The 56,071-nt window shown below is 66.7% G+C and carries 56 protein-coding genes and 1 tRNA gene (1 of these 57 cut by a window edge); 31 read left to right on the forward strand and 26 right to left on the reverse strand.

The genetic code is table 11. The features are described 5' to 3' along the window. Positions 1-86: 86 nt before the first annotated feature. Both WKF39_RS13425 and WKF39_RS13430 read left to right on the forward strand, forming a co-directional pair. Positions 87-1,076 carry a glycoside hydrolase family 16 protein gene (locus WKF39_RS13425; RefSeq protein ID WP_340389234.1) on the forward strand — a complete coding sequence of 330 codons (990 nt, stop codon included), beginning with the start codon at positions 87-89 and terminating at the stop codon, positions 1,074-1,076. 174 nt (positions 1,077-1,250) lie between these two features. Continuing rightward, positions 1,251-2,849, forward strand: a complete 1,599-nt coding sequence (locus WKF39_RS13430) for an ABC-F family ATP-binding cassette domain-containing protein (RefSeq protein ID WP_340389236.1) — start codon at positions 1,251-1,253, stop codon at positions 2,847-2,849. Here WKF39_RS13430 and WKF39_RS13435 read toward each other — a convergent pair. Beyond that, positions 2,846-3,625: an SURF1 family protein gene (locus WKF39_RS13435; protein ID WP_340389238.1), complete on the reverse strand. Its 780-nt coding sequence runs from the start codon at positions 3,623-3,625 to the stop codon at positions 2,846-2,848. The two genes, WKF39_RS13430 and WKF39_RS13435, sit on opposite strands and share 4 nt — an antisense overlap. Positions 3,626-3,695: 70 nt before the next feature. Here WKF39_RS13435 and moaA point away from each other — a divergent pair, with 70 nt between their 5' ends. Continuing rightward, positions 3,696-4,682: a GTP 3',8-cyclase MoaA gene (gene moaA / locus WKF39_RS13440; protein WP_340389240.1), complete on the forward strand. Its 987-nt coding sequence runs from the start codon at positions 3,696-3,698 to the stop codon at positions 4,680-4,682. Between the two features lie 6 nt (positions 4,683-4,688). On the opposite strand, the gene WKF39_RS13445 is transcribed toward moaA, so the two are convergent. Both WKF39_RS13445 and WKF39_RS13450 read right to left on the reverse strand, forming a co-directional pair. Next, the gene (locus tag WKF39_RS13445; protein ID WP_340389242.1) at positions 4,689-4,880 is read right to left on the reverse strand and encodes an acetone carboxylase; all 192 of its coding nucleotides are present in this window, start codon (positions 4,878-4,880) and stop codon (positions 4,689-4,691) included. Further along, complete coding sequence (locus WKF39_RS13450; RefSeq protein ID WP_340389244.1) at positions 4,873-5,208, reverse strand: DUF3099 domain-containing protein; 336 nt, start codon at positions 5,206-5,208, stop codon at positions 4,873-4,875. Before WKF39_RS13450 ends, WKF39_RS13445 begins: the two co-directional genes overlap by 8 nt. A 43-nt stretch (positions 5,209-5,251) precedes the next feature. On the opposite strand from WKF39_RS13450, the gene WKF39_RS13455 reads away from it, so the two are divergent. Further along, positions 5,252-5,467 carry a dodecin gene (locus WKF39_RS13455; protein WP_340389246.1) on the forward strand — a complete coding sequence of 72 codons (216 nt, stop codon included), beginning with the start codon at positions 5,252-5,254 and terminating at the stop codon, positions 5,465-5,467. On the opposite strand, the gene WKF39_RS13460 is transcribed toward WKF39_RS13455, so the two are convergent. After that, positions 5,468-6,673, reverse strand: a complete 1,206-nt coding sequence (locus tag WKF39_RS13460) for an MFS transporter (RefSeq protein WP_340389247.1) — start codon at positions 6,671-6,673, stop codon at positions 5,468-5,470. An 83-nt stretch (positions 6,674-6,756) separates the two neighbouring features. On the opposite strand from WKF39_RS13460, the gene WKF39_RS13465 reads away from it, so the two are divergent. Together WKF39_RS13465 and WKF39_RS13470 are read left to right on the forward strand one after the other, a co-directional pair. Continuing rightward, positions 6,757-7,062 (forward strand): transcriptional regulator, encoded by a 306-nt coding sequence (locus tag WKF39_RS13465; RefSeq protein WP_340389249.1) that lies wholly within the window; start codon positions 6,757-6,759, stop codon positions 7,060-7,062. Positions 7,063-7,228: 166 nt separating this feature from the next. After that, the gene (locus tag WKF39_RS13470; protein WP_340389251.1) at positions 7,229-8,548 is read left to right on the forward strand and encodes a DUF222 domain-containing protein; all 1,320 of its coding nucleotides are present in this window, start codon (positions 7,229-7,231) and stop codon (positions 8,546-8,548) included. Between the two features lie 70 nt (positions 8,549-8,618). Here WKF39_RS13470 and serB read toward each other — a convergent pair whose 3' ends face one another. After that, entirely contained in the window at positions 8,619-9,824 is a 1,206-nt protein-coding gene (gene serB / locus WKF39_RS13475) for a phosphoserine phosphatase SerB (RefSeq protein ID WP_340389253.1), read from the reverse strand. A gap of 80 nt (positions 9,825-9,904) precedes the next feature. On the opposite strand from serB, the gene WKF39_RS13480 reads away from it, so the two are divergent. From WKF39_RS13480 to WKF39_RS13490, 3 genes are read left to right on the forward strand one after another with little or no spacing between them, the layout of a single operon-like run. Continuing rightward, positions 9,905-10,726, forward strand: coding sequence for an ABC transporter ATP-binding protein (locus WKF39_RS13480; RefSeq protein WP_340389255.1), 822 nt, complete (start codon positions 9,905-9,907; stop codon positions 10,724-10,726). Further along, positions 10,723-11,175: an NfeD family protein gene (locus WKF39_RS13485; protein ID WP_340389257.1), complete on the forward strand. Its 453-nt coding sequence runs from the start codon at positions 10,723-10,725 to the stop codon at positions 11,173-11,175. Before WKF39_RS13480 ends, WKF39_RS13485 begins: the two co-directional genes overlap by 4 nt. Further along, positions 11,175-12,299: an SPFH domain-containing protein gene (locus WKF39_RS13490; RefSeq protein WP_340389259.1), complete on the forward strand. Its 1,125-nt coding sequence runs from the start codon at positions 11,175-11,177 to the stop codon at positions 12,297-12,299. The genes WKF39_RS13485 and WKF39_RS13490 overlap by 1 nt, the downstream gene beginning before the upstream one ends. A 30-nt stretch (positions 12,300-12,329) precedes the next feature. Here the strand turns inward: WKF39_RS13490 and WKF39_RS13495 are convergent, their stop codons facing one another. Then, on the reverse strand, positions 12,330-12,665 hold the full coding sequence (locus WKF39_RS13495; protein ID WP_340389261.1) for a hypothetical protein: 336 nt from the start codon (positions 12,663-12,665) through the stop codon (positions 12,330-12,332). Between the two features lie 42 nt (positions 12,666-12,707). After that, positions 12,708-13,235: a YbhB/YbcL family Raf kinase inhibitor-like protein gene (locus tag WKF39_RS13500; RefSeq protein WP_340389263.1), complete on the reverse strand. Its 528-nt coding sequence runs from the start codon at positions 13,233-13,235 to the stop codon at positions 12,708-12,710. A gap of 18 nt (positions 13,236-13,253) precedes the next feature. Between WKF39_RS13500 and WKF39_RS13505 the strand changes: the two genes are divergently transcribed. After that, on the forward strand, positions 13,254-14,057 hold the full coding sequence (locus tag WKF39_RS13505; RefSeq protein WP_340389265.1) for an RNA methyltransferase: 804 nt from the start codon (positions 13,254-13,256) through the stop codon (positions 14,055-14,057). 32 nt (positions 14,058-14,089) lie between these two features. Here WKF39_RS13505 and def read toward each other — a convergent pair whose 3' ends face one another. After that, positions 14,090-14,653 (reverse strand): peptide deformylase, encoded by a 564-nt coding sequence (def, locus tag WKF39_RS13510; protein ID WP_340389267.1) that lies wholly within the window; start codon positions 14,651-14,653, stop codon positions 14,090-14,092. 215 nt (positions 14,654-14,868) lie between these two features. On the opposite strand from def, the gene WKF39_RS13515 reads away from it, so the two are divergent. Genes WKF39_RS13515 through WKF39_RS13530 form a run of 4 tightly spaced genes read left to right on the forward strand, consistent with a single transcriptional unit; the run spans position 14,869 to position 18,235 of the window. Next, positions 14,869-16,185 carry an acyl-CoA dehydrogenase family protein gene (locus tag WKF39_RS13515; protein ID WP_340389269.1) on the forward strand — a complete coding sequence of 439 codons (1,317 nt, stop codon included), beginning with the start codon at positions 14,869-14,871 and terminating at the stop codon, positions 16,183-16,185. A gap of 14 nt (positions 16,186-16,199) precedes the next feature. Continuing rightward, positions 16,200-17,420 carry an acyl-CoA dehydrogenase family protein gene (locus WKF39_RS13520; protein ID WP_340389271.1) on the forward strand — a complete coding sequence of 407 codons (1,221 nt, stop codon included), beginning with the start codon at positions 16,200-16,202 and terminating at the stop codon, positions 17,418-17,420. 36 nt (positions 17,421-17,456) lie between these two features. Next, on the forward strand, positions 17,457-17,906 hold the full coding sequence (locus WKF39_RS13525; protein WP_340389273.1) for a MarR family transcriptional regulator: 450 nt from the start codon (positions 17,457-17,459) through the stop codon (positions 17,904-17,906). Next, positions 17,903-18,235: a DUF952 domain-containing protein gene (locus tag WKF39_RS13530; protein WP_340389275.1), complete on the forward strand. Its 333-nt coding sequence runs from the start codon at positions 17,903-17,905 to the stop codon at positions 18,233-18,235. Before WKF39_RS13525 ends, WKF39_RS13530 begins: the two co-directional genes overlap by 4 nt. On the opposite strand, the gene WKF39_RS13535 is transcribed toward WKF39_RS13530, so the two are convergent. Continuing rightward, a complete protein-coding gene (locus tag WKF39_RS13535; RefSeq protein WP_340389277.1) occupies positions 18,213-19,259 on the reverse strand; it encodes a zinc-binding dehydrogenase in 1,047 nt (348 codons plus the stop codon). The genes WKF39_RS13530 and WKF39_RS13535 overlap by 23 nt on opposite strands. 42 nt (positions 19,260-19,301) lie before the next feature. On the opposite strand from WKF39_RS13535, the gene WKF39_RS13540 reads away from it, so the two are divergent. Continuing rightward, a complete protein-coding gene (locus WKF39_RS13540; protein WP_340389279.1) occupies positions 19,302-19,661 on the forward strand; it encodes an FKBP-type peptidyl-prolyl cis-trans isomerase in 360 nt (119 codons plus the stop codon). Positions 19,662-19,794: 133 nt separating this feature from the next. Here the strand turns inward: WKF39_RS13540 and hrpA are convergent, their stop codons facing one another. The 3 genes from hrpA to WKF39_RS13555 are packed head-to-tail and all read right to left on the reverse strand — an operon-like array spanning position 19,795 to position 25,040. Next, the gene (gene hrpA / locus WKF39_RS13545; RefSeq protein WP_340389281.1) at positions 19,795-23,394 is read right to left on the reverse strand and encodes an ATP-dependent RNA helicase HrpA; all 3,600 of its coding nucleotides are present in this window, start codon (positions 23,392-23,394) and stop codon (positions 19,795-19,797) included. Then, positions 23,391-24,140: a CPBP family intramembrane glutamic endopeptidase gene (locus WKF39_RS13550; RefSeq protein ID WP_340389283.1), complete on the reverse strand. Its 750-nt coding sequence runs from the start codon at positions 24,138-24,140 to the stop codon at positions 23,391-23,393. The genes hrpA and WKF39_RS13550 overlap by 4 nt, the downstream gene beginning before the upstream one ends. Positions 24,141-24,143: 3 nt before the next feature. Then, positions 24,144-25,040: a neutral zinc metallopeptidase gene (locus tag WKF39_RS13555; protein WP_340389285.1), complete on the reverse strand. Its 897-nt coding sequence runs from the start codon at positions 25,038-25,040 to the stop codon at positions 24,144-24,146. Positions 25,041-25,091: 51 nt separating this feature from the next. Between WKF39_RS13555 and WKF39_RS13560 the strand changes: the two genes are divergently transcribed. The 4 genes from WKF39_RS13560 (at position 25,092) to WKF39_RS13575 (ending at position 28,499) form a co-directional block, all read left to right on the forward strand. After that, positions 25,092-26,369, forward strand: a complete 1,278-nt coding sequence (locus WKF39_RS13560) for a DUF445 domain-containing protein (RefSeq protein ID WP_340389287.1) — start codon at positions 25,092-25,094, stop codon at positions 26,367-26,369. Positions 26,370-26,853: 484 nt separating this feature from the next. Continuing rightward, positions 26,854-26,938 (forward strand) — tRNA-Leu (locus tag WKF39_RS13565). 202 nt (positions 26,939-27,140) lie between these two features. Beyond that, the gene (locus WKF39_RS13570; RefSeq protein ID WP_340389289.1) at positions 27,141-28,019 is read left to right on the forward strand and encodes an alpha/beta fold hydrolase; all 879 of its coding nucleotides are present in this window, start codon (positions 27,141-27,143) and stop codon (positions 28,017-28,019) included. Between the two features lie 138 nt (positions 28,020-28,157). After that, the gene (locus WKF39_RS13575) at positions 28,158-28,499 is read left to right on the forward strand and encodes a hypothetical protein (RefSeq protein WP_340389291.1); all 342 of its coding nucleotides are present in this window, start codon (positions 28,158-28,160) and stop codon (positions 28,497-28,499) included. 43 nt (positions 28,500-28,542) lie between these two features. Here the strand turns inward: WKF39_RS13575 and WKF39_RS13580 are convergent, their stop codons facing one another. Next, on the reverse strand, positions 28,543-29,625 hold the full coding sequence (locus tag WKF39_RS13580) for an alkene reductase (protein WP_340389293.1): 1,083 nt from the start codon (positions 29,623-29,625) through the stop codon (positions 28,543-28,545). A 135-nt stretch (positions 29,626-29,760) separates the two neighbouring features. Beyond that, positions 29,761-31,194 (reverse strand): serine/threonine-protein kinase, encoded by a 1,434-nt coding sequence (locus WKF39_RS13585; protein ID WP_340389295.1) that lies wholly within the window; start codon positions 31,192-31,194, stop codon positions 29,761-29,763. A 322-nt stretch (positions 31,195-31,516) separates the two neighbouring features. Between WKF39_RS13585 and WKF39_RS13590 the strand changes: the two genes are divergently transcribed. Both WKF39_RS13590 and WKF39_RS13595 read left to right on the forward strand, forming a co-directional pair. After that, a complete protein-coding gene (locus tag WKF39_RS13590) occupies positions 31,517-33,664 on the forward strand; it encodes a DEAD/DEAH box helicase (RefSeq protein ID WP_340389297.1) in 2,148 nt (715 codons plus the stop codon). A 97-nt stretch (positions 33,665-33,761) separates the two neighbouring features. Beyond that, positions 33,762-33,938: a zf-HC2 domain-containing protein gene (locus WKF39_RS13595; protein WP_340389299.1), complete on the forward strand. Its 177-nt coding sequence runs from the start codon at positions 33,762-33,764 to the stop codon at positions 33,936-33,938. 15 nt (positions 33,939-33,953) lie between these two features. On the opposite strand, the gene WKF39_RS13600 is transcribed toward WKF39_RS13595, so the two are convergent. Next, on the reverse strand, positions 33,954-34,409 hold the full coding sequence (locus tag WKF39_RS13600) for a hypothetical protein (protein WP_340389301.1): 456 nt from the start codon (positions 34,407-34,409) through the stop codon (positions 33,954-33,956). Positions 34,410-34,572: 163 nt separating this feature from the next. Between WKF39_RS13600 and WKF39_RS13605 the strand changes: the two genes are divergently transcribed. Then, on the forward strand, positions 34,573-34,806 hold the full coding sequence (locus tag WKF39_RS13605; protein ID WP_340389303.1) for a hypothetical protein: 234 nt from the start codon (positions 34,573-34,575) through the stop codon (positions 34,804-34,806). A gap of 4 nt (positions 34,807-34,810) precedes the next feature. Here the strand turns inward: WKF39_RS13605 and WKF39_RS13610 are convergent, their stop codons facing one another. Continuing rightward, on the reverse strand, positions 34,811-35,626 hold the full coding sequence (locus tag WKF39_RS13610) for a phosphatase PAP2 family protein (protein WP_340389305.1): 816 nt from the start codon (positions 35,624-35,626) through the stop codon (positions 34,811-34,813). A gap of 157 nt (positions 35,627-35,783) precedes the next feature. Here WKF39_RS13610 and WKF39_RS13615 point away from each other — a divergent pair, with 157 nt between their 5' ends. The 3 genes from WKF39_RS13615 to WKF39_RS13625 are packed head-to-tail and all read left to right on the forward strand — an operon-like array spanning position 35,784 to position 38,103. Further along, positions 35,784-36,545: a 3-hydroxyacyl-CoA dehydrogenase gene (locus WKF39_RS13615; protein WP_340389307.1), complete on the forward strand. Its 762-nt coding sequence runs from the start codon at positions 35,784-35,786 to the stop codon at positions 36,543-36,545. Next, positions 36,542-37,525 carry a nitronate monooxygenase gene (locus tag WKF39_RS13620; RefSeq protein WP_340389309.1) on the forward strand — a complete coding sequence of 328 codons (984 nt, stop codon included), beginning with the start codon at positions 36,542-36,544 and terminating at the stop codon, positions 37,523-37,525. Before WKF39_RS13615 ends, WKF39_RS13620 begins: the two co-directional genes overlap by 4 nt. Before the next feature lie 29 nt (positions 37,526-37,554). After that, on the forward strand, positions 37,555-38,103 hold the full coding sequence (locus WKF39_RS13625) for a hypothetical protein (protein WP_340389311.1): 549 nt from the start codon (positions 37,555-37,557) through the stop codon (positions 38,101-38,103). On the opposite strand, the gene WKF39_RS13630 is transcribed toward WKF39_RS13625, so the two are convergent. The 3 genes from WKF39_RS13630 to WKF39_RS13640 form a co-directional block, all read right to left on the reverse strand. Next, the gene (locus WKF39_RS13630; RefSeq protein WP_340389313.1) at positions 38,085-39,539 is read right to left on the reverse strand and encodes a glycoside hydrolase family 16 protein; all 1,455 of its coding nucleotides are present in this window, start codon (positions 39,537-39,539) and stop codon (positions 38,085-38,087) included. The genes WKF39_RS13625 and WKF39_RS13630 overlap by 19 nt on opposite strands. 79 nt (positions 39,540-39,618) lie before the next feature. After that, positions 39,619-41,034 carry a VWA domain-containing protein gene (locus WKF39_RS13635; RefSeq protein WP_340389315.1) on the reverse strand — a complete coding sequence of 472 codons (1,416 nt, stop codon included), beginning with the start codon at positions 41,032-41,034 and terminating at the stop codon, positions 39,619-39,621. Continuing rightward, positions 41,031-41,912: a MoxR family ATPase gene (locus WKF39_RS13640; RefSeq protein WP_340389317.1), complete on the reverse strand. Its 882-nt coding sequence runs from the start codon at positions 41,910-41,912 to the stop codon at positions 41,031-41,033. The genes WKF39_RS13635 and WKF39_RS13640 overlap by 4 nt, the downstream gene beginning before the upstream one ends. Before the next feature lie 15 nt (positions 41,913-41,927). Between WKF39_RS13640 and WKF39_RS13645 the strand changes: the two genes are divergently transcribed. Both WKF39_RS13645 and WKF39_RS13650 read left to right on the forward strand, forming a co-directional pair. After that, on the forward strand, positions 41,928-42,323 hold the full coding sequence (locus WKF39_RS13645) for an SRPBCC family protein (protein ID WP_340389319.1): 396 nt from the start codon (positions 41,928-41,930) through the stop codon (positions 42,321-42,323). A 203-nt stretch (positions 42,324-42,526) separates the two neighbouring features. Then, entirely contained in the window at positions 42,527-43,819 is a 1,293-nt protein-coding gene (locus WKF39_RS13650) for a M20/M25/M40 family metallo-hydrolase (RefSeq protein ID WP_340389321.1), read from the forward strand. On the opposite strand, the gene WKF39_RS13655 is transcribed toward WKF39_RS13650, so the two are convergent. Together WKF39_RS13655 and WKF39_RS13660 are read right to left on the reverse strand one after the other, a co-directional pair. After that, on the reverse strand, positions 43,816-44,016 hold the full coding sequence (locus WKF39_RS13655; RefSeq protein ID WP_340389324.1) for a DUF5703 family protein: 201 nt from the start codon (positions 44,014-44,016) through the stop codon (positions 43,816-43,818). The genes WKF39_RS13650 and WKF39_RS13655 overlap by 4 nt on opposite strands. Before the next feature lie 27 nt (positions 44,017-44,043). Further along, complete coding sequence (locus WKF39_RS13660; protein WP_340389325.1) at positions 44,044-44,997, reverse strand: aldo/keto reductase; 954 nt, start codon at positions 44,995-44,997, stop codon at positions 44,044-44,046. A 48-nt stretch (positions 44,998-45,045) separates the two neighbouring features. Here WKF39_RS13660 and WKF39_RS13665 point away from each other — a divergent pair, with 48 nt between their 5' ends. Continuing rightward, positions 45,046-45,879, forward strand: a complete 834-nt coding sequence (locus WKF39_RS13665; protein ID WP_340389327.1) for an undecaprenyl-diphosphate phosphatase — start codon at positions 45,046-45,048, stop codon at positions 45,877-45,879. Positions 45,880-45,887: 8 nt separating this feature from the next. Here the strand turns inward: WKF39_RS13665 and corA are convergent, their stop codons facing one another. Beyond that, positions 45,888-46,847 carry a magnesium/cobalt transporter CorA gene (gene corA, locus WKF39_RS13670; protein WP_340389329.1) on the reverse strand — a complete coding sequence of 320 codons (960 nt, stop codon included), beginning with the start codon at positions 46,845-46,847 and terminating at the stop codon, positions 45,888-45,890. 74 nt (positions 46,848-46,921) lie between these two features. Between corA and mshC the strand changes: the two genes are divergently transcribed. Then, positions 46,922-48,148 (forward strand): cysteine--1-D-myo-inosityl 2-amino-2-deoxy-alpha-D-glucopyranoside ligase, encoded by a 1,227-nt coding sequence (gene mshC / locus WKF39_RS13675; protein WP_340389331.1) that lies wholly within the window; start codon positions 46,922-46,924, stop codon positions 48,146-48,148. Between the two features lie 17 nt (positions 48,149-48,165). On the opposite strand, the gene WKF39_RS13680 is transcribed toward mshC, so the two are convergent. After that, positions 48,166-48,546, reverse strand: a complete 381-nt coding sequence (locus tag WKF39_RS13680; protein WP_340389333.1) for a VOC family protein — start codon at positions 48,544-48,546, stop codon at positions 48,166-48,168. A gap of 39 nt (positions 48,547-48,585) precedes the next feature. Beyond that, complete coding sequence (locus WKF39_RS13685; RefSeq protein ID WP_340389335.1) at positions 48,586-48,843, reverse strand: hypothetical protein; 258 nt, start codon at positions 48,841-48,843, stop codon at positions 48,586-48,588. Positions 48,844-48,928: 85 nt separating this feature from the next. Here WKF39_RS13685 and WKF39_RS13690 point away from each other — a divergent pair, with 85 nt between their 5' ends. Continuing rightward, positions 48,929-49,903, forward strand: coding sequence for a hypothetical protein (locus WKF39_RS13690; RefSeq protein WP_340389337.1), 975 nt, complete (start codon positions 48,929-48,931; stop codon positions 49,901-49,903). A 49-nt stretch (positions 49,904-49,952) separates the two neighbouring features. On the opposite strand, the gene WKF39_RS13695 is transcribed toward WKF39_RS13690, so the two are convergent. Next, a complete protein-coding gene (locus WKF39_RS13695; RefSeq protein WP_340389339.1) occupies positions 49,953-50,765 on the reverse strand; it encodes a PAC2 family protein in 813 nt (270 codons plus the stop codon). Positions 50,766-50,919: 154 nt separating this feature from the next. Then, positions 50,920-54,714 carry a methionine synthase gene (gene metH / locus WKF39_RS13700; RefSeq protein ID WP_340389341.1) on the reverse strand — a complete coding sequence of 1,265 codons (3,795 nt, stop codon included), beginning with the start codon at positions 54,712-54,714 and terminating at the stop codon, positions 50,920-50,922. A 216-nt stretch (positions 54,715-54,930) separates the two neighbouring features. Between metH and WKF39_RS13705 the strand changes: the two genes are divergently transcribed. Further along, positions 54,931-56,071: the beginning of a hypothetical protein gene (locus tag WKF39_RS13705; protein WP_340389343.1), read on the forward strand. The gene runs 1,463 nt beyond the window's last position; the window shows 1,141 of its 2,604 coding nt (coding positions 1-1,141); its start codon is at positions 54,931-54,933; the stop codon falls past the right edge of the window.

Genomic DNA, 56,071 nt, shown 5'->3' on the forward strand with positions numbered 1-56,071 from the left:
GGGACGCCTCGCCGGGAACTGAATGGCCCTGCCTCTGCGCACACTCACGCAGGAAAATGGGGCGGGTGCCGAGAACTGTTCCCGCCGTGACCAACCCCATTACCCTGCGCCGGGCCGAGCGCGCCGACGCCGAGGCGCTGCTGCGCCTCATCACGGCCCTGGCCGATTTCGAGAAACTGCCGCCGCCCGACGCCGAAGCGCGGGCGCTGGCCATGAAAGGTGCCGTGGCCGAGGCACAGGCGCTCGCCGACGAGGCCGCCAACCCATCCAACCCGGAGGATCCCCCACCAACATCCGCCTGCGGCCAGCAGAGGCTCAAGGCCGACGGGACGCCGTGGTCGTGCACCTTCGCCGAGGACTTCCGAGGGACGGAGCTGGACACGCAATCGTGGTCGGCGGTCAAGACATCGACGTCGAGATATTCCTACGGCGACTGCTTCCTCGGACAGGGCAGCAACCTTCGGGTGCTGGACGGAACATTGCGCCTGACGACCAAGAAGGAGGCCGCACCGTTCGCCTGCGACCACCCCGCCGGCCCATTCGAGACCGAGTACACGTCGGCCTCGGTCACCAGCCTCGGCAAGTTCTCGCAGACATACGGCCGGGTTGAGATCCGCGCGGCGATGCCGCAGACCCAGGGCCCGGGCCTGCAGTCTGCGCTGTGGTTGGTGCCGGACGAGCCCTGGTTCTACGGGGCCTGGCCGCACTCCGGCGAGATCGACATTGCGGAGTTCTTCTCACTGCACTCGGATCGGCTCATTCCGACCCTGCACTACGACTCATTGACGCCATTTCCCGAGCGCACCAACAACGAATGCCTGGTCTATCAGCCGACCAGCTTCCACACCTACACCTTGGAGTGGAGCGTGCAGAGGATCAAGATCTCGATCGACGGCACCACGTGCCTCGATCACCAGATCGCACCGGCCGCCCCGCTGCTCGGCAGCGCGCCGTTCAACCGCCCGTTCAACATCAACCTCACGCAGCTGCTTGGCTCGGGCACCAACAAGATGCCGGTTGGGGTGGATTTCGACGAGGCGACGCTCCAGGTGGACTACGTCCGCGTGTGGTCCTGAGCTGTTGTGAAGACGTCGCCTCCGTCAGCGTTGTCGTGTCGAGGCACACATCGCCCGTGGTCGGCGAACCACCGACGCAGCCCGTAGACTCGTGGGGTGAGTTTCTACCAGCGGGAGTGACGTCGAGCCTCGCTCCGTCGACCCCGCAACTCACCTGAACCCGAAAGTCACCCCATGCTCACCGTCTCCAATGTGGAGCTGCGCTTCGGCGCGCGCGTCCTGATGTCCGATGTCTCCTTCCGGATCGACAAGGGCGACAAGATCGGCCTGGTCGGCCGCAACGGCGCAGGCAAGACGACCCTCACCCGCATGCTGTCTGGCGACGGTGTCCCCGCGGACGGCTCGATCACGTGCACAGGCAAGGTCGGCTACCTGCCACAGGATCCCAAGTCGGGCGACCTCGCGACCACAGCCCGGGACCGTATCCTCGGGGCGCGCGGGCTCGACGAGGCGCTGACAGCGATGCGCAAGGCCGAGATCGACATGGGTTCACCTGATCCAGACATCGCCGAGAAGGCCATGAAGGCCTACACGCGCGCCGATGCAACATTCGGCGCCGGCGGTGGCTATGCCGCGGAGTCGGAGGCCGCGACGATCGCGAAGGCCCTCGGTCTGCCCGATCGAGTCCTCGAGCAGCCGCTGTCGACGCTCTCGGGTGGCCAGCGCCGTCGCATCGAGCTCGCACGCATCCTGTTCTCCGACGCCGACACGCTGCTGCTCGATGAGCCGACCAACCACCTCGATGCCGATTCGGTGGTGTGGCTGCGCGGATTCCTCAAGAGCTTCAGCGGCGGGCTCGTGATCATCAGTCACGACGTCGAGCTGATCGAGGAGACCGTCAACAAGGTCCTCTACCTCGATGCCAACCGCGCGACGATCGACATCTACAACATGGGCTGGAGGCAGTACGTCAAGCAGCGCGAGGCCGACGAGCACCGTCGCAAGCGCGAGCGGGCCATCGCGGTCAAGAAGGCCGACCAGCTGACGACGCAGGCCAATAAGTTCCGGGCCAAGGCCTCCAAGGCTGCCACCGCTCAGCAGATGCTGCGACGCGCGGAGCAGCTCGTGGCTGGTCTGGATGGCGAACGCGTCCAGGACAAGGTCGCGAACATCAAGTTCCCCAAGCCCGCCCCGTGCGGCAAGACCCCGCTGATGGCCGAGGGTCTCTCCAAGTCATACGGATCGCTCGAGATCTTCACCGACGTCGACCTGGCGATCGACAAGGGCAGCCGAGTCGTGGTGCTGGGGCTGAACGGTGCCGGCAAGACGACCCTGCTGCGCATCCTCGCGGGAACCCTGACTGCCGACACCGGCGAGATCATGCCGGGACATGGGCTCAAGATCGGCTACTTCGCGCAGGAGCACGAGACGCTCGACACTTCCCGAACGGTCCTGGAGAACATGCAGGCCACCGCGCCGCAGCTCACCGACACCGAGGCCCGCAGCGTGCTGGGATCGTTCCTTTTCAGCGGCGATGACACCTCCAAGCCGGCCGGAGTGCTCTCCGGTGGCGAGAAGACCCGACTGGCCCTCGCGAGCCTGATCGTGTCGAGCGCCAACGTGCTGATCCTCGACGAACCAACCAACAACCTGGACCCGGCCTCCCGCGCGGAGGTCCTGCGCGCCATCCGTACGTACGAGGGCGCGATCGTGCTGGTCTCGCACGACGAGGGTGCCGTGATGGCCCTGGAGCCCGACCGTGTGCTCCTGCTGCCGGACGGCGATGAAGACCTCTGGTCCGACGACTATGCCGATCTCGTCAGCCTGGCCTAGGTCGACTGAGCTGGCCCGGTTGCCGTCGCGAAGCCGTCGATCCGGGTGGGATTGCGGCGCTCCCTGGCCTCGGATCGGGCGAACCAGAAGTAGCCGACCACCGCCAGCAGCGCGAAGAACCACCACTGGAGCGCGTAGAAGAAGTGCGGGCCCTGGCCACGCTCCGGCGTGGGCTCCAGGGCGAGTCCCTTCGCCTCGGCCGGCTCCTCAGACCGCAGGTTGAGGTAGCCGTCAAGCAGTGGGGTCGGCACGGACGTGGCCATGCCGATACTGGAGATCGCCCGGATCTGCCCATCGGCCGGGCGTATGGCTTCACCCCCGGCGCCATTGTTCTTGCGCAGCCAGCCGACGACCGTGACCTCGCCGGCCGGGGGCTGGGGCACGTCGGGGCGTGCCATCGTGTTGCTGGTCTCCTGCCAGCCCCGGTTGACCAGGATTGCCTTGCCGGAGGTCAGCACGAACGGGGTGACGACGTCCACGCCGGGCGCGCCGTCGCGGGTCGTGAACTTCACCGTGACCTGGTGCTCCACGTCGTAGGTTCCGGTGGCTCGCACCCGGGTGAACTCGCTGTCGTCGTCGACCGTGCCACCGGGCCCGTGCGCGGCGGCCACGTCGACGGGATCGGCCTTGAGATGCGCCGTGATGATCTTGTTCTGGTCGAGACGGTGCTCGAGCCGGTCGAACTGCCACAGCCCGAGGCGGGTGCAGACGGCGGCGAGCAGGACGACGAAGATCGCAAATCCGATCCAGCGTCCGCTCAGCAAGAAGCGATACACAGGTAGACGGTAGTTGTGCGGGCCAACTGCCGCTCGACCGGGTTGTTTGCCCACACATAGGATGGACCTCATGCAGCTGATCGATCTTCACGGGCGGGTCGCCACAGACCTGCGCGTCTCGCTGACCGATCGCTGCAATCTCCGCTGTCAGTACTGCATGCCGGCCGAGGGCCTGGACTGGATGCCCACCGATGACACCCTCACCGACGACGAGCTCGTGCGCCTGATCGGGATCGGGGTGGAGCTTCTCGGCATCCGAGATGTGAGATTCACCGGGGGAGAGCCCTTGCTTCGCCGCAGCCTGCCCGAGCTCGTGGCGGCCACCAAGGCGCTGCCGTCCAACCCGCGCACGGCAATGACGTCCAACGGTCTGGGCCTCAAGCACACCGCCGGGGCCTTGGCCGCAGCCGGTCTCGACCGGGTCAACATCAGCCTCGACACGACGAACCCGGCGACCTTCGAGCAGATCACCCGCCGCAACCGGCTCCACGACGTGATCGACGGCCTGGCCGCGGCACGTGAAGCCGGCCTGGCGCCGGTCAAGGTCAACGCGGTTCTGCTGCGGGGGATCAATGATGCCGAGGCGCCCGATCTGCTGCGTTGGTGCATGACCAACGACTATGAGCTGCGCTTCATCGAGCAGATGCCGCTCGACGCCCAGCACGGGTGGAGCCGCGAGGCCATGGTCACTGCCGAGGAGACTCTGGCCCTGCTGGGTGAGCATTTCGAGCTCACCGGTCTGGACGGCCGCGGCTCGGCGCCGGCGGAGAAGTTCCTCGTCGACAACGGTCCGCACACCGTGGGCATCATCGGTTCGGTGACCCGCCCGTTCTGCGGCGACTGCAACCGCGTACGCCTGACGGCCGACGGCCAGATCCTCAACTGCCTGTTCGCCCGCGAGGAGTCCGACCTGCGAGCCGCGCTCCGCTCCGGAGCCTCCGATGACGACATCGCTCGCCGTTGGGTCGCGGCCATGACGACCAAGCTGCCCGGTCACGGCATCGACGACCCCAGCTTCCTGCAGTCCTCGCGACCGATGTCCTCGATCGGCGGCTGACTGAGCTCACTCGGCCGGGACGGTCTCTTTCCAGAAGTCACGCGCCGAGAGGAATGCCCGCAGCGACTCCTCGTGATCATCGCAGGCGAGCCAGATCTTGCGCCGCTCAGACGTATGGATCTTGGGGTTGTTCCAGAGCAGCTGGTGCTGGGCCTGCGCCGTGCAGCCCTTGGCCGAGCAGGTCAGGATGTCACTCACGGTCGAGGGGCGCCGACGTCGGCGCTTCGATCTGTCCGGCGGCCTCGGGACCGAACGGCGATGGTCCGACGCTCTTCTTGCGCACACCTGCGTTGGCGAGGATGACAGACGTGTAGGGCAGGAAGACCGCACCGACGAACAGCACCCAGCCGAAGTTGGACCACGGGTCGGGGACGGCAGTCAGCAAGATGACGCCGCCGACGAAGCACAGTGTGCGGATGCCCATCGAGATTGCATAGCGTCTTTCGCGGCGGCCGCGGTCCTCGCTCTGGGACTCCGCGGCAGACGTGATCGAGAAGACCTGCTGCTTTCGGGGTTCGTTGGGCACCCTTCCACTCTACGTCGCGGGTCGTTGCCTGCATGATGGACTCATGACCGATCGCACATATCGCATCACCGAGATCGTCGGCACGTCTCCGGACGGCGTCAGCGAGGCCATCGACAACGGCATCAAGCGCGCAGGCAAGACTTTGCGCCACCTGGACTGGTTCGAGGTCGAGGGCATCCGCGGGCAGATCACTGACACCAAGGTCTCGCACTATCAGGTGACGATGAAGCTGGGCTTCCGCCTCGAGGACGATGAATAGCTAGTCCGTCGACCTGAAACGGCGCAGCAGCGCGGCCGCGGCCGAGAGCACGATCACCAGACCGCCATAGACGTATGTCGTGGTGGCCAGGCCGATGTGGGGCGCAGCGATGCCGGCTGCGACCGCCGGGACGCCGAACGCCAGGTAGCTGACGACGAACACCGAGGCGAACAGCTCGGCGCGCTCGTGTGGCCCGACGACCGGGGTGATGGACCGCATGATGCCCAGGAACGAGGTGCCGAACCCCGCACCGCTCACCACGGCGGCCGCGATGAACGCCCACAGCGATCCGACGGCGAGTGCCGCGAGGGTCAGCAGCGTGCCGATCGCCAGCGCCGTCGTCCCGGCGATCGTGACGCGTCGCGCCGACTCGTGCCGCGCGAGGTAGCAGGCGAGCGCCCCGACCCCGGTCAGCGTCGTGACGACGAGTCCCTGCTCGACGTGGCGCGAGCCACCGAGCTCCTGCGCCACGATCGGCGCGCCCAGCGAGAGGTAGAGGCCTCCAGTGGCCCAGCCGGCGAAGAGAGCCGGTGCGCTGCGTAGGAACGGCCCGCGAGCCGCCTCAGGTACGCCCACACGTGGCGTCAACGACCGCAGCAATCCTTCGTGCCGCGGCGAGGTCTCCGGGAGCATCCACAGGGCCACCGCGACGATCAGGTAGGCCCCGGTCAGAGTGCCGAACACCGCCGGACGGGGCGCAGATGCGTGATCGAGCGCAATGCCGCCCGCCAATGCTCCCAGGGCGAGCCCAGCCAGCGGGGTGACGCTGTTGAACGTTGCCGCGGCTCCAGGTCTCCGCGGCGGCTCGAGGTCGACCACGGCAGCAGACAAGGACGACATCAGGAGCCCGGTCGCGAAGCCTTGCACGACCCGAGCCGCAACGAGCAGCGTGACGGAGTCTGCGTGCCAGAACACCAGCATGCTCGCCGCCAGCAGGGCGAAGCCGGTCGACATCACCGGGCGGCGACCTGCGTGGTCGGACAGCGAACCGGTGACCAGGAGGGTCAGGAGGAGCGCACCGGCATACACCGCGAAGATGCCGGTCAGGGTCGCCGACGAGAACCCGAGCTCCTGCTGGAGGACCGGATAGAACGGCGATGGAGCGCTCGCACCCGTCATCATGACGACAACTGCGCCCAGCGCGAGCACGAAGCCGCCGGTGGGGCCGCGGCGAGTGGTCTGCGGGGCATCCTGGGTGGCGGTCATGGTTCCTCGACGCGAATCGGTTCGAAAAGATTGGAACCTCAACGGTACGCGCGTCGCGACCTTGGTTCAAGTATTATCGAACCATGGCGACGTATGACCTGGAGCACCCCCAGATCGAGGACGTGGCGCTGACCGACGTCCTGTTCGCGCTGAGCGATCCGGCGCGGCTGGAGATCGTGCGCGAGGTTGCTGGCGGGCCGCTCGAGATGGCGGCCTGCGGGGCGACCAACCCGGGTCTGCCCAAGTCGACCAAGTCGCATCTGATGAAGGTGCTCCGCGAGGCCGGGATCGTCCGCAATGTGCCAAATGGCCGTGGACGGCTCGTGAGCTTGCGCAAGGACGACCTCGATGCGCGATTCCCAGGACTGCTCGACTCGGTGCTGCGTTAGCCCATCCGGGACACCCGCGAGGCCTGTCCGAGGCGCGGTCTAGGTTGGAGACGACAGGTGCGACTGCCGGTTCATACTGTTATTGCAGTCCGTTTATCGCCCGTGGGCCTTGACCATGTCGGGCTCTCGGCATAGACTCGAACATACGTTCGAGGGGGAATTTCACATGACTGCACCCGCAGGTGTCATCGACATCGTGCACGGCTGCGCCACCGCTTTCCCTGAGCTGGTCGAGGCGCCGTTGTGGGCGCTGACCGACGATCAGGTCGCGACGCTCATGGGCCAGGTCCAGGTCGCTCGGTCCGGCCTCGAGGAACTGGAGTCGCGGCTGATCCGGCTTGCCGAGGAGCGCGAGATCCCACGGGCCGCGGGTGCTGCGTCCACGACCGCATGGGTCAGTCAGGTGTCAGGTCTGTCCAAGCCGGCCGCCGCCCGGATCGTCTCGACTGCACGGATGATCGATGAGTCGTGCGATCCGACCCGCCGTGCGTGGGCCTCGGGCGAGCTGACCAGCGAGCACGTGCGGGTCATCTGCGCCGCACTGGACAAGCTGCCCGACTGGTTCGGCCTGGAGGAGCGGATGGCGGCCCAGATACAGCTGATCGGCCTTGCCGGCGGCCTCGACCTCGACGGGCTGAGGAAGGCCGCCCATCATGCGGTCGAGGTGATTGATCCTGACGGCGCCGATGAGTTGCTCGGCGAGCAGTTGTTACGGGAGGAGGCGCGGGCGTGGGACGCGACTCGCCTGGAGATGCGTCGTCGAGGTGACGGCACGACTCGAGGGACCTTCGTGATGCCCGACGCGGACGTCGACATCCTGCGTGCCGCGGTCGAAGGTCTGGCTGCACCCCGCCGCAAGCGGTTCACCGCCCAGCGCCACGGCCTGTCGGTCGACGATGTGATGTCACTCCCGCATGTCCAGCGCCTTGGACTGGCGCTCGTCGAGCTGGTCAACCACCTGCCGGCCGACTCGTTGCCACAGCACGGGGGACTGGCGGCCACGGTCGCTGTCACAGTCCCGATCGATGTCATGCGCTCGGGGTTTGGCACGGGTCGGACCACTGGCGGCACCGAGATATCGGGCCGCCGGGCCCAACGCCTGGCATGCAACGCCACACTCGTCGCGCTCTACCTCGACAGCGAGTCCAAGGCCCTGGATCTGGGCACCAGCAAACGCCTCTACGACCGCCACCAGCGGCTCGTCCTCGCGATCCGCGATCAGGGCTGCTGCTGGGCAGGCTGTGACCGGCCGCCGTCCTTCTGCGAAGCCCATCACCTCAACTTCTGGTCCGAGGACGGACCCACCGATCTGGACAACGCTGCGTTGTTCTGCTTCTTTCATCACCACCTGCTCCACGAGGGTGATTGGCAGGCACGCATGGCCGGCGACGGTGTCGTCGAGGTCATCCCGCCTGCCCGGGTCGACCCCGAACGCATCCCACGACGCCACGCCAGATTCACGCAGCTCAGCCCCAGAGCAGCCTGAGATCGCCGGGAGGAAGAATGCCTGGCTTCACCGATCCGTGTCGCCCCCACGTCGGGCAGCGGAAAGTTGTCTAGTCCGCAGCGTCGGCGGCTTCGACCTCTTCGCGGGTGATCCCGAGCAGGTAGATGATCGCGTCGAGATAGGGAACGTTGACCGACGTCCTCGCCTGGTCGCGGACCAGCGGCTTGGCGTTGAACGCGATGCCCAGGCCCGCCGCGGCCAGCATGTCCAGGTCATTGGCGCCGTCACCGATCGCGACGGTGTTCTTGATCGGTATGCGGGCCTGCTCGGCGAAGTGGCGCAGCGCCTCGGCCTTGCCCGCCCGGTCGACGATGTCTCCGAGAATGCGCCCCGTGAGCCGGCCGTCCACGACCTCCAGCTCGTTGGCCGCGAAGTAGTCGATGTCGAGCTCCTCGGCGATTCTCTCGATGATGCGGGTGAATCCGCCGCTGACCAACGCGAATCGGTAGCCGAGTCGTTTGAGCGTACGGATCATGGTCCGCGCACCCGGCGCGTAGGCCAACGAGTCGTAGACATCGTCGAGGACAGACTCCTCGAGGCCGGCCAACAGTGCGACGCGGGAGATCAGCGACTCGGAGAAATCAACCTCCCCTCGCATCGCCGACTCGGTGACCGCCGCGACCTCGCCCTCACAACCCGCGTGGGCGGCGATCATCTCGATCACCTCACCCTGGATCAGGGTGGAGTCGACGTCCATCACGACGAGGCGCTGAGCGTGACGCAGGATGCCGTTCTCCTGCACGGCGACGTCGACCCCCTGCTCGTACGCCACCGCGGCCAGGTCGGACTGCAGCTGGTCGGGATCGGCGCCGGAGACCTCCATCCGGATCGCGGTGACCGGATAGCGGGCCATCCGCACGATGCGGTCGATGTTGCCGCCGTCATCCTTGATCTGCTGCGCCAAAGCTGCCATCGCACCCGGCCGCAGGGGAGCCCCGAGGACGACGACCTGTGCGCGGCCCACCCGGCGGGGCCGGTTGTCGCCCGTGCCGTGCTCGACCGAGACCTCGAGGCCGAACGTCGCGCCGACCGCGTGCACGGTGTGCTCGAGTCCCGAAGGATCGGCCGGGACGGTCAGCAGGGCGCTGAGCATCAGCCGCCCTCGCACGACGAGCTGCTCGACGTCGATCACCTCGACGCCGAACTGCGCGATGTCGGCGAACAGGCGCGTCGTCACGCCGCTCTGGTCGGGGCCGGTCAGGGTCACCAGCACGGTCGGATCGGTGAAGTGCAGGGTTGGCACGGGATCAGTCATCGCACCCGAGGCTATCGCTGACGCGCTTCGTCTTCGCGATAGGTTGACACCACGGCCACCGACGACCACTTGGAGTATGCATGACTGCGGCTTTCGAGCTCTCGAAAGTGAGTGTCGTACGCCCCGGCAAGATCCTGCTGGAAAACATCAGCTGGACCGTCGAGGAGGGGGAGCGATGGGTCGTCCTCGGCCCCAACGGCGCCGGCAAGACGACGCTGATGCAGATCATCAGCGCGACCCTGCACCCGTCCAAGGGCAAGGTCCGGCTCCTCGGCAGCAAGCTCGGCAGGGTCGACATGTTCGAGCTGCGCACCCGCATCGGCCACACGAGCACCACTGTCGCCGATCGGATCCCGGCGTCCGAGTCGGTGAGCAACACCATCGTGTCGGCTGCGCACGCCGTACTGGGCCGCTGGCAGGAGCAGTACGACGACGAGGACCACGTCCGAGCGAATCAGATGATGGGCGAGATGGGCATCGCCGCGCTGGCCGACCGTACGTTCGGGACGCTCTCCGAGGGTGAGCGCAAGCGCGTGCTGATCGCGCGAGCCCTGATGCCCGATCCCGAGCTCCTGCTGCTCGACGAGCCCGCTGCGGGGCTGGATCTTGGCGCCCGCGAGGACCTGATGGGCAGCCTCGAAGTGCTCTCCAGCGCCCCCGGCGCGCCGGTCCTGGTCATGGTGTCGCACCACGTCGAGGAGATCCCGGTCGGATTCACCCATGTCCTGCTGCTGCGTGGTGGCAAGGTGGTCGCACAGGGCCCACTCGAGTCCACACTGACCAGCGAGACTCTCAGCAAGACGTTCGGTGCGCGCATCCAGCTCCAGCGTGAGGCTGGACGCTACGCCGCTCGCCGGGCAGCATACGGACATCGGGCCGACAACACAGGGGAGAGCGCATGATCGACTGGATCCAAGAGCACGCATGGGCGGCCTGGCTTGGTCTGGCGGTCTTCCTCGCAGTCGTCGAGATGTTCAGCCTCGACCTCGTGCTGTTGATGTTCGCGATCGCCGCAGTTGCCGCCGGCGTGGCCTCCGGCCTGGGCGCGCCGGTGTGGGTATGCATCCCGATCTTCGCCCTGGTGTCCTTGGGCCTGCTTTTCCTCGTCCGACCTCAGCTGGTCGCGAAGCTGCACGCCGGCCCGACACTGACGACGGGCCACGATGCACTCCTTGGCAGGTCAGCCATCGTCGTCGAGCCTGTCGACAAGCGAAACGGCCGGGTTCAGCTCGCCGGTGAGTTGTGGTCCGCCCGCGCCGCCGACGACACCGTCGCGTACGACACAGGAACCGAAGTCCTCGTCACCCGGATCGACGGCGCCACTGCTGTCGTCACCACCAAGGAGTCATGATGTCCGCAGCACTAATCGTCCTCGTTGCGCTCGCGGTCCTCGCGATCGTGGTCGTGTCGATGACGGTCAAGATCGTCCCGCAGGCTCGTGCCGGCATCGTCGAGCGGTTCGGCAAGTATCGCACCACGCTGTCGGCCGGCCTCAACATCGTCATGCCGTTCATCGACAAGGTGCGCTATGTCATCGACCTGCGTGAGCAGGTCGTCTCGTTCCCGCCGCAGCCGGTCATCACCGAGGACAACCTGGTGGTCTCGATCGACACCGTGATCTATTTCCAGGTCACCGACCCGGTCGCTGCGACCTATGAGATCGCCAACTACATCCAGGCCATCGAGCAGCTCACCATGACGACGCTGCGCAACATCACCGGTGGCATGAGCCTCGAGCACGCGCTGACCAGCCGCGACCAGATCAACTCCGGTCTTCGGGGCGAGCTGGACAGCGCGACCGGCAAGTGGGGCATCCGCGTCAACCGCGTCGAGCTCAAGGGCATCGATCCGCCGCCTTCGATCATCGACGCGATGGAGCAGCAGATGCGTGCCGAGCGCAACAAGCGCGCCGCGATCCTCACCGCCGAGGGCGAGCGCCAGTCGGCGATCCTGACCGCGGAAGGGCAGAAGCAGTCCGCGATCCTCACGGCCGAGGGTGAGCGCCAAGCGCAGATCCTGACCGCCCAGGCTGATCGTCAGGCACAGATCCTGCGGGCCCAGGGTGAGGCGCAAGCCATCCAGACCGTCTTCCAGGCGATCCACGACGGCAATCCCGACCAGAAGCTGCTGTCCTACCAGTACCTCCAGATGCTGCCGAAGATCGCCGAGGGCGACAACGCCACGACGTGGATCATCCCGGCCGAGCTCACCAAGGCGCTCGGTACGCTCGGCGGCACGGTCGGCAAGATCCCGGTCGACGGTGGGGGCAGCAAGTCCCGCGTCGACTTCGATGCGCCGATCGAGGATGACGCACCCGACGAGCAGGCCACGGCTGACGCCGTGCAGGAGGCTCTCGACGCGGCGAAGGCGGCTGAGGCTCCTGTCGGTCAGAGCTTGAGCAGCACGTCAGCAGCGCCGCCCGCGGCGCCAGAGACCGGCACGCCCGAGCCCCCGGAGGCCCCGCCTCAGTCCTGACCGGACTGACGGGCTACGTGCGGGGAGTCCCTAGGACTCCTCGGACGCCTCTTCGACAGTCAGCTCGGCGGCCGGATCGGCTTCCAGGCGCTCGTCCGGGATCGGGTCGCCGCTGCGTACCGACTTTCCGTATGTGCCGTCGTCGACCCGCTGGCGTGCCGCTTCGAGAGCTTCGAGGCGGCGCTCGAAGTTGTCGACCAGCGCGTCATCGAGACCCCCGGCGGTCAGTTGCTGCGCGCCGTCGGAGGACTCCGGCTGGTCGTCGCGTGTCTCATCCTGCTGCCCGGCGGAGGTGGCGGAGGTCAGCAGCTCCTGGACCCGCTCGGTCTCGGCCTGCAGCAGCTCGCGTGCTCGTTGGTCGTCCATGATGCGGTCCTCGGTTCTGGGTAGGGTGGGCGCCGTGGTGGCTCAGTGAGCGTACGTGCCGTGCATGATGGCTCGGCCGAGGGTCTTGAAGGCCAGGTTGAAGCCGACCACGGCGGGCGAGGTGGACCCGTCCACTCCGAGCGACTCCTCACCGACCGCATGCACGACGAAGAAGTAGCGGTGGACCTGATCGCCCTCAGGGGGAGCGGCGCCCATGAAACCCGATCCGCCGCCGTCGTTGCGCACGTGGAAGGCATCGCCGGGAAGCGTGTCGTCGGAGGCGCCGGCCCCGGTGGCGAGCTCGGTGACATCAGCCGGGATGTCGACCGCGACCCAGTGCCAGAATCCGGACACGACCGGTGCATCCGGGTCGAAGCACGTCACGACGTACGACTTGGTCCCTTCAGGGGCTCCTGACCACGACAGGTGGGGGGAGGTGTCGCCGAACTCGTTGACCTGGTTGTCGCTGAGCGGCAGCCCGTCGGTCACGTCGGTGCTCGTGACCGAGAACGAAGCAGTCGAGGGGAGCAGTGGATACGGATCGGGTGTCACAGATCGGTCGAGGCTCATGCTCGTTAGGCTAGCCCGGTGGCCGAGATCGTACGACTTGATGACCTCGAGGATCCCCGCCTCCGCGACTACGTCGACCTACGTGATGTGCAGCTGAGGTTGCGGCTCGAGACGGACCGTGGACTGTTCCTCGCCGAAGGCGAGAAGGTCGTACGCCGGGCGATCGAGTCGGGACACCGCGCACGCTCGTTTCTCATGTCGCCGCGCTGGCTCGACCGTCTGGCGGATCTGCTCGAGGGCAGCGATGCGCCCTGCTTCGTGCTCGACGATGCGTCGATCGAACGGCTGACCGGCTTCCACGTGCACCGAGGCGCGTTGGCGGCCGTCGATCGCCCAGAGCTGGCGTCGCCGCGCAGTGTGCTGGCCGGCGCACGTCGCGTCGTCGTGGTCGAGGATCTCGTGGACCACACCAATGTCGGGGCAACATTTCGAGCCGTCGCAGCGCTGGGCTTCGACGCCGTCCTGCTGTCGCCCCGGTGCGCCGATCCGCTCTATCGGCGTGCGATCAAGGTCTCGATGGGGTCGGTTTTCTGGTTGCCCTACGCGAGGGTCGACGACTGGTACTCGGCGCCGGAGCTGCTCCGCGAAGCAGGTTTCACGACATACGCGATGACGCTCTCGGAGGACTCGGTGGCGATCGACTCCGTCCCGCATGACGTCGACCGGCTGGCGTTGGTCGTGGGTTCGGAGGGGCACGGACTGAGCCCGCACTGGGAGAAATCAGCCGACCATCGCGTGACGATCCCGATGTCCGCTGACATCGACTCCCTCAACGTCGCCTCGGCGGTGGCGGTGGCGTGCTGGGAGCTGCGAGCCAGATAGCGCAGTCGTCTCCAGGACGAACAGCGGCGGCCTCAGCGCTCGATGACGGGCTCGTCGATGAGGATCGTGACGGGCCAGTCGTCGGGATAGTCCTCGGCGAGATCCTGGTGCTGCTTGTAGAGCTTCTTGCGCGACCGCTCCGGCACCCGGTCACCGAACACCGTCCCGAACAAGTGGTCGGTCTCATGCTGCAGGCAACGTGAGAGCAGCCCGGAGCCGATGAACTCGACCGGCGCTCCGGTGTGGTCGACACCCGTCACATGGGCCTGGTCGGGGCGGGCACAGCCGGTGAACGCTCCCGGAAGTGACAGGCAACCCTCGTCCTCTTCCTCGAGGTTGCGGGCCTTGCCCTCGGGCAGGTGCAGGACCGGGTTGCACACGACGCCCGTGGTCTGCACGTTGTCGTCGTCGGGGCAGTCGAAGACGAACACCTTGAGATCGATGCCCACCTGGTTTGCTGCCAGGCCGACGCCCTTCGCGGCATACATCGTCGCCACCATGTCCTTGACCAAGGTCTCGAGATCATCGTCGAACACCGTGATGGTCTCGAGCTCACGATGCATGACGGGTGTGCCCCAACGGGTGATGGGTCGCACGGAACCACCACTTGGCAGGGGTCGGGACTGTGAAGCGGGCACGGGCTCTGGGCTCCTTCGCTCAGGACTGGACAAGGTTATCCAGAGACGCGAGACCGCCAGCTACTGGTCCAGCGATGTGAGTTCGGATACCCTGAGTATCTCAAAGTGCAACTCGCAGTTACAGTGAGTCCACGGTTGGCCCTCAGTCCAACCCGAAACGTCTAGGAGTTCTGGTGGCCAGTCGTCGAGATCCCATGGGCATCGGCCTGGCGGTGCTCAATCGCATCGCCAGCTCGCCGACCATCGACAAGCTCAAGCTGCGCAAGACGACCGAGTCGGCGGTCTACCAGGGCGCCAAGAGTGGTTTCCGTGTTGCCGGCGCGACCGGCCGCGTGTTCAAGCGGGTCAAGGGCTCGGGCAAGCCTGCCCGCCTGGCTCGTACGTCCGACAGCGGCGTCTTCGACCTCGACCCGACCGACGACCAGCAGATGATCGTCGGCCTCATCAAGGAATTCGCGACCGAGGTGCTGCGACCCGGCGCCGAGGCGGCAGAGGATGCCAATGACACGCCCAAAGAGGTGCTCGCGCAGACCAGCGAGTTCGGCCTGACGCTCCTCAACATCCCTGAGAGCCTCGGCGGACTGTCCGAGGACCGCTCGGCGGTCACCGGCGTCCTCGTCGCCGAGGCGCTCGCAGAGGGCGACATGGGCCAAGCCGTCGCGTGCCTCGCACCGGCTGCGGTCGCCACGGCGATCTCGTTGTGGGGATCGGACGCCCAGCAGCAGACCTATCTCCCCGCCTTCGCCGGCGACGACATCCCGGCGGCTGCACTGGCCGTCGCCGAGCCGCGGGCGCTGTTCGACCCGTTCGAGCTCAGGACCACCGCTGTGAAGACCGACTCGGGCTATCGCCTCAACGGAGTCAAGTCGGCCGTCGTGCGCGGCAGCGAGGCCGAGCTGTTCGTCGTGGCCGTCGACCTCGAGGGCAGCGGACCGACGCTCGTGGTCCTCGAGTCGAGCGCCGAGGGGGTGGCGATCGAGGCCGACCCCAGCATGGGGTTGCGCGCGGCGGGCCTGAGCCGTCTCGTGCTGACCGACGTCGACGTCCCGGCCGACGCGATCCTCGGCGAGGGCTCGGCCGATGACTACCGCGAGTGCATCCGCCTCTCGCGCCTGGCATGGGCAGGTCTCGCAATCGGCACGGGCAAGGCCGTGCTTGACTACGTCAAGGACTACGTCAAGACCCGCAGCGCCTTCGGCGAGCCGATCGCGCACCGGCAGGCCGTGGCCTTCATGGTGGCCAACATCGCGATCGAGCTCGAGGGCATGCGTCTGGTGACCCTCAAGGCCGCCTCGCGTGCCGAGCAGGGACTCGACTTCTCCCGTGAGGTCGCTCTCGCCCGGCGCCTCACTGCGGAGTACGGCATGAAGATCGGCACCGACGGCGTCCAGCTGCTCGGTGGTCACGGCTTCGTCAAGGAGCACCCGGTCGAACGGTGGTACCGCGACCTGCGGGCCATCGGCCTGATGGAAGGAGCAGTCCTCGTCTGAGGGCGAAACCACTCATGATCAATCTCGAGACCCCCCGCAAGTTCCGCCCGTTCATCAAGCAGGCGCACCAGGTCGCCGACGAGTTCCTGCGCGCCAACTCCCGCAAGTACGACCTCGCCGAGCACGCCTACCCCAAGGAGCTCGACCTCCTGGCCTCCTTGGTCGACGGCATGGGCGACTCCGGTCAAGGACAGGGAGCCGGCGCCGCCGGCGTCCGTCGTGACGAGGACGAGACCACCGACAAGGCTGGCAAGGTCAAGAACGGCACCAACATGTCGTCCGTGCTCTCCATCATCGAGATGTGCTGGGCCGATGTGGGCCTTCTGCTCTCGATGCCCCGCCAGGGCCTCGGCAACTCGGCCATCGCCTCGGTCGCCAGCGAGGAGCAGCTCGAGCGATTCAAGGGCACGTGGGCCTCGATGGCGATCACCGAGCCGAGCTTCGGCTCGGACTCGGCCGCCATCACCACGACCGCGGTCAAGGACGGCGACGCGTACATCCTGAACGGCGAGAAGATCTTCGTCACCGCCGGTGAGCGGTCAGACTCGGTCGTGGTGTGGGCGACGCTGGACAAGAAGCTCGGCCGCGCTGCGATCAAGTCATTCCTCGTCACCAAGGACCTCCCCGGAATCCGGGTCGAGCGGTTGGAGCACAAGCTTGGGATCCGGTCGTCTGACACAGCTGTCATCGTGCTCGACAACTGCCGCGTCCCTGCGGAGAACCTGCTGGGCAATCCCGAGATCGACGCCAAAGAAGGCTTCGCGGGCGCCATGGCGACCTTCGACAACACTCGCCCGCTCGTGGCCGGGATGGCAGTGGGATGTGCCCGCGCCGCGCTCGAGGACACCCGCAGGCTGCTGGAAGAGGCTGGTGTCGTCATCGACTACGACCGACCCGCTCAGGCGCAGTCGTACGCTGCCGCAACCTTCATCGCGATGGAGGCGGACTGGGAGGCAGCACTGCTGTTGACTCTTACGGCCGCGTGGTTGGCGGACAATCGCAAACCCAACTCGATGGAGGCCTCGATGGCCAAGGCCAAGGCAGGTCGCGTCGGCAATGAGATCACGCTGCGCTGCGTCGAGCTCGCCGGCACCCTGGGCTACAGCGAGACCGAGCTGGTCGAGAAGTGGTCGCGGGATTCCAAGATTCTCGACATCTTCGAGGGTACGCAGCAGATCCAGCAGCTCATCGTTGCTCGACGGCTGCTCAACCTGACCTCGTCCGAGCTGCGCTGAGACGAGGTGTGGGTGGGCCGTCGATAGGGTTCACCCATGAGCAGTGACCTCCCGGCGGACCTCGATGTCGACTATGAGCTGACCCGGTTCATCCGTCGGGTGCGGGCCCGCTCGCTGCGGCAGCTGCCAGAGATCCACCCGTCGCTCGACTATGGGATGTTCCTGTTCCTCATCGCGATCTGCGACGCGCCCGAAGGGATCCGCGGATCCGAGCTCGCGGAGGGTCTCGCGGTGCACAAGTCGACGGCGAGCCGGGCGGTCGCTTCGTTGGAGAAGATCGGCCTGGTGTCCCGCATACCCGACCCAGATGATGGGCGAGCGCAGCTGCTGGTCGCCGAGCCCGAGACCCTCGCCAAGGTGCAGGCCTATCGCAAGCGGGCACACGGGAGGGTCTCGGAGATCCTGTCGGACTGGACCGACGACGAGGTCACGACATTCGCCCGCAGCCTGACTCGTCTCAACGACGCCGCCGAACGGCTGCCGTGAAGATATTCCACCTCGCGATCGCCGACACCTGGCACGCGGCCCAGCAGTCCGGTACGTACACCGTCTCGACGCTCGGGCTCGACCTGACCGACGTCGGCTTCATCCACTGCTCGCAGGCCGAGCAGCTCGACGGTGTGCACGAGCGCTTCTATCGCGAGGTGTCCGATCCGGTGCTGCTGCTGCTGACGATCGACACCGATCTGCTGACCTCGCCGTGGCAGCTCGACTCGGTCGTGGGCGAACCGCTCCCGTTCCCGCACATCTATGGGCCGCTGAACGTCGAAGCCGTGGTCACCGCAGAACCGTTCAGACGGTCAACATCGTCTTGATGGCCCTGCGCTCGTCCATCGCCCGGTAGCCCTCGGCGACCTGGTCGAGCGGCAACGAGAGATCGAAGACAGCTCCGGGTTGCGTCGATCCGTCCAGGATCCCGGGGAGCAGCTCCTCGATGTAGGCGCGGACCGGCGCAACACCACCGGCGATGCCGATGTTGCGCCCGAACATCGACGGCAGGTCGACGACGGCATCGTGGGGGATGCCGACATATCCGATCCGGCCGCCGGGTCGTGCGCTGCGCATCGCCTGAGCCATGCTGTCCTTGGTGCCGACGCATTCCAGGACGTGATCGGCTCCGATGCCGTCGAAGATCTCGCGCACCTGCGCGGCGCCCTCCTTGCCCCGCTCCGCCACGATCTCGTTCGCACCGAACTGTCGAGCCAGCTCCTGGCGGTCCGCATGACGGGACATCGCCACGATCGAGGCGGCGCCCAGGCGTTTTGCCGCCAGCACGGCGCTTAGACCCACGGCTCCGTCACCCACGACCACGACATTGCTGCCGGCAGTCACTCCGGCGGCGACCGCGGCGTGGTGGCCGGTCGGGAACACATCGGACAGCGTGAGGAGCTGAGGCACAAGGCTCTCGTCGGGCTGCTCGGGAGTCGCGATCAGGGTGCCGTCGGCCTGTGGCACCCGGACGAGCTCGCCCTGACCACCATCGTTCTCGACGCCATGGCGATCCGGGCGACCCCAGATCCCACCGTTCACACATGAGGTGTGGACGCCGTGCTGGCACAGCAGGCAGGTGTTGTCGGAGTACATGAACGGTGCAATCACGAAATCGCCGGGCCGCACGGCCCGGACGTCGGCGCCGACCTGCTCGACGATGTCCACGAACTCATGTCCGATCCGGACCGCGTCAGCGTTGGGGTGGAGACCCCGGTATGGCCACAGGTCCGACCCACACACGCATGCCGCAACGACACGGACGACTGCGTCGGTGTCGTGCAGGAGCTGGGGGTCGTCGACGTCGTCGAGGCGGATGTCACGGGGGGCATGGAGAACGGTGGCACGCATGGGCTCATTGTGGCAGTGCGGTCATGTGACAGGATCATTCGCATGACTGACAAGCCTGAAATCGACTTCATCGAGGGTCCCGCACCCACCGAGCTCCAGATCACCGACCTGATCGTCGGCGAGGGCGCCGAGGCAGTGCCCGGCGGTCTCGTCGACGTGCACTACGTCGGTGTCGAGTTCGACACCGGTGAGCAGTTCGACGCGTCGTGGGACCGCGGCAAGTCCGCGAAGTTCCCGCTCCCGCAGCTCATCGCCGGCTGGCAGCAGGGCATACCCGGCATGAAGGTCGGTGGCCGTCGCCAGCTCGTGTGCCCGCCGGAGCTCGCCTATGGACCGGCCGGTGGGGGACACCGCCTCTCCGGCAAGACCTTGATCTTCGTGATCGACCTGCTCGGCGTCTAACGCGGTTTACCACGGTCCCTACGCAACTATCGTCCGCCCGCGGGAGATTGTCCTCGGGCGGACGACGCTTGCCGCGGGAAGATGAACGGTTTGCCTAGGGACCGTGGTAAACCGTTCGGTGAATCGCCGGACCTCACAATCCGTCGACGAGGGCCGTGACGCGTTTGACCGAGACCGGAAATGCGGTCCGCAGGTTCTGCGCGAGCAGGCTCAGTCGCAGCTCCTCCAGGGCCCAGCGCACGTGCTGCACATCGGGGGCGAGCCGCGCCCATACCGACAGGCCGGCCGTACGCTCGTGGAATCGTGCCTCGAGCTCCTGGGTCCGCAGCAGATCGTCGCTCAGGGGGGTTGAGAGCCGTCTGCGAGCAGCCTCGAGATAGAGCGGCAGCCTGCGCAGCTGGGTGACCCCGGCCTCGCGGATGAAGCCGGGATAGACGAGCCACGACAGCTGCACACGGACATCCTCGCCGGCCTCGGTCGGCGGGGTCGGCGTGACCTCACCCAGAGCCCGGAGCACGTCGATCACGGCGTGCACGGCCTGCTCGGTCTCCTCGTATACCTCCGCGCGCACGAGCTCCCGTAGTGCGTCGAATGACTCCTCGTCCCAGACCGGACCGCCGTGGCGGTTGATCATCGGCTCGAGGGCCGCCAGCCAGCACTCCTCGATGACTGCGGCCGCGTCGGCATGCGGTCCCGTCGACAGCAACAGCTTGGCCCGCAGGTCCAGGGCGCGGCCGAGCTGCGGGACCGGGGTCGCGAGAACGAATGACAGCAGTCGCGCCTGACCCTTGACCATCGCGACCGCTTGCTCGGTGGCGCTGTCGAGCACACGCAGCGCGACCGAGGTGCCTTCGTCCACGAGAACTGGATAGCCCGTGACCTGACCTGCGGTGATGGTGCGATCGATCTCGCCGACGGTCCACCCCAGCAACCCGGACCGCTCCTCCTCGCGGGCCACCTTGGTCAGATCAGCTCGCACGTGGCTCGACAGCTCGGCACGGAGAGCCTTGAGGTCCTTGCCGCGGGCCAGCTCGACGCGGTCCTCGACGACCCGGAACGTCACTCGCAGATGGCCCGGGAGCGCAGCGAAGTTGAAGTCCTCGGGGCGTACGACCGTGCCGTTCAACAGCCGCATCTGTCGGGCCAGCTCCCCGCTCAGGTCGTTGGCGCCGGCATCCATGGCGTCGATGAGGCGAGGGGCGAACTGGCCTGCTGGGACGAACTCCCGCCGCAACCGCTTGGGCAGCGAGCGGATCAGCTCGGTCACGAGCTCGAGCCGGTGCCCCGGCACATGCCAGTCGAAGGCCCGGTCATCCACCGTGAGCAGCCTGTCGACCGGCAGATCGATCGTCACGCCGTCATCGTCCATCCCGGGCTCAAAGGCATACGTCAGCGGATATGCGTCGCCGTCGGAGTGCCATTCACGGGGGAACTCCTCGTCGGCATCCTGCGCGCCGTGGCTCAACATTGCCGGGTCGAACGTCAAGAGATCCGGCTCGGCGACACGAGTCCGTTTCCACCACGTGTCGAAGTGGCGTGTGGAGACCACGTCGGCCGGCACACGTTGGTCGTAGAACGTGTACAGAGTCTCGTCATCGACTCGCAGGTCGCGTCGGCGCAGTCGCTCCTCGAGCTCCTCGACGCCCTCGATCATCTCCCTGTTCTTGGCGTAGAACCGGTGATGCGTGCGCCACTCGCCCTGCACCAGCGCATGCCGGATGAACAGGTCGCGGGACACCACGGGATCGACCCGGCCATACTGCACGAGCCGATCGACGATGATGGGGATGCCGTAGAGCAGCACCTTCTCGCGAGCCATGACCGAGCCACGCTTGGACGACCAGTGCGGCTCGCTGTATGACCGATTGATCAGGTGCTCGCCGGCGGTCTCGACCCATTCGGGGTGGATCTTCGCGGCCGTACGCCCCCACAGTCGGCCGGTCTCCACGAGCTCGCCAACCATGACCATGCGCGGCGGCTTCCTGGCCAGGCCGGAGCCGGGGAACACCATGAACTTCGCCTGGCGCGCGCCGAGGAACTCGCGGCCGTCGAGCTCGCGCAACCCGACGTGGGACAGCAGTCCGGTCAGTAGTGCCTGATGGACGAGATCGGGGTCAACGCCGGGAGAGCCGGCCCTCATCCCGAGCTCCTTGGCGGTCCGGCGCAGCTGCGAGTGGACGTCCTGCCACTCACGGATTCGCAGGTAGTGCAGATATTCGTCGCGGCACATCCGGCGGAACGCAGAGCTCGAGAGAGTGTCGCGCTGGTCGCGGATGTACTTCCAGAGCGTCAGCCAGGACAGGAAGTCCGAGTCGGGCTCGACGAAGCGGCGATGTTTCTCATCGGCGGCCTGCTGGTGCTCGAGTGGACGTTCGCGCGGATCCTGGATCGACATCGCCGAGACGATGACCAGCACGTCGGCGAGGCAGCCGAGCCGGTCGGCGGCGAGGACCATCCGGCCGAGGCGGGGATCGGTCGGCAGCGTCGACATCTTGCGGCCGAGCTTGGTGAGCCGCTCGCCATGACCCCCATGGCCACTCAGGGCGCCGAGCTCATAGAGCAGGTTGAGTCCATCAGTGACGGCACGCGAGTCCGGCGGGTCGAGGAATGGAAAGTCCTTGATCGCGCCGAGGTCGAGGGAGGCCATCTGCAGGAGCACTGACGCGAGATTGGTGCGCTGAATCTCCGGATCGGTGAACTCCGGGCGGCCGTCGAAGTCCTCCTCGGCGTAGAGACGGATGCAGATGCCGTCGGCCACACGACCGCACCGTCCGGCTCGCTGGGCCGCGCTCGCCTGCGAGATCGGCTCGATCGGCAGCCGTTGCACCTTGAGCCGTTGGCTGAATCGGGAGATGCGCGCAAATCCGGGGTCGATGACGTGCCGAATGCCAGGCACGGTCAACGAGGTCTCCGCGACATTCGTCGCCAGCACGATCCGGCGGCCCGGGTGCGCGCTGAAGATCTTCTGCTGGTCGGCCGCCGCGAGGCGCCCGAACAGCGGAAGGATCTCGGTACGGGGATATCGCTTCGCGACCAGGTAGTCCGTCGCATCGCGGATCTCGCGCTCACCCGACATGAAGACGAGGATGTCGCCATCACGGGGCAGCTCGGTGATCGCAGCGGCGATGGCGTCTAGCTGGTCGTCCGCACCGGACTCGCCCAACGGGCGATAACGGATCTCGACGGGGTAGGTGCGCCCACTGACCTCGATGACCGGCGCGTCGAACATCTGCGCGAATCGATCGACATCGATCGTCGCCGACGTGATGACGACCTTGAGGTCGGGCCTGCGGGGGAGAAGCTGTTTGAGATAGCCCAGCAGGAAGTCGATCGCCAGGGAGCGCTCATGTGCCTCGTCGATGATGATCGTGTCGTACCGCGACAGCATCCGATCGCGCTGGAGCTCGGCCAGCAGCAGTCCGTCCGTGACCAGCTTGATCGCGGTGTCAGGGCCGCTCTGGTCGTCGAACCGGACCGCATACCCGACCTCGGCGCCCAGCTCGACGTCGCACTCCTCCGCGATCCGCTTGGCCACCGATCGCGCCGCGATGCGGCGAGGCTGAGTGTGCGCGATGTTGCGGCGACCCAGCTCGTAGGCGATCTTGGGCAGTTGGGTGGTCTTGCCGGATCCGGTCTCACCTGCCACCACGACGACCTGGTGCTTGCTGATGGCGGCGGCGATGTCGTCGTGCCGGGCAGCGATCGGCAGTGCATCGTTGTAGGCGATCTTCACAAGTTGCTCACGTGGTCGCGGAGAACGGCGTAGCCGACGAAGGAGAACACGTCGAGGATCGTGTGGGCGATCACCAGAGGGAGGACGCGGTTCGTGCGGTGGAACCAGTAGCCGAAGATCAGCCCCATCACGACATTGCCGACGGCCTGACCGAACCCTTGGTAGAGGTGGTAGGCGCCGCGCAGCAGCGCGCTCGTGACGAGGATTGCGGGCACGCCCCACCGCAGCTGGCGCAGGCGGGTCATCAAATAGCCGACGACGATGAGCTCTTCGACGACTGCGTTCTTGACCGCTGCCAGGATCAGGACGGGCACCGTCCACCAGTAGGTGTCGAGCGGACTGGTGACGATCTCGGCGGTGATGCCCATGGCGCGCCCCGCGAAGTAGAGCCCGAGACCCGGTATGCCGATGACCGCCGCCAGCAGCATCCCCCAGGCGATGTTGCTCCAGGCATCCCCCTTGTCCAGCCCGAGACGCTCCCGTACCGGCGGCTGATTGCGGTCAAGCGTCAGGAGATAGACCGCCAGCGCCACGGGCACGATCGCAAATCCCAGACCGAGGAGCTGGTAGGTCAGGTCGAGCCATTCGCGCGGGCTCTGGGAGCCGTTCAGAGTCGCCGTGGATCGCCGCAGGCCACCCGGTTGGGTCAGCTTGGCAGCCAGGCTGACGACGGAATAGACCGCAGACGCACCCAAGGACAGCCCGAGGACGATCCAGATCTCGACCTTCAGCTTGCCGTCGTTCACCGATCAGAGGTCGTCGGTGCTGAAGGTGTCGCACCGGTTGACGGAGCCGCTCTCATAGCCGGCCAGGAACCAGCGCTGACGTGACTCGCTCGAGCCGTGGGTCCAGGACTCCTGGTTGACCCGGCCGGTAGACGACTTCTGGATACGGTCGTCCCCGACCGCAGAGGCCGCCGACAGGGCCGACTGGATATCGGTGTCGGTCAGTGGCTTGAGCAGTGTGTTGCCGTCGGCGTCCTTGGTCGTAGAGGCGTGATTGGCCCAGACGCCGGCCATGCAGTCGGCCATCAGCTCGATGCGGACACCGCCGCTGAGCGGGCCGGTCTGGCCGTCCTGGCCCTTCTCAAGAAAGCCCAGGAGATTCTCCACGTGGTGCCCGTACTCGTGCGCGACGACATACTCCTGGGCCAGCGCGCCGTCGTCGGCACCGAAGCGGCTCGTGAGCTCGTCGAAGAAGCTCGCGTCGATGTAGATGCGCTGGTCGGAGGGGCAGTAGAACGGGCCGGTGGCATTGGATGCCGCGCCACAGGCGGACTGCGTCGAGCCGGAGTAGATCACGGTCTTGGCTTCTTGATACTGCCGTTGCACATCGGCCGGAAGGGCATCGGTCCAGTAGTCCTGAACGCTGTTGACCGTGCCGATGATGCGACAGGTCACGTCGCGGTTGGCGTCGGCCCCGGTCTTGCACTGGGAGAAGTCGGTCTGGGAGGTCTCGCCGCCCGGCTGGATCTGCGTGGTGTCGAACGGACTCGCGGATCCGCCGGTCAGGTCCTGCCCGAAGATGAGGCCCAAGATCAGCAGGATGATGGTGCCTGCACCGCCGCCGATCACCGCTCCGCCGCGCACTCCGCCGCCGCCGGTCACCTGACTCGTGTCGAGGGAGGCGCCCTCGTTGAAACTCATGCCCAGAGTGTACGCAGGGCGCAGGCGTGCGCTCGCCGTTAGTCTCGTGCCGTGACCTCGACAGATGCCAGCGCAAGCTTCCAGATGCCGGAGGGCCTCTCGGCCGGGGACCAGGCACGTCTCAAGGGCCTGCGTCGCATGCGGGCGCTGGCGCTTTCACTGCTGGTCCTCGCCGCCGTGGTCTATCTCCTGACCCGTGAGCAGGAGGGGTGGGTCGACTATGTCAACGCCGGCGCCGAGGCCGCCATGGTCGGTGCGATCGCCGACTGGTTCGCCGTCACCGCGCTGTTCCGCCATCCGCTCGGTCTGCCGATCCCGCACACCGCGATCATCCCCAACCGCAAGGAGTCGCTCGGCGAGAGCCTCCAGGAGTTCGTGACCGACAACTTCCTGCGCGAGGACGTCGTGCGGGAGCGCATACAGACCGCCGGTGTCAGTCGTCGCGTGGGGGAGTGGCTCGTTTCCGACGGCCACAGCGAGCGCCTGGTGGCTGAAGGCTCGCGCGTGCTCGCCGACGCACTGCGCCACGTCAAGGAGAGCGACGTGGCGGCGGTCATCGAGGAGGCGCTGATCCCGCGGCTCAAGGACGAAGAGCTCAGCCCCGTGGTGGGTCAGCTGCTCGAGGAGGTCTTACATGATGACGCGCACCGCGGACTCGTTGACTTGGCGCTCGACGAGCTGGCGCGGTGGCTCGCACACAACGAGGTCGAGGTCGCTGCGCTGATCGAGAACCGCGCTCCGTCATGGACGCCTCAGTGGGTCGACAAGCGCGTCGCCACCTGGGTCCACGAGCAGGCAGTCGAGTGGATCACCGAGATCGGCCGGACGCCCGAGCACAACGCCCGGATTGCGCTCAACAAGTGGCTCGCCGAACTGGCCAGGGACCTGCAGACCGACCCGGACACCCGTGTCCGATTCGAGCGGCTCAAGGAGCGCATGCTGTCGCAACCCCGACTGAGTGCCACGTCGGTGCAGCTGTGGGATGCGCTGCGACGTGCCCTGATCGGATCGCTCGGCGACGAGACCGGCCTGCTGCGTCGCCGCGCCCTCGAGGAGATCGAGGCCTTCGGGCAGCGCCTGATCGACGATCCCACGCTCAGCCAGCGCATTGACTCGACCGTCTCGGACGTCGCGGCATACGCCGTCAACCACTACGGCAGCGAGGTGGCCACGATCATCTCCGCCACGGTCAAGCGTTGGGACGGCAAGGAGACCGCCGAGCGGATCGAGCTGCATGTCGGTCGCGATCTGCAGTTCATCCGCATCAACGGCACCGTCGTCGGTGGGCTGGCCGGCGTCACGATCCACGCCATCTCGGCGCTTCTCTGACGCATCCCGACACGTCGGATCGCCCGGTCGTGTGGAAAACATGTGCATAACAGCGGATGTCTTGTGGGTGACCTGGGTCACTCTGTGGGTAACCGTCCCGTTCACCGCAAATAGCCCAGAAACTTCGGAAAAGCCCTTGCGCGCCCCCACGGCGGGGGCATACAAATGACCTACGCACTCCTTCGGGAGAGCGGGAAAGAATCCAGATTCGATCCCATGGCCCGCGACGCAAGTCAAAGGCAGCCGGTCAGTGATGTGGCAGGCGGGAGAGAAGAAGGATTCTGGATGAGAGAGACCATCACGCTCGATCACAATGAGGCCCCGGAAACTCATACTTTCCGGGGCCTCGACTAATTGTGGCAACTAATTCCGCGGAGTGCCAGTGCCCCGCGATGGGAGAGTCGTCACACCCCCGCACCCGATTCGGATAGCCAGTCGGGGTTTGCTAAAGTTCAGTGCTGCATCCCGCTCCTGACGGAGCGATGTCCGGGTGGCGGAATGGTAGACGCGCTAGCTTGAGGTGCTAGTGCCCTGTAAGGGGCGTGGGGGTTCAAGTCCCCCCTCGGACACAAGAAGGCAAGGGCCGGCACCGTCAAGGTTCCGGCCTTCGTCGTGTCCAGGCCCGCGGCGGCAGGCCGCAGCTGTCGCGGTAGTGGGAGCGGATGCCGGCCCACAGAGGGTCATCGGCGGAGCCGGGAGCGTCGTCGGGTTCCGGGCGTAGAGGGTACTTTGGGCGTGCCCGGCGAAACGACCAGTTCAAGGATGACCACCATGACGCGCATGGCTCCGCACAACGTCGTGCTCCACGGCCACGACCTCTCCTACGTCGACAGCGGCTCCGGCCCGGTCGTGCTCTTCATCCACGGGATCCTCGGGTCGCAACGGCAGTGGGCTCACCTGGTCGACAAGATGGATGACAACCACCGGGTTCTCGTACCCGACCTCTTCGGTCACGGCGAGTCCGCCAAGCCGCTGGGGGACTATTCGCTCAGCGCGCACGCGGCGGCCATGCGCGATCTCCTCGATCACCTCGGGATCGAGCGTGTGACGCTCGTGGGGCACTCGCTCGGCGGCGGCATCGCGATGCAGTTCTTCTACCTCTTCCCCGAGCGGGTTGATCGTCTCGTCCTGGTTGCCAGTGGCGGCCTGGGACGTGAGGTGAACCTGGTCCTGCGCTCGGCAACCCTGCCCGGTGCCGCGCAGGTTCTCAGTGTCCTCGCCTCCGCACCCGTCCTCTCACGCGTCGAGGCGCTGGGTCGTGGTGCGACGAAGGTCGGCTGGCGACCAGGCGCAGACATCGACGCGATCTGGCGGGGCTTCAGCTCGCTCGGCGACGGTGAAAGTCGGCGCGCCTTCCTCGCCACCACCCGTGCTGTCATCGACATCGGCGGGCAGAGCATCAGCGCTCACGACCACCTGGAGGGCGCGCTGCCCATCCCGACACTGATCGTGTGGGGCTCCAAGGATCGGATGATCCCGGTCTCCCACGCACTCAGCGTGGGGCGTGCGCTCCCCGACTGCCGCGTCGAGCTGTTCCAGGGCGCGGGGCACTTCCCGCACCTTGATGACCCGGACCGCTTCGCGCGCGTGCTGCGCGAGTTCATCGCTTCAGACGGGTCGAAGGACAGGCCTGCCGCGGCCGCAGACTGACCCCCTTTTCTTTTCGGCCCTGGGCAGCCGGTGCAAGGAGCGCCTCGACCAGCCGCTCATCGATCAGCTCCGGGCCTGACGGCTGGCATTCTCGTGGAACGGTGACCGTGCGCGGTGAGCGCCTGCCATCCTTCGTACATGAGTCTGGATCCTGTCTTCACCAATCCCGATCACTACGCGGTCATCTTCGAGAACGAGCGGGTTCGAGTCCTTGAGTACAACGACACGCCGGGCGATCGGACGACGCCTCACGAGCATCCCGAGAGCGTCATGTACACCCTGTCGTCGTTCCGGCGCCGTCTCGTGTCAGGTGACATTCAACGGGACGTGGAGATGGAGGCAGGAAGCGTCGGCTGGCTCTCGGCCCAAGTGCACCACGGGGAGAACATCGGCGATACGCCGACACGTGCCATTTTCGTGGAGCTCAAGGAGCCCGCCCCGACACCTGGCCCTGAGTCTCTCGGCCCGCAATCTGGCTAGCGGCCGCAGCCGGTCGGGTTCCTGAGATCGCCCGACAGCACGCCTAGGCCGTTGCCTCATCGAGGGTCGGGTAGTCGGTGTAACCCTTGGTCCCGCCGCCATAGAAGGTGTCTCCGTCCGGCTCGTTGACCTCGGCACCGTTGCGCCAGCGGACCGCGAGGTCCGGATTGGCGAGGAAGGGGCGGCCCACAGCGACGATGTCGGCGAATCCTCCGTCAATGATTTCCTCTACCTCGTCCAGGTCGGTGACCTTGGAAAATCCCGTGTTTGCGATCAGGATGCCGCCGAACCGGGCGCGGAGGTCTTGCACGAGGTCCGACGTGGGATCGGCGAGGACGCTGAGATATGCCAGGCCGAGTGGTGCGAGTCCGTCAACCAGGTGCCCGTAAGTGGCCGCGGTGTCCGCCGGGTCCTCTTCCAGCACGCCTTGGATGTTGTGGGCGGGGGAGATGCGGATGCCGACGCGGTCACCGCCGATCGCCTCGGCCACACTGGTCGCGACCTCCAGGGTCAGCCGTGCACGGTTCTCCGGAGAGCCGCCGAACTCGTCCGTGCGCTGATTGGACGACGGTGCGAGGAACTGGTGGAGCAGGTAACCGTTGGCGGCGTGGATCTCGACCCCGTCGAGTCCTGCTTCGACAGCGCTGCGAGCGGCGCTGACGAAGTCTTCGACGATGGCGGGGATCTCTTCTGTCGCGAGTGCGCGTGGGACGACATGGTCGACCGGCCCGTCGGCAGTGATCATCTTGCCGGGGGCGCTGATCGCGCTGGGCGCGACGGTCTCGAGCCCGCCCTTGTTGTCGGGGTGCGCGATGCGACCAACATGCATGAGCTGAACCACGAGGTGGCCGCCCTTGTCGTGAACGGCATGTGCGGCCTCTCGCCAGCCGGCAATCTGCTCTGGGGAGTGGATCCCCGGGGTGTTGAGGTATCCCTGTCCGACGGCGCTCGGCTGGGTGCCTTCGGTGATGATCAGGCCGGCACCGGCGCGCTGGGCGTAGTAGGTCGCGGCGATATCACGGGGGACCTGGTGCTCGCCCGCTCGATTGCGCGTGAGCGGAGCCATCACGAAGCGTTGCGGAAGATCCCACGTACCGACCTTGATCGGCTCGAACACTGTAGACATCTGTACTCCTCGACGTTGCGAAAGCGCTGCCTGTGGGCGAGCGACTCATGAGTCAACGTCGGCTGCCGACCACCATTCCCAAGGACGGGTGTGAACAACCTGACATCGCCCCAAGCCGGGTCAGGCTGGGCCAGGTCAGGCCGTGCCGGCGATGAGGAAGCTCTCGTCGGACTCCTCGAGCTGCAGGGTGACGTCCTCGGCGCGACGTTCGCCCTGGTACTCGTACTCGTATGTGTAGGACACCGTGAGCGTCTCAGGGTCGCCTTGCAGCGTCTTGACGTCGAGATCACTCACGCCACTCCAGAACCCCCTGTATCCCTCGATCCCGCCGCTCTCCTGCTGGTAGTCGGGGGTGAGCATCGCGAACCCGGCATCGGGGTCATTGCTCGCCGCGGTCAGGTAGTCGGCCGCGAACCCCTCGAGGATCTTCGCCGTGGCTTCTTGATCCGGGGGAGCCGACGTCGGCTGGCTCGCATCTGATCCGGCCCGTGGCGCGTCGGTGGCAGGATCCTCACCACCTGCGCCGAGGGCAAACGCGACCACGGCGATGATGGCCGCCGCCGCTGCACCAGCAAGCCACAGCCTCCGGCTGTTGCGATCGCGAGGGCCGGTGTCGCGACGGCCTCCGGCAGGAGTGCGTACGGGCCTCGTCGGGGCGGCGGGGGTCTCCATCGGCGCGAACGCCGCCGTAGGAGCGGGCTCCGCGTGGTCAGTGAACGGGGTGAACCCCTGCGTCGCCTCGAGGGCGAGGTCGGCCGCGGCTGTCGCCAGGGGGAGGGGAGAAAGAGGCGACTCGGTGAACGCCCCCTCGACCTCTGCCATCGTCGGCCTGTCCTCGGGGTCGCGCTGCATCATGGCCTCGACGAGGGGCGCGAGTCGCCCACCTCCCTCCAGCCGTGGAGGTTCGTCGTGGACGATGCGATACATCGCGCCGATCAGGTTCTCGCCCGCCTCATAGGGCGGCCGGCCGGCCAGGGCGTGGAAGACCGTGGCGCCGAGGGACCACACGTCGCTCGCGGCCGATGCTGTGCGCCCCGTGACGATCTCGGGGGAGAGGTAGGCGGCCGAGCCGGTGACGAGGCCGGTCTGGGTGAGAGCGGCATCCGCGTGGGCGCGGGCGATGCCGAAGTCCGACAGCTTGGCGATGCCCTCACGGGTCAGCAGGATGTTGGACGGCTTGACGTCGCGGTGCACGATGCCGTGCTCGTGAGCGGCGGCCAGCGCTCCGGCAACCTGCTCGACCACGGGGGCGACGTCCTCGATCCCCAGCGCCCCACGCTCGGCGATCAGTCCGGCCAACGTGGGGCCGTCGACATACTCCATGACCAACCACTGGTGCCCGTCGTCGAAGACGAGGTCATAGACCGCGACGACGTTCTGATGGTTGACGCGGGCAGCAAGCCGCGCCTCACGCTCGGCGCGATCGAGATCGGGCGCGCCACCGCCTGCGACCATGCCGATCTGCTTGATCGCGACGGTTCGGCCCAGCACGGAGTCGTGGCCCAGCCACACCATCCCCATGCCGCCACGACCTATCTCGTGGCGGACCTCATACCTGTCCGCGAGCATCACGCCTCCTGTTGTCAAGGACCAAACTTAGGCTGTCGCTGGTAAGAACGCATGATCGCTCCGCGCAACCGGGCCCTGCGAGCGCTACAGTGGACAGCGTACGAACCCCGCCGATCGTCTCGTGGCATCGGACTGAAGGTCCGAAGAGTCCGCGGAGCGGGAGTTGCACCGTGCCGATCACCTAGTCGATCGGTTGCATGAGTCGTCGGGGAGTGGCCCCAGGCCCGGTCCCGCTCGACGTCTCACGACGCCGCCCGGTCCACGCCGAGTGGGCGTTGCAGCATCGCCCGACCAAGTGCCGGGCACTGATGAGGAGGAAGACGTGGCCAGAAGAGGCCAGCGGCAGTCGGGGACGACTCGTTCCGCGCCCCAGCGACGCGCTCGAGGTGGCAACGACGGGATCATGTCGGTGCTCGCCCGCGCCGTACGCGAGGTCGAGGCCGGCGCGCAGCGCGGACGGGTGTCACCCTCAACGCGCACCAAGTTCCAGGTCGTCGCCCTGTTGGCCCGTGAGGAACGCATTCGCGTGAGGGCCGATTCGACCAGCACGGAGGCGCACCGCACCGAGCAGCTCAAACGCCTCGACGGGATCGGGACGATCCTGGCGCAGACAGCCGCCCGCGACACCACGTTGCTCTCACTGCTCGCCGAAGACGCCGAGGTCTCCGACGCGGCGGTCTCGCTCAAGAGCGATATGTTGCAGGCGGCGGGCCTCGAGCCGACCTCCGAGCCGGAGACCGTCAGTGAGGACGCCGCAATCCCGGCGCCGCCCGAACGCCGGGTCGTGCCGCAATCAGTCGTCTCGCGCCAGCTGGCCAACCCGTTCCTCACCCCGGACTTCGCCGCCGCAGCGTCGGCGAAGCCGCAGTCACAGCGCCTCGCGACGTGGGAGCTCCTGGGTCCACTGTTCTCGGCCTTCGAGCGTGCCGCCGGCGGGTCCAAGGCGTGCATGGACCTCCCGGAGCCTTCCGAGACCCGGGTGCCCGACGACCTCGAGCTGATGCGCCACCAGGGCCAGCTCATCGCCTCGGCCGAGGATGGGCACCGGACCTTCCTGCTTGCCGACGAACCCGGTCTGGGCAAGACAGCACAGGCTCTGCTCGCGGCGCAGGTCGCCAATGCCTACCCTCTGCTGGTCGTGGTGCCCAACGTCGTCAAGACCAACTGGGCTCGCGAGGCCGATCTCTGGACACCCCACCGGTCGACGACGGTGATCCACGGCAACGGCGACACGATCGACGGCTTCGCCGACATCGTCATCGTCAACTACGAGGTGCTCGACCGGCACGTCGGCTGGCTGGGCGACCTCGGCTTCCGCGGCATGGTGCTCGACGAGGCGCACTTCATCAAGAACAAGTCCTCCCAACGCTCACAGCACGTGCTCCAGCTGTCCGAGCGCATCCGCGCCCGCACAGCCCGCCCCTTGCTGATGGCGCTGACCGGCACACCCCTGATCAACGACATTGACGACTTCCGGGCGATCTGGCAGTTCCTGGGCTGGATCGACGACAAGAAGCCCCGCGCTGAGCTGATGCACTCGCTCGAGGACACCGGGCTGACGCCGATCGATTCGGGCTTCTATGCCGCGGCCCGCTCACGAGTCATCGACCTCGGCGTCGTACGTCGTCGCAAGATCGACGTCGCTGCGGACATCCCTGCACGACGCATCGCCGACATCCCGGTCGAGCTCGAGGACGAGGCCGGCCGATCGATCCGCGAGGCCGAGCGCCAGCTCGCCAAGCGCCTCATGTCGCGTTACCAACGCGCGCTCGAGACCCGCACGTCCGGCGTCACTGTCGAGGGCATCGACCATGAGCTCGTACGCCGGGTCGCCGGGTGGGAACGCGACGACAGCTCGAGCAAGACCGACGAGAACGTGTTCAGCATGATGCGCCGCATCGGTCAGGCCAAGGCCGGGCTCGCTGCCGACTACACCGCGCAGCTGGCCCACAGCGTCGGCAAGGTCGTGTTCTTCGCCAAGCACATCGACGTCATGGATGTCGCCGAGGACACATTCAAGCGGCGCGGCATCCGCTTCTCATCGATCCGCGGCGACCAGACCCCCAAGGCCCGTCAACAGAACATCGACGCCTTCGTCAACGATCCCGACGTCTCGGTCGTGGTCTGCTCGCTGTCCGCCGCCGGCGTGGGCATCAACCTGCAGGTGGCGTCGAACGTCGTGCTGGCTGAGCTCTCGTGGACCGACGCCGAACAGTCACAGGCCATCGACCGGGTCCACCGGATCGGTCAGGACGAGCCGGTCACCGCCTGGCGCATCATCGCCTCCCAGACCATCGACACCAAGATCGTGGAGCTCCTCGACAGCAAGGCCGGTCTTGCAGCGAGAGCGCTCGACGGCTCGGACGACGAGATCTCGATGTCCTCCGACATGCAGCTCGAGGCCCTGGTCGCACTGCTGACCGAGGCGCTGTCGGCCGCAGAGTCCGGTTCCGGCTCAACCGAGGCCTGACCGGCTTAGCAACTGGTCGGCTCAGCGACCCATCCGCGCTGGCGTCCGGTCTCGAACCACAGGCAGAGAACGCCGCGCCGACGACCGGGACCTGATGATGACCGCCGAACACCCGCATGCGCTGCTGGGTGCCTATGCGCTGGATGCGTTGGGCCGCGCCGACCGGGCACAGTTCACGGCTCATCTGGAGGCTTGCACCTTGTGTCAGGCGGAGCTCGCTGAGTTCCGGGAGACGGCCAGGCGCTTCGGTGAGGTCGAACGCCCGTCGGACTGAGACGCTCGATCCAATTCAGGCGATACGGGCCGGCATCGAACGCGGACGTGCCAGATTGCGCATCGCCGCGCAGAGCAGCTCGGCGACGTGGTCTGCCGGCAGGCCCATCACGAGAGCCGCCTGACGATAGGTGTGCCCGCCGAACCTGCAGAGGCCCAGTGCTGCCCTCTGGTCGTCCTGGAGGCCATGGAACTCATACAGCTGCGCTTCGGCCGCGGAGTCATCGACAGGCGCCAGGCTGGCGGACGTACGAGGGTGGGGTCCCCACGCTGCCCAGGCGACGTAGACGGCAGCAGAGAGCTGGCGCAACGTACAGGGTCCGGAGTGATGCGCAGCGATCGCCTGGATGACCACCCGCTCGGCGAGCTCCTGGTCGTCGGTGAGGATCCTCGCCATCAGGTGCAGCTCACTCCCGTAGTGATCGAAGACTGCCAGGACACGACTTCCACGTGGATCCACCAGTAGCTTCATGTTCGTCGCGCTCCTGTCGAGTTGCTCTCAGGTCCACAGTGGCCCAGAACCGGTCCGTGTGGGGCGGCCAAACCTATGCACTCTCGACAAGGGCGCCGCACCCGGTCACCCCCGCCTGACATATCGGCGTGCAGCCCGGTGCAGGCACACCTAGGCTCGTGGGATGCGGCTGACGGTGAAGGTGGACGGGGCAGCGGAGCTGGGCGAGCAAGCACGCAGCCTCGAAGCCGCAGACCAGGCGTTGCGTCAGAGCTTCTCCGGGTTCGACCGCGACACCGTGCGCCCGGAGGTCGAGAAGTCCGTCGACAAGATCGGTGTCGTGCTCTCGGCTGAGGAGATCACTGCCTACGCCGAGGCGATTGGCCAACGGGCCGACTTCGAGCTGACGCTTCGCTGAAGGCTCAGGCGTGGGCCGGCACCGGGACGGGGTCGCGGCGTCGAGCCACCTGCTGACGCACACGTGTGTCAACAGCGAGAGAGATGTAGAGCAGCCCAATCGCCACGACGCCGTCCATCCACCAGTGATGGCTCGTCGCGGCAACGACGAAGATCGTGAGCGGCAGGTGGAGCACGATCACCCAACGCCACCTGCTGGTGCTGGTCGCGAACACTCCCAGCGCGACCACCGCCGCCCAGCCGACGTGGATCGAGGGCATCGCCGCGAACTGATCGGAGATGCCCGTGCCCACGTCGCCATAGACGTCGAATCCGTGTGTGGCGGACAGGTCAACGAAGCCGAGCTCCTGAACGAACCGCGGAGGGGCCACCCGAACAAACCGGATAACCAGGCAGAACGCGGTCAGCCCGGCCAGCCCGTTGCGCCAGTGCGCATAATGATCGCGGTGTCGGACGAACAGCCACACCATGAACACGATCAGTCCCGGCACGTGCAAGGTGGCGTAGTAGTCGTTGGTGATCGCCGCCCACGTGTCATGGCGAATCACGAAGTGCTGCATCGAGATCTCTGTCGGCAGGTGCAGGATCTGTTGGAAGTCGTCGATTCGACGAGCCCGCTCCAGGGCACCGCTCTCGTGCGTCAAGGGCAGCTGACGAGCCAGCCTCCACACGGCGTAGAGAGCCGAGATCAACGCGAGCTCCCGCAGACCGGGGCTGATCGCGTCGCGCACTCGGCTCGGCCGGGCCGCCCGCAGGATCAGCGCTGCAAGGGCACTCAGCAGCGATGCGGCCGCTGCCTGTTCCCAGGTTGCCCAGCTCACGCGAGCGTGGCCGTTCGCTCAGGGTTCACGGCTCGATCCTACGGACCGGAGTGAGTTGATCTGGGGGATACTCGTCAAACAGTCAGCCCTGACCGGATAGTGTCCGGACCGACCCACGCCCCGGTCGTGACCAATCATCAGCAGCGAAGGACTCTCCATGGACGTGCACAACTCCTCAGCACTCGTGACAGGTGGCGCCTCCGGCCTCGGCCTGGCCACGGTCGAGGCCCTCGTGGCCGCGGGAGCCAAGGCTGTGATCATCGACCTCCCCGGCTCACCGGGCGAGGAGGTCGCAGCGCGTCTCGGCGAGTCCGTACGCTTTTCGGCCGGCGACGTGCGCGACGAGGATGCCGTCAACGCTGCCCTCGACATCGCCGCTGAGCTCGGTGACCTGCGGGTCGTCGTCAACTGCGCCGGCGTCGGCAACGCCGCCAAGACAACCGGCAAGAAGGGCCCCTTCCCGCTCGACGCGTTCAAGCGGGTCATCGACATCAATCTGATCGGCTCCTTCAACGTCCTTCGGCTCGGCGCGACCCGGATGGCTAAGCTCGAGCCCCTCGGCGAGGAGCGTGGAGTCATCATCAACACCGCGTCGGTCGCCGCATTCGACGGTCAGATCGGGCAGGCCGCCTACTCCGCGTCCAAGGGTGGGATCGTCGCCATGACCCTGCCGATCGCCCGTGACCTCGCATCGCTCGGCATCCGGGTCGTGACGATCGCCCCAGGCCTGTTCAACACGCCTCTGCTCGCCTCCCTGCCGGACGACGCCAAGGCCTCGCTCGGGCAGCAGGTGCCGCATCCCTCCCGGCTGGGGGAGCCCAGCGAGTATGGCGCGCTGGCTGCACACATCGTCGCCAACCCCATGCTCAACGGTGAAGTCATCCGGCTCGATGGTGCCATCCGGATGGCACCACGATGAGCGCGACGTTGAGGACGAAGTTCACCGAGACGTTCGGCATCGAGCACCCGATCGTCCAGGGCGGCATGCAGTGGGTCGGTCGTGCAGAGCTCGTGGCGGCGGTCGCCAACGCCGGCGCGCTGGGCATGATCACGGCGCTGACCCAACCCACGCCGGAGGACCTGGTCAAGGAGATCGCGCGCACACGCGACCTCACCGACAAGCCATTCGGCATCAACCTCACGATCCTGCCCGCGATCACCCCGCCTCCCTACGACGAATATCGTCAGGTCATCGTCGAGTCCGGCGTCACGATCGTGGAGACGGCCGGATCCAATCCCGGACCTCACCTGCCACAGTTCCACGCAGCCGGGATCAAGGTGCTGCACAAGTGCACCAGCGTCCGGCACGCGGTCAAGGCGCAGGGCCTGGGCGTCGACGGCATCAGCATCGACGGTTTCGAATGCGCCGGTCACCCCGGTGAGGACGACATCCCGGGCCTCGTACTGATCCCTGCAGCGGCCAAGCACATCACGATCCCGATGATCGCGTCCGGCGGCTTTGCCGACGCGCGCGGCCTCGTGGCGGCCCTGGCTCTCGGCGCCGATGGCGTCAACATGGGCACCCGCTTCATGTGCACGGAGGAGTCGCCGATCCACCAGAACATCAAGCAGGCGATCGTCGACTCCACCGAGCGGGACACCGAGCTGATCTTCCGTACGCTCCGCAACACTGCGCGCGTGGCCAGCAACACGGTCAGCCGTGAGGTCGTCGAGATTCTCAACGACGGGGGCCAATTCGACCAGATCAAGGATTTGGTCTCCGGCGCACGCGGCAAGACGGTCTACGAGAACGGCGATCCCGAGGCTGGCATCTGGAGTGTCGGCACCTGCCAGGGGCTCATCGACGACATCCCGGCGGCCGGGGCGCTCGTCGAGCGCATGGTCGCCGAGGCTGTGGAGCTCATCACCGGCAAGCTGGCGGCAGTCGTGGTGGCCTGATCGTGCGACCACCAGACCGATGGGTCATCGTGGCAGCGATCGTCCCGCCCGTCCTCATCGCGCTGGTTGGCATCGCCCACCCGGCCCGCCTGACGTTCGAAGACGCGATCTTGTGGCGAAACCTGCATGTCGTGCTGCTGCCGCTCTTTCCCCTGGTCGCCCTCGGACCCTGGCTCGTCACCCGCTCGATAGACCGCGCGTGGGGCCGAGTCTCGCTGCTGCTCGGCTTCGTCTATGCGTGTTTCTACTCCGCACTCGACGTGCTGGCCGGCATCGGCGCCGGCGGCCTCAAGGACGCCCGCGAGGGTGGCCTCGGTGTGGTGTTCGGGCTTGCCGGTGACTTGGGCCAGGTCGGTTCGGTCGCGTTGATCGGCGCCAACGCTCTGGCATGTGGATGTGTGCTGCGGATCGTCGGTGCCAAAGGTGCGCCCGGCACGGTGCTGTTGTTGGCCGGCAGCTACGGATTCATGGAGGAGCACGTCTACTGGCCCGGCGGAGTGTTGTCGATGCTCGCCATTGCCGCGGGCTGGGCGGCCTTGCTGATCGCCCTGCGCCGCGCTCAGTTGCCGTTGCCCTGATAGACCCTCACGTAGTCGACCAGGTAGTGGAACTCCGGCTTGGTGTGGGCCGGGTCCGCCCAGCCCCAGTAGTTGGTGCCGACCTGGAGGTTGATCCTGAGGTGGAACGTGTCGTCGAACGAGTAGCCGGTGAAGTAGGGCTTGGACGACAGCGGAACCTCGCCGACTGTCTCCCCGTCATAGGTGTAGCGCAGGCAGGTCGGCGACCAGTTGACACCGTAGCGGTGCCAGCCCTTCCAGATCGGGTCGTTGTCCAGGTTGGGGTGCGCGCGGCCTTGGGTGTGCTCGGTGCTCGACTGCTGGCTGGTGTCTTCCCAGGAGTTCCACTCGTAGGACGGGGAGGGGTCGAAGTTCCTGATCGTCGGCGCACCGTAGGACTCCAGCGGATCGATCTCGCCGAGGCGGTCGTCAGCCCGCAACCAGAATGCCGGCCAGATGCCACGTGACATCGTGCTGGTGCTCGGCACCCAGGCTCTGACCTCGAAGTAGCCGTACTTCTGCCCGAACCTGTCGCCGGCCGCGTTGCCATATCCGGCGTCATCGATCGAGTCGATGTAACCCGTGGAGTAGTCACGAGTCTTGTTGCGTTCATAGATCGCGTTGGGGTTGACCTGCCACTCGCTCTCTTGCATCCGCTTGCCCACGATGTCGAGCATGCCGTCGTGGACGCTGACGTTCTCCTTGGTGATGTAGGCCTGATCCTGGTTGAGGAAGGTGTCGTCACGCACGCGCCACGCGTCCCTGTTGATCGTCGAACCGCTGAACTCATCGGCGAAGGTCAACTTCCCCTGGGCCGGATCGGCGTAGTCGATGTCCTCGCAGGCGACGGGCGTATAGGGCGGTGGCGGCGGGGGCGGGGGAGTCGAGGTCACCGCGACGTCCTTGATGCGCAGGTAGTGACGCCGGCTCACCCCCTCGATGTGGGAGTAGACCTTGATCTGGCTGCCAGCCATCGTTGTCGTGTGGCTCACCGAGGAGTTGCGCCAGCTCGACGTGGTCGGCCGAAAGTATGTCGAGCCCTGACTGACGACCCGGCCATCGCTGACCTCCAACACCCGCAGCGCGACTTTGCCGCGCGATTCGGAGGTGCTGAACCTGGCGGAGACCCGGATCGTCGAGCCGGCCTCGGCGATCGATGCAGAGGAGACGGGCGACCCCATGCGAATGGTCTTTCGCCCAATGCTGCTGCGTGGTCTCAGCTCACCCACCTTGATACCGTCGCCCACCGTCGTCTGACGGAATGTCGCATTGGCCGAGCTGGACCAGCGAGGGGTGCCGGTCTCGGGTCCGATGATGGCCACCTTGATCGATGGCGGCGGCAGCTCGGCCTCGGCGGGCGCTCCCACCAGTCCAGCTGCCAAGGCCGCCACCACAACAACGCTGACCGTGGGAGGTGTCACGCGACGGCCCAGCCGGATCCCCGAATGCTCGTGCATTCACACACGGTAGGCCACATGGCCGCGTCTGGGGCGGTTTGGACACTCGTCACACGAGTTCCATCCTGTCACTCGCGCCTCACACGGGCAGAAGACGCGTGATGAACTTGGTCAGCTGATCAACATTGCAGCACTCATGCATCTCGACGATCTCGGCATACGTGGGGGCGATCGAGTCGCCGAGGCCCCACCGCATCGAGTGCTCCGGGTTGAGCCAGAAGGTACGCCGCGCGCGCTGGTTGATCTCATGGAGCGCCGCGAGGTTGGGATCTTGGTTGTTGTTCCGCGCATCCCCGAGGATCAGCACCGCCGTGCGAGGTCCGACAGCGGTCATGTGCTCGGCGTGGAAGTCGGCAAAGGCTTCGCCGTAGTCGCTGCTGGTGTGCCACTTGGTGATGTGCGCCTCGCGGGCGATGCGACCGGCCAGGTCGTCACCGCCGTCCTTGACCAGATCGGTGACCTCGGCCATCGCGTTGACGAAGGCATAGACCCGGACCTTGCTGAACTGCCCGCTGAGCGCCTGGACCAGATGCATCGTGAAGCTCGAGAACCCGGAGACCGATCCGGAGACATCGCACATCAGCACGAGCTCGGGACGGGACGGATGTGGCTTCGCGTGGACCGGGTGCATCGGCACCCCGCCGGTCGACATCGAGCGCCGCAGGGTCCGGCGGATGTCGATGCGGCCCCGGTTGGCCTTTCGTCGGCGCGCGGCAAGACGAGTCGCGAGCTTGCGTGACAGCGGCCGGACGATCCGTCCGAGCTCCTCGAGCTGTTGCTTGTTGGCGCTGAGGAAGTCGATGCGGTCGGTGCCGGTGCGCACGGCATGGCGGGTGACGGTGTCACGTCCGCGCAGCTCCGCCGTCCGCCGACGCGCCTCGGTCGCGACCAGGGCCCGGAAACGATCGACGTTCTGTCGGACCTCATCGCGCTCGAGCCGATCGGTGAACTCGCTGCCGCCTCCCGATCCACCGCCCTGGGATCGGCCCTGGCCTTGCCCGCCGCCACCCTGCCCACGCTGCTGCAGCGCCTGCACGAGGAGCGTCTGGGGACGCAGCCGCTCAAGCGTCTGGTAGGCCGACCATCCGCCGGTCGCGGTCCCCTCCGTGCCGACCTGCCCCAACAGGTCGACCGCCAGCTCAGCAACCTGCTCGAGGGTGCGCAGGTCCTCCTCGGCGAGAGCCATGGCCAACAGGTCTCGGAGGTCCTCGATGTCGAAGTCCTGGGCCATCGCACGAGCCGCCTCGGGCACACCGACGCCGGCGGGAAAATAGAGATCGAAGGTCATGTCGAACACATCGCGCTGACCGCCACGTCGCACCAGTGCGGAGGCGAGCCCCTCCCGGAGCTGCGATCGATCACTCATGCCGAGGACCTGCACGACGGCTGCGGCATCCACCGTCTCGCTCGTGCCGGCCGGTATGCCCTTGCTGCGCAGGGCCGCGACGAACTCCACGAGCCGCCCCGCGAGGTCCTGCTCCGGCGGCGCGGTCATGGGGCGCCCAGCACCTCGTCGAGGTCGAGCCGCGCCGAGGCCTTGGCCAGGTCATCCTGGTGCTTGAGGATCACGCCGAGACTCTCCTTGACGATGTCGTCGTCCAGGATGTCGGCACCGAGGGCAACGAGCGTGCGAGCCCAGTCGATGGTCTCGGAGACCGACGGGGCCTTGCGCAGCGGCATGGCCCGCAGTGCGTTGATGACGCGGACGAGGGAGTCGCCGAGCGTTGCGTCGAGTTCGGGCACCTTGAGTCGTACGATCTGCTGCTCGAGATCAGCATCGGGGAAGTCGATGTGCAGGAACAAGCAACGGCGCCGCAGCGCCTCGGACAGCTCGCGGGTCGCATTGGATGTCAGGACGACGAACGGACGGCTTGTGGCGGTGATCGTACCGAGCTCAGGAACCGTGATCTGGAAGTCTCCCAGGACTTCCAGCAGCAGACCCTCGATCTCGACGTCGGCCTTGTCCGTCTCGTCGATCAGCAAGACGGTCGGGCCGTCGTTGCGGATCGCGGTCAGGAGCGGTCGGGCAAGCAGGAACTCCTCGCTGAAGATGTCGTTGCGCGCCTCGTCCCAGGTCTCGTCGCGGCCCGCGGTGATGCGCAGCAGCTGCTTGGCGTGGTTCCACTCATAGATGGCCCGCGCCTCATCGACGCCCTCGTAGCACTGCAGACGTACGAGCTCGGCTCCGCAGGCCTGCGCCACGGCACTCGACAGGGCGGTCTTGCCGACGCCGGCCGGACCCTCGACAAGCAGTGGCTTGCCCAGCTCGCTGGCGAGGAAGACCGTGGTCGCCACGGCGTCTGACGCGAGATAACCCGCCGAGGCGAGCTTGTCCTTGACGTCGGTGATCGAGGTGAACGGCATGGTGCGCATGTCTACGATGATGCCGTGGCCCTGATCGAGATCGCGCGCGAGGTGCGTCTGACCCCCGAGGAGTCGTGGCTCCGGCTGACCGACTGGGAGCGTCATGGACGGTTCGTTCCCCTGACCCGCATCAGCCGGACCGCGACCGGATTCGTCGCCCGGACCGGTCTCGGGCCCGTCGGTTTCGACGATCCGATGGAGATCGTCGAGTGGCAGGAGCCGTCGTTCTGCCGTCTGGAGAAGCGCGGACGACTGGTCACCGGTTGGGCCGAGCTCAGGGTTGAGCCCCATGGACCGGGCAGCCGAGTGACCTGGCGTGAGCAGATCGACGTGCGGGGGATGCCCCGGGCACTCGACGGACTCACCAGGGTGTCGAGCGCAAAGCTGTTCTCCCGGGTCGTCGACGGGTTGCTCGCGTAGGTGTGCCCGGGTCGAGCCGAGAATCGGCCGGTCACCTCGAAATCGTCAACATGACCCAGGACCGGTTCGCTGAGCGCGATGTCGGCAACGACATCTGGATCGCCCTGCGTGGTGCGTCGGCGTCCTCGTCGTCGCCTACGTCTTCGCCATGGCGGCCTACCGGCGCACGATCTCCTAGGTGAAGAGGGCCGTAGGATCGCGGCATGGGCTACTCGCCGGAATCCGAAGCGCTCGAGATCTGCCGTGACCTGATCCGGATCGACACCTCCAACTACGGGGACGATTCGGGACCGGGGGAGCGCGGGGCCGCCGAGTATGTCTCCGCCTCCCTCGCGGAGGTCGGAATCGAGTCAGCGATCTTCGAGTCGCGGACAGGTCGCGCCAGCGTCGTCGCCCGGTGGGGCAACCAGGACTCGGCGAAACCCGGACTGCTGATCCACGGGCACCTCGACGTGGTGCCGGCGCAGGGCAGCGACTGGAAGGTCGACCCGTTTGCCGCAGAAGTCATCGACGGCTACCTGTTCGGCCGCGGCGCGGTCGACATGAAGGACTTCGACGCGATGCTCCTGTCGGTCGTGCGGGCGCGCCAGCGAGCCGGAGTCATCCCCGACCGGCCGATCACCCTGGTCTTCACCGCCGACGAAGAGGCCGGCGGGGTCCTTGGGGCACACTGGCTCGTCGAGCACCATCCCGACCTGTTCGAGGGTTGCACCGAAGCGATCGGCGAGGTCGGCGGCTTCTCCACCGAGGTCGGCGGCAAGCGGCTCTATCTGATCGAGTCCGGCGAGAAGGGCATCGCCTGGATGCGACTGCGCGCGCACGGCACGGCGGGGCACGGGTCGATGCGCAACAACGACAACGCCCTCACCCACCTCTCCCGTGCTCTCATCGCGCTGGGTGAGCACCCGTGGCCCGCGGAGCCCGGACCGTCGATGGAGATACTGCTCGCCAAGGTCCGCGAGCTGACCGGTGAGGAGGGCTCCTCCGATGAGTTGTTGGACCTGTTCGGCCCCGCCGTCCGCATGATCGGTGCTGGCATGCGCAACACGACCAATGCGACGATGCTGCAAGCCGGATACAAGCACAATGTGATCCCGGGCGAGGCCGTCGCCTATGTCGATGGCCGCTATCTTCCCGGCCACGCCGACACCTTCATACCCACGATCCGCGAGATCGTCGGCCAGCACGTCACGGTCGAGCCCTACATCAGCGACGCTGCCCTGGAATATGCGTTCGAGGGCGATCTCGTCGACGCCATGACCGTGGCGCTGCACAGCCAGGATCCCGAGGCGCACATCGCGCCATTCCTGATGTCGGGGGGCACCGATGCCAAGGCATGGCACAAGATCGGGATCACGTCCTACGGATTCACACCGCTGCGGTTGCCGGGCGACCTCGACTTCACCGCGTTGTTCCACGGCGTCGACGAGCGGGTGCCGGTCGATGCCCTCGAGTTCGGGGCACGCGTCTTCGACACATTCTTGGATCAGCTCTAGCTGGGCCAGCCGTAGAGCGTGCTGCGCATACGGATGATCTTGCGGCGCAGGACGACGGTCCGCTGACCGGTGCCGTCCTTGCGCAATCGGTCGAGCTCCCAACCCTGATACTCGGCCGCATCGGTCAGCATGCGGCACACCGCTGTCCGTGACTTGGTGCGGTCGATCGTGAGGTTCCAGAACTCGTACTCGATCATCGATTCACCTCTCATCGTGTGCTGCCCTCATCGTGCGCTGCCCGACACGTCATCGAGGGCCTGGACGATCTCCGGGGGGAGGTCGAGATCCTCCGACGCCAGGTTTTCCTGCAGCTGCGCGGTCGTGCGCGCCCCGACAATGGCGGACGCGACATCGGGGCGATCGACCAACCACGCCAGCGCAACATGGGCGATCGTCACGCCAAGGCCCTCGGACGCTCGCGCCAGGGCCTCGACGACGGCGAACTTGCCCGGCGTGAGGTAGGCAGACACGAACGCTTCCCACGCCGGATCCGCGGCGCGGGAGTCGGCAGGGATCCCGCTGCGATATTTGCCGGTGAGAACGCCTCTCCCCAGCGGGGACCACGCCAACACGCCCATGCCGAGATGGTCGGCGGCCGGGACGACTTCGGCCTCCGGGTCGCGGTTGACCAGGGAGTACTCGACCTGCGTGCTGATCAGCGGCACGGCCTCGGCGCGAGCAGCGAGCCAGGTGTGCGAGAGCGCGGTCTGCCAGCCGGTGAAGTTGCACACGCCGACGTAGCGGGTGCGCCCCGTGCGGACGGCGTGCTCGAGTGCGCCGATCATCTCCTCGATGGGGACGTCCGGATCGGGGGAGTGGATCTGCCAGAGGTCGAGGTGGTCGGTCCCGAGCTCGCGCAAGGAACGATCGAGCTGGTCGAGCAGCGTACGCCGTGACCCGTCACGCTCGACGCCGTCGCCGCGCCTGATGAAGCCCGCCTTGCCGGCCAGGATGACCCGATCGCGCAGGCCGGCCTTGGCCATCAGCGTGCCGAGCAGCTCCTCGCAGGCGCCGTCGCCATAGATCGGGGCGGTGTCGACGAGAGTGCCGCCCGCGTCGACGAAGGTCGAGAGCTGCTCCTCGGCCTCATACGCATCGACCGCCGAACCCCACGTCATGGTGCCAAGCGCGAGCCGCGAGACCTCCAGCCCCGAGCAACCAACACGGCGATACTGCATGGCGCAAGGCTAGTCGGGGAGGCATCAGGCTCCGGGTAGGCTCGCACGGTGGATTTCCTACGTGCCGTGGTCCTGGGCCTGATCCAGGGCCTGACCGAGTTCCTTCCCATCTCCAGCAGCGCTCACCTCGCGATCTTCCCCAAGCTCTTCGGCTGGGATGATCCCGGAGCGGCGTACACCGCGGTGATCCAGATCGGTACCGAGCTGGCCGTGGTCCTCTACTTCTGGCGGGACATCTGGACGATCGGCTCAGGCTGGGTACGTGGCGTCGTCTCACGCGAGGCCCGGCAGGCGCCGGAGTGGCGGATGGGCTGGTTCGTCATCATCGGCTCGTTGCCGATCGTCGTGCTCGGGTTGCTGCTGCAGGACCTCATCGACAAGGAGTTCCGCAACCTCTGGGTCATCGGCACGATGCTCATCGTCCTTGGCGTCGTGCTCGGGATCGCGGAGCGGGTGGGCCGCAAGACCAGTCCGATCGAGAACCTCACGATGCGTCACGCGATCCTGCTCGGAGTCGCGCAGGCCGGCGCCCTCGTGCCGGGAGTCTCCCGGTCCGGCGCCACGATCAGCATGGGGCTGCTCCTGGGCTACGAGCGCGCCGCGGCGACCCGTTACGCGTTCCTGCTCGCAATCCCGGCGGTGGTCGGGGCCGGCCTCTACAAGCTCAAGGACATCGGCGGCGACAACGCCTACGGCGTCGGCCCCACAATCGTGGGCACGATCGTGTCCTTCATCGTGGGTCTTGCGGTCATCCACTGGCTGCTGCGATATGTGAGCACCCGCTCCTACATGCCGTTCGTGTTCTACCGGGTCGGCCTGGGTGCCCTTGTGCTGATCCTGGTCGGCGCGGGTGTCATCGCCGCCGGCACGACAGTCGGCTGAGCTGCGACTCAGAGCCAACCGGAGCGCTTGAACCGCCAGTAGATGTAGGCGCAGATCCCGCCGATCGCGGCGATCACGACCGGATAGCCGTAGGTCCATCTGAGCTCGGGCATGTGGTCGAAGTTCATGCCGTAGACCCCGGCGATCGCGGTCGGCACGGCGAAGATCGTGGCACCAGCGGTCAGCTTGCGCATGTCGGCGTTCTGCTGGACGCTCAGCTGCGCCAAGTGGGCCTGGAGCGCGTTGTCGAGCAGATTGTCGATCGAGTCGATCGCTTCGGCCGCGCGCTGGAGATGATCGCCGATGTCTCGGAAGTAGGGTCGGGAGTCCTCCGGCATCGACCCGTGCGAGAACCGCAGGATCGGCTCCTTGAGCGGTATGACTGCCCGGCGGAACTCCAACGTCTCGCGCTTGAGTCGGTAGATGCGGGTCGAGTCGTTCGATCGCTCGTTGGAGAACACCGACGTCTCGACCTCCTGGACGTCGATCTCCAGCTCGGCAGCGACATCCTCGTAGTGGTCCACGATGCTGTCGACGACGGCATACAGTGCGGCAGTCGGTCCGTGCGAGAGGGGTTCGATCATGGCTTCCGCAGCCCGGCGTGCCCCCTTCAGAGTCGGCCCACCATGCCGCACGGTCAGCAGGAAGTTGTCGCCCAGGAAGATGTTGACCTCGTGGGTCCGGATGTCGTCATCGCTGTAGGCGACGGTGCGGATCGACATGAACAGGTGGTCGTCGTATCGCTCGACCTTGGGTCGCTGGTGAGCCTCCAATGCATCCTCCACCGCCAGGGGGTGCAATTGGAGGGCTGCGGCGACCCGCTGCATCTCGTCGTGGGTCGGGTTGCCGATGCCGATCCACAGGAAGTCATCCGTGCCGAGCCCGGCCAACGCGGCGTCAAGCGAATGACTGTCGTGCTCGGTCGATTCCCGGATCCCGTCGCGATAGACGGCGCAGTCGATGATCACGAGGTCATTCTGCCCGCCAGTTCCGCGTAGGCGCCGTCGACAGGCCGCAACCGTCGAGCCGATACGCTCAGATCATGCGTAGTTGGTCGAGCCCCGACATCCCTCTCCTCGGCGATCTCGGGCTCGGCGTCGGACCGGTCGTGCAGGTCCATGACACGGCAACCGGTCGCCTCCGGCCCAGCGATCCGTCCGGGTCGGCGAGGCTGTATGTCTGCGGGATCACGCCCTACGACGCGACGCACATGGGCCACGCCTCGACCTACTTGGCCTTTGACCTGTTGCAGCGCGCGTGGCGCGACCACGGCCTGGACGTGGACTACACCCAGAACGTCACGGATGTCGACGACCCACTGCTGGAGCGGGCCTTGGCGACCGGTATCGACTGGAGCGATCTCGCTGAGCGTGAGATCGAGCTGTTCCGCCAGGACATGACCGCACTTCGCATCATCGCGCCGGCCAACTATGTCGGCGCGGTCGAGACGATCGACCTCGTGGTCAGCCTGATCGACAAGCTCGACGCCGCTGGAGCGGTCTATCGAGTCGACGACGACCTCTATTTCGACGTGCATGCCGATGCCGGGTTCGGCGCCGTCTCCGGCCTCGACGAGCAGGCCATGCTGCAGATCTTCCCCGAGCGCGGAGGGGACCCGGCACGGGCGGGCAAGAAGCATCCCCTGGACTGTCTGCTCTGGCAGGCCGAACGCCCTGGCGAACCATCATGGGAGACCCGCCTCGGCCGTGGCCGCCCCGGTTGGCATGTCGAGTGCGCGGCGATCGCGCTCGAGCACCTCGGCACGGCGTTCGACGTGCAGGGCGGTGGATCGGATCTGGTCTTCCCTCATCACGAGATGTCGGCCTCCGAGGCCACCGTCGTGACGCATGAGCCGTTCGCCCAGGCATACGTCCACGCGGGGATGGTGGGCTTCGAGGGCGAGAAGATGTCGAAGTCCAAGGGCAACCTGGTGCTGGTCTCTGCGTTGCGGGCCGCCGGTCACGACCCGATGGCCATCCGCCTGGCGCTGCTGGCGCACCACTACCGCAGCGACTGGGAGTGGTTCGACGACGAGATCGCCAAGGCCGAGGTGCGCCTTGCCGCGTGGCGCGATGCCGTGAGCCGGCCGCTGGCGCCCGCGGGTGCTGATCTGCTGCGCGCGGTCCGCACCGCTATGGCCGATGATCTCGACGCCCCGGCAGCGCTCGCGGCGATCGACACGTGGGCCGCGGACGACTCGGCTGCCGATCCCCAGGCAGGCCGGACCGCTCGCACGGCGATCGACGCGTTGCTCGGCGTCGCGCTGTAGTCAGGCGGTGGGTCGCCCTACTTCTGCATGGGTGTCTGCAGCAGCCACTGGACCCCGAACGGATCGCGGACCCGGCCACCTCTGCCTCCGTAGGGCTGGTCGGCCACGGGAAACACGATCTCGGCCCCGCCCTCCACCAGCGCTGCCGCCATGGCATCCGGATCTTCGACGACCACGTCGAGGATCGGGCCGGGCAATCCGGCGGTGGGGTCCGAGTCGGTCTCGTCGGCATCCTTGAGCGTGATGCTGCAGCCGAGGATCTCGAGCTCGGCGAACGCGATGGTGTCGTCGACCCGATAGCTTTCGATGAGCTCGGCGTCCAGCGTCTTGCAATAGAAGTCGATCGCCGCACGGGCGTCGGACACGACCAGCTTGGGGCGGATGGCGTTGTGGCTCATGCCCGCCAGTTTTGCACGCTGCCCGGTCGACGCGGGCCGCTATCGGCGCTGATGTCCGGGGGCGTCTCGCGGGAGTAGAGGCGGTGGGTTGGAGTGATACGTGTGGCCCGTGGGCGTGGTCCACATCGCGGTCTTGCCATGGGTCGTGACGGTCCAGCCGGGCTGGGACTTGATGGTGTGTGACCTCTTGCACAGTCCCTGACCGTTGGCCACGACCGTCGGCCCGCCGTTGATGAAGGCATCGATGTGGTCGTTGTCGCGGATCCTGCAGTCCTCCATCGCCGCTACGCGACTCATGTGCGATGGCTCCATTGCCCGGCATCCTGCAGGTCCGGTCGCGGCCGCGGATGTGGGCGCGGCTTCGGGGGTCGAAGTAGCGGCGGTGGGGGTCACGGACGAGCAGCGTGCCGTCGACCGGGTCAACCAACAACCGGCGGATCGAGACGTTCGGAGCCTGGGCGATCAGGTCGTCGGCGACATCGGGGGAGATGGGGCCATAGCCGACCAGGTCGACCGGTTCGCCGTCGAGCCCGATGAGGACAGGTGCATCCATGACCAGCTGCACCTCGACATCGGCCGCGTCGGCGCAGGTCAGGCCCGTGGCGCGTTCGACAAGGGTCTGGCACATGATTTGCCCGATCGTACGGTCGTCGCCCGTGGAGCGCAGGCCACGAGCCCACCCGTCGAGTGCGTTGAACGTCGCGAGGATCTGCTCGGCCGGTCCGCGGACATGCAAGATGGCGACGCCGTCCGTGTCGCGGAACATCGTCACTCGCTGGTCGGCACGGTTGCGAATTGCGCGGACCCGGGCGGCATCGGCGTCGATGCGGATCACTGCCCGTGCCGTGGCCCGCGCAGCCTTCACATGGGTCAGCCCCGGCAGGATCGGCGCGATCTCGCCATCCAGGATCACGAAGTCATCGCCGTGCAGGCTTGTGGACTCGTGGATCACAGCCCGTGCGGCCTGCTCGCTGATCTGGCCGGTCTCGAACAGGTCGAGCACTTGAGGCAGCCGTTGCAGACCCAAGGCGAATCCGACCTGGGTGCCGGCCGCAGCAGGACCGATGTTGCGGGCCATCGCGACCTCGCCGATCACCGACAGCGTGGGATCACCCCGCCCGATGCCCATCATGGCGGCCCGCTCAGCATGCAAAGACGCGATCTGCTTGGCCTGCTCTGCGGCGACCGCTCGCCCGAGCCGGTCCAAGGCGGTGATCGCATCGATCCGGTTGGCGCCACATTCGTGGATCGGATCGGACCCGAAGTCATGAGTGCGAACATTGCGGAGGATGTCCTCTGCATCGACCTCGGTGAACATACTTCCAATCTACGAGGACCCTCAGACACCCCGGATTAGTGAGACATGTGTCCAAGACGAGCCGCTCGTGGCGGCAGATTGGGAGTCTCTAGTCCGACTCGTCGGACCCACGTCGGCGCAGGTAGCGCTCGAACTCCCGCGCGATCGCATCACCCGATGCCTCCGGGAGATCACTGGTGTCCCGCTCGTTCTCGAGCGCCTCGACATACTCGGCGATCTCCTCGTCCTGCGAGGTCAGCTCTTCGGCGCCGCGTTGCCACGCGTCGGTCATCTCGACGAGGACACCCTGGGGGAGTGAGAGACCCATCGCGTCCTCGATCGCGCCGAGGAGCGCGAGGGTCGCCTTGGGGCACGGCGGCTCGGCGAGGTAGTGCGGAACCGCCGCCCACAGCGACGCGGCCGCGATCCCCTCGTGGGACGCCATCTCATTGAGGATCGAGGTGATGCCCACGGGACCCGAATAGGTCGACGGCAGCAATGACATCCGCTCCATCAGCATGGGGTCGGTCGTTGAGCCGCTGACCGGCACGGGCCGCGTATGCGGAGAGTCCGCCAGCAGCGCGCCCAGGGTGACCAGCTCCGTGACACCCGCGAGCTTGGCCACGCCGAGGACCGTCGAGCAGAAGGCCTTCCAGCGGAAGTTGGGCTCCGGCGCACGCAACAGCAGGACATCACGTTCTCCGCGGCGGGGACGCGCGTGGTAGATCATGGGCGCCGGCCAGATGATCAGTCGCTCATCGTTGTCGCCGCGGTGCACGTGCGGGCGGTGCACCTGGAAGTCGTAGAAGTCCTCGGGATCGAGCTCGATCAACAGCTCGGCGTCCCACTCGTCGATCAGGTGATCCACCGTGCCGGACGCCGCATCGGCAGCGTCGTTCCAGCCCTCGAACGCAGCGATCATCCATGGATCCTTCAGCTGCGGAATGCTGCCCCCATCGGTCACCGCATCAGCCTAGCCCCGACCCGACCATGGCCGAGCGAAGCGAAGGCAGCGGGCCGTGGCGAGCGCCCGCGCGAGCCACGAAATGAGGGCGACGCAGGAGCCCGCCCCGCTATCACTCGTTCTCGGTGCGGTAGCCAAGGTTGGGCGACAACCACCTCTCGGCCTCATCGACTGACCAACCCTTGCGAGCCGCATAGTCCTCGACTTGATCGCGACCGATGCGACCCACCACGAAGTACTGCGAATCGGGATGGGAGAAGTACAAGCCGCTCACCGCGGCGCCGGGCCACATCGCCATGCTCTCGGTCAGCTCGATGCCGGAATTCGCCTCGACGTCGAGCAGCTCCCAGATGGTCTGCTTCTCGGTGTGCTCGGGGCACGCCGGATAGCCGGGAGCGGGGCGGATGCCGTCGTACTTCTCCTTGATGAGCTCCTCGTTGGAGAGCGCCTCATGAGGTGCGTGCGCCCAGAACTCCTTGCGTACGCGCTCATGGAGGCGCTCGGCGAACGCTTCGGCGAGGCGGTCGGCCAGGGACTCCAACAAGATGGCGCTGTAGTCGTCGAGGTCTTTCTTGAACTCATCGACCTTGTCCTTGATACCGAGCCCGGCAGTGACTGCGAACGCGCCGACATAGTCGCGCAGCCCAGTCTCCTTGGGCGCGACGAAGTCCGCGAGCGACTTGCGGGCCGTGCCCTCCCGCCCCTCGCTCTGCTGACGGATCTGGTGCAGAGTCGTCAGGACCTCCGACCGCGACTCGTCGACATACACCTCGATGTCGTCACCGGGGACCTGGCTCGCCGGGAAGAGCCCGAAGACGCCATTGGCCCGAATCCACTTCTCCTCGATCAAGCGGTCGAGCATCGCCTGGCCGTCGTCGTAGAGCTTGCGCGCTGCCTCGCCCGATGCCGGGTTGCTGAGGATGTCGGGGAACTTGCCCTTCATCTCCCAGGCGTTGAAGAACGGCTGCCAGTCGATGTATTGGCGCAGCTCCTCGAGCGGGTAGTCGTTGAGCACCTTGACGAACTGGGTCGGCGAGCCGGACACGTGATAGTCGTCGGTGTGCACGTCGCGGGCCTGCTGGGTCAGCATGCGTGGACGAGGCGGCTGATAGCCCGTCCAGTCGATCGGTGTCGCCTTCGCGCGGGCAGCCTCGATCGACAGCAGTGACCGGGTGTCCTGGCGGGCAGCGTGGCGTTCGCGCAGGGAGTCATAGTCGGCCAAGGTGTCCGCCAGCAGCTTGGGTCGCTGCTCGTCCGACAGCAGCGCCGCGACGACCGGCACCGAGCGCGAAGCGTCCTTGACCCAGATGACGGGACCGTGATACTTCTGCGCGACCTTGACGGCGGTATGCGCACGGGACGTCGTGGCACCGCCGATCATCAACGGGATCTCGAAGCCTTGACGCTCCATCTCGGACGCGAAATTGACCATCTCGTCGAGCGACGGTGTGATCAGGCCGGACAGCCCGATGACGTCTGCGCCCTCCTCCTTGGCAGCGTCGAGGATCTTCTGCGCCGGCACCATGACACCGAGATCGACCACGTCATAGTTGTTGCACTGCAGCACCACACCGACGATGTTCTTGCCGATGTCGTGCACATCGCCCTTGACCGTGGCCATGACGACCTTGCCGTTGCTGCGCTCGACGTCCCCGGGCTGCTTCTCGGCCTCGATGAACGGGATCAGATGGGCGACGGCCTTCTTCATGACCCGAGCCGACTTCACGACCTGCGGCAGGAACATCTTGCCCTCGCCGAACAGGTCGCCGACGACGTTCATGCCGGCCATCAACGGACCCTCGATGACCTCGATCGGACGACCACCTCGGTCGGAGATCAGCTGACGCAGCTCTTCGGTGTCGGACTCGGCAAACTCGTCGATGCCCTTGACCAGGGCATGGGTGATCCGCTCGTCCACGGGAAGCGAGCGCCACTCCTCGGTGGCGACCTCCTTGACTGATCCGTCGCCGGCGAAGTCGGCCGCGATCTCGAGCAGTCGCTCGGTGGAGTCCTCGCGACGGTTGAGGATGACGTCCTCGATGCGATCCCGCAGCAGCTCGGGCACCTCGTCATAGACCTCGAGGGCGCCAGCGTTGACGATTCCCATGTCCATGCCGGCCGCAATCGCGTGATAGAGGAACACCGCGTGGATGGCCTCGCGAACCGGGTTGTTGCCGCGGAACGAGAACGACACGTTGGAGACACCGCCGGAGACCAGCGCACCAGGGAGGTTCTGCTTGATCCAGCGGGTCGCCTCGATGTAGTCGAGACCGTAGTTGGCGTGCTCCTCGATGCCCGTGGCCACCGCGAAACAGTTGGGGTCGAAGATGATGTCCTCGGCGGGGAAGCCGACCTGGTCGACCAGGATGTCGTAGGCGCGCTGACAGATCTCCTTGCGCCGCTCGAGGTTGTCGGCCTGGCCCTCCTCGTCGAAGGCCATCACGACGACCGCAGCGCCATACTTGCGGCACAGCCGGGCCTCACGGACGAACTTGTCCTCGCCCTCCTTGAGAGAGATCGAGTTGACGATCGGCTTGCCCTGTACGCACTTGAGCCCGGCCTCGATGACATCCCACTTGGACGAGTCGATCATGGTCGGTACGCGGCAGATGTCCGGCTCGGTCGCGACGAGCTTGGTGAACCGGTCCATCGCGGCGATGCCGTCGATCATGCCTTCGTCCATGTTGATGTCGATGACCTGGGCGCCGGCCTCGACCTGTTGGCGTGCGACGGCGAGCGCGGCGGTGTAGTCGCCGGCCTTGATCAGGTTGCGGAAACGCGCGGAGCCGGTGATGTTGGTGCGTTCTCCGACGTTGACGAACAGCGTGTCCTCGACGACCGTGACCGGTTCGAGTCCTGACAGGCGCAGCGCCCGCGTCGCTTCGACGGGCACCCGCGGTGTCTTGTCTGCGACATCGCGCGCGATCGCGGCGATGTGGGCCGGCGTGGTGCCACAGCAGCCGCCCACCAGGTTCACGAATCCGGCATCGGCGAACTCGGCCACGATCGCGGCCGTCTCGTCGGGCTCCTCGTCATACTCGCCGAAGGCGTTGGGTAGACCAGCGTTGGGATAGCACGACACGAACGTGTCGGCGACGCGGGCGATCTCAGCGATGTAGGGGCGCATCTCCTTGGCACCCAGAGCGCAGTTGAGGCCGACCAGCAGCGGGTTGACGTGCCGCACGGAATGCCAGAACGCTTCGGTGACCTGGCCCGAGAGCGTACGCCCAGAGGCATCGGTGATCGTGCCGGAGATGATCACCGGCCAGCGGCGACTCCGCTCCTCGAACAACGTCTCCAGGGCGAAGATCGCGGCCTTGGCGTTGAGGGTGTCGAAGATCGTCTCGATCATCAGGACATCGGCTCCGCCGTCGACGAGCCCGTTGGCCTGCACGAGGTAGGCCTCGACGAGCTGGTCGTACGTCACGTTGCGGGCGCCCGGGTCGTTGACGTCGGGCGAGATCGAGGCCGTGCGGCTCGTGGGTCCGAGGGCGCCGACCACGTAGCGAGGCCGGTCGGGCGTGCTCTCGGTCATCGCGTCGCACTCACGTCGGGCGAGACGGGCCGACTCGAGGTTGAGCTCGTAGGCGAGATCGTCCATGCCATAGTCGCTCAGCGAGATCGAGGTCGCGTTGAACGTGTTGGTCTCGATCAAGTCCGCGCCGGCCTCGAGATACTCGCGGTGGATGCTGGCGATGATCTCGGGCTGGGTCAGGGTCAGGAGGTCGTTGTTGCCCTGGACCTCGGACGGCCAGTCGGCGAAGCGCTCGCCGCGATAGCCGGCCTCGTCGGGGCGATCTCGTTGAATCGCCGTGCCCATCGCACCGTCGAGCACCATGATCCGGCTCTGCAGGAGCTCGGTCAGGTCAGACGTGGCGTCAGGGCGGAGGTTCGGGGAGTCGGACACGAGCAATCCTCGGAAAGTTGATCGGTAGGAATGCTGGGGAGCTCCAGCCGGCGGCGGGCTCGCCTGGGCCTCGGGAACTCCCGAACTTGTGCCTCCAGTATCTCACGACCGGTCAGCACAGCCGAGACGTCCGGGTATCGAGACCGGCGGGTGTCCGCGCCACCTGCGTTATGTATCGTCGTGTCTGATTCGTCACGAGCGTTACTGGGGGCAATGATGGTCGACCGCGAAGATGGACCGTTTGACTACTACAACGAGATCTATGCCGGCGTGACGGGCGCCAGCATTCGGGCCGACGCCCAGGACCCGGGACTGCACACCGCCACCATCGAAGCGCTGGCAGGTGAGCTGGAGGGCGACTCCTCCCGCGTCGCGACCCAGATCGAGGGCGACATCACCGGCGCCGTCCAGACCAACCCCGAGACGGCCTCGGGCTCGGCGAGGACCCTTGCAATGAAGGGCCACTTTGCGGTGGGCCTGATCAACAACTTCGCCGGCATGGTCGACACCTTCGATGTCGAGGTCAGCGCGATCAACCGCCAATACCGCAGTGATCTCGCCTCAGCGATGCGCTACGCAGGCCAGGCCGCCGCGGCGACCGAGTCCAAGGCCGACGATGCCGAGACGACCGCGGCCGTCATGGGCCCGAAGACCAAGGCGAATTTGGAGCCTCGCTACAACCGGGCCGTGGCGAAGCTCGACGAGGACGCTGACACGGTCGCGACCAAGTTCCGGCAGGGCCCGACGGTCGAGAACGTACGCGAGCTCATACGCGCCGGGCTGATCCCGCTCTCGGCGGCCGGCTTCTGGCCCAACCTGCAGCTCACCGAGGACGACCGGGTCCAGCACTACCTCAACACCGTTGGCAAGATGTCGGACGAGGAACAGCTCGAGTGGATCCTCGCCCACAAGGACGACCTGCCGCCCGAGATCGCCGACGTCATCTCGCCTGCCGTGCAGGAGCAGATCGCCGACCGCGTCGCTGACGACATCGAGAACCCCGACAACATCGACGAAGAGACCGTCGCGTTGATGGCGTTCCTCCAGAGCTCGGCGCCGTTCGCTGAGCGCCTCTACACGCGAGTGACGCCTCAGGAGATGAGCGAAGCGATCACCGAGCTGAACTACCAGGTCTTCGGCGCCGGCGAGCACGACGACGGCAGCGGTCGGGTGCTCGATGGCCCGCCCCCGCTGGAGGTCTACGACAAGTTCATGAACGCCGCCGGCATCACACTGGCTACTTACAGCCGGTCCGACTCCGTCGACGGCAACGCGCTGGCCGATGACTGGTTCGCAGCGATCACCGACGAAGACCACCGGCAGAACGCGGCTGCACTGACACTTCTGATCCGCGAAG

The organism is Aeromicrobium sp. (assembly GCF_037719875.1).
Classification (GTDB): Bacteria; Actinomycetota; Actinomycetes; order Propionibacteriales; family Nocardioidaceae; genus Aeromicrobium.

Bases quoted from the DNA above. Each gene is read 5' to 3' on its own strand.
- WKF39_RS13430 (WP_340389236.1), top strand. From the start codon at position 1,251: ATGCTCACCGTCTCCAATGTGGAGCTGCGCTTCGGCGCGCGCGTCCTG.
- moaA (WP_340389240.1), top strand. From the start codon at position 3,696: ATGCAGCTGATCGATCTTCACGGGCGGGTCGCCACAGACCTGCGCGTC.
- WKF39_RS13455 (WP_340389246.1), top strand. From the start codon at position 5,252: ATGACCGATCGCACATATCGCATCACCGAGATCGTCGGCACGTCTCCG.
- WKF39_RS13460 (WP_340389247.1), bottom strand. From the start codon at position 6,673: ATGACCGCCACCCAGGATGCCCCGCAGACCACTCGCCGCGGCCCCACC.
- WKF39_RS13465 (WP_340389249.1), top strand. From the start codon at position 6,757: ATGGCGACGTATGACCTGGAGCACCCCCAGATCGAGGACGTGGCGCTG.
- WKF39_RS13470 (WP_340389251.1), top strand. From the start codon at position 7,229: ATGACTGCACCCGCAGGTGTCATCGACATCGTGCACGGCTGCGCCACC.
- serB (WP_340389253.1), bottom strand. From the start codon at position 9,824: ATGACTGATCCCGTGCCAACCCTGCACTTCACCGATCCGACCGTGCTG.
- WKF39_RS13480 (WP_340389255.1), top strand. From the start codon at position 9,905: ATGACTGCGGCTTTCGAGCTCTCGAAAGTGAGTGTCGTACGCCCCGGC.
- WKF39_RS13485 (WP_340389257.1), top strand. From the start codon at position 10,723: ATGATCGACTGGATCCAAGAGCACGCATGGGCGGCCTGGCTTGGTCTG.
- WKF39_RS13490 (WP_340389259.1), top strand. From the start codon at position 11,175: ATGTCCGCAGCACTAATCGTCCTCGTTGCGCTCGCGGTCCTCGCGATC.
- WKF39_RS13495 (WP_340389261.1), bottom strand. From the start codon at position 12,665: ATGGACGACCAACGAGCACGCGAGCTGCTGCAGGCCGAGACCGAGCGG.
- WKF39_RS13500 (WP_340389263.1), bottom strand. From the start codon at position 13,235: ATGAGCCTCGACCGATCTGTGACACCCGATCCGTATCCACTGCTCCCC.
- WKF39_RS13520 (WP_340389271.1), top strand. From the start codon at position 16,200: ATGATCAATCTCGAGACCCCCCGCAAGTTCCGCCCGTTCATCAAGCAG.
- WKF39_RS13525 (WP_340389273.1), top strand. From the start codon at position 17,457: ATGAGCAGTGACCTCCCGGCGGACCTCGATGTCGACTATGAGCTGACC.
- WKF39_RS13535 (WP_340389277.1), bottom strand. From the start codon at position 19,259: ATGCGTGCCACCGTTCTCCATGCCCCCCGTGACATCCGCCTCGACGAC.
- WKF39_RS13540 (WP_340389279.1), top strand. From the start codon at position 19,302: ATGACTGACAAGCCTGAAATCGACTTCATCGAGGGTCCCGCACCCACC.
- WKF39_RS13555 (WP_340389285.1), bottom strand. From the start codon at position 25,040: ATGAGTTTCAACGAGGGCGCCTCCCTCGACACGAGTCAGGTGACCGGC.
- WKF39_RS13570 (WP_340389289.1), top strand. From the start codon at position 27,141: ATGACGCGCATGGCTCCGCACAACGTCGTGCTCCACGGCCACGACCTC.
- WKF39_RS13575 (WP_340389291.1), top strand. From the start codon at position 28,158: ATGAGTCTGGATCCTGTCTTCACCAATCCCGATCACTACGCGGTCATC.
- WKF39_RS13580 (WP_340389293.1), bottom strand. From the start codon at position 29,625: ATGTCTACAGTGTTCGAGCCGATCAAGGTCGGTACGTGGGATCTTCCG.
- WKF39_RS13585 (WP_340389295.1), bottom strand. From the start codon at position 31,194: ATGCTCGCGGACAGGTATGAGGTCCGCCACGAGATAGGTCGTGGCGGC.
- WKF39_RS13595 (WP_340389299.1), top strand. From the start codon at position 33,762: ATGACCGCCGAACACCCGCATGCGCTGCTGGGTGCCTATGCGCTGGAT.
- WKF39_RS13600 (WP_340389301.1), bottom strand. From the start codon at position 34,409: ATGAAGCTACTGGTGGATCCACGTGGAAGTCGTGTCCTGGCAGTCTTC.
- WKF39_RS13605 (WP_340389303.1), top strand. From the start codon at position 34,573: ATGCGGCTGACGGTGAAGGTGGACGGGGCAGCGGAGCTGGGCGAGCAA.
- WKF39_RS13615 (WP_340389307.1), top strand. From the start codon at position 35,784: ATGGACGTGCACAACTCCTCAGCACTCGTGACAGGTGGCGCCTCCGGC.
- WKF39_RS13620 (WP_340389309.1), top strand. From the start codon at position 36,542: ATGAGCGCGACGTTGAGGACGAAGTTCACCGAGACGTTCGGCATCGAG.
- WKF39_RS13630 (WP_340389313.1), bottom strand. From the start codon at position 39,539: ATGCACGAGCATTCGGGGATCCGGCTGGGCCGTCGCGTGACACCTCCC.
- WKF39_RS13635 (WP_340389315.1), bottom strand. From the start codon at position 41,034: ATGACCGCGCCGCCGGAGCAGGACCTCGCGGGGCGGCTCGTGGAGTTC.
- WKF39_RS13640 (WP_340389317.1), bottom strand. From the start codon at position 41,912: ATGCGCACCATGCCGTTCACCTCGATCACCGACGTCAAGGACAAGCTC.
- WKF39_RS13650 (WP_340389321.1), top strand. From the start codon at position 42,527: ATGGGCTACTCGCCGGAATCCGAAGCGCTCGAGATCTGCCGTGACCTG.
- WKF39_RS13655 (WP_340389324.1), bottom strand. From the start codon at position 44,016: ATGATCGAGTACGAGTTCTGGAACCTCACGATCGACCGCACCAAGTCA.
- WKF39_RS13660 (WP_340389325.1), bottom strand. From the start codon at position 44,997: ATGCAGTATCGCCGTGTTGGTTGCTCGGGGCTGGAGGTCTCGCGGCTC.
- mshC (WP_340389331.1), top strand. From the start codon at position 46,922: ATGCGTAGTTGGTCGAGCCCCGACATCCCTCTCCTCGGCGATCTCGGG.
- WKF39_RS13680 (WP_340389333.1), bottom strand. From the start codon at position 48,546: ATGAGCCACAACGCCATCCGCCCCAAGCTGGTCGTGTCCGACGCCCGT.
- WKF39_RS13685 (WP_340389335.1), bottom strand. From the start codon at position 48,843: ATGAGTCGCGTAGCGGCGATGGAGGACTGCAGGATCCGCGACAACGAC.
- WKF39_RS13695 (WP_340389339.1), bottom strand. From the start codon at position 50,765: ATGATCGCTGCGTTCGAGGGCTGGAACGACGCTGCCGATGCGGCGTCC.